Origin of the sequence: Limnohabitans lacus (assembly GCF_030053395.1) — a bacterium.
GTDB lineage: Bacteria > Pseudomonadota > Gammaproteobacteria > Burkholderiales > Burkholderiaceae_C > Limnohabitans_A > Limnohabitans_A lacus.
The window spans coordinates 92,296-147,043 of the sequence record NZ_JASGBH010000002.1 but is presented as its reverse complement, the minus strand read 5'-3'; the positions used below and the strand labels follow the sequence as shown (position 1 = coordinate 147,043).

The 54,748-nt window shown below is 61.8% G+C and carries 54 protein-coding genes and 1 pseudogene (2 of these 55 running past the window's edge); 36 read left to right on the top strand and 19 right to left on the bottom strand.

Annotated features, from left to right (window positions below; translation table 11 throughout):
- Together rimI and QLQ16_RS03250 are read left to right on the top strand one after the other, a co-directional pair.
- Window positions 1-276, top strand: the 3' portion of a protein-coding gene (gene rimI, locus QLQ16_RS03255; protein ID WP_283223252.1) for a ribosomal protein S18-alanine N-acetyltransferase. The gene continues 219 nt to the left of window position 1, outside the view; only the last 276 of its 495 coding nucleotides appear in the window; its start codon lies off the left edge, out of view; it ends in the stop codon at window positions 274-276.
- Window positions 277-289: 13 nt separating this feature from the next.
- Window positions 290-1,132 (top strand): uracil-DNA glycosylase, encoded by an 843-nt coding sequence (locus QLQ16_RS03250; protein ID WP_283223251.1) that lies wholly within the window; start codon window positions 290-292, stop codon window positions 1,130-1,132.
- 6 nt (window positions 1,133-1,138) lie between these two features.
- Here the strand turns inward: QLQ16_RS03250 and QLQ16_RS03245 are convergent, their stop codons facing one another.
- Window positions 1,139-2,020 (bottom strand): DMT family transporter, encoded by an 882-nt coding sequence (locus QLQ16_RS03245; RefSeq protein ID WP_283223250.1) that lies wholly within the window; start codon window positions 2,018-2,020, stop codon window positions 1,139-1,141.
- 36 nt (window positions 2,021-2,056) lie between these two features.
- Between QLQ16_RS03245 and pyrF the strand changes: the two genes are divergently transcribed.
- From pyrF to QLQ16_RS03230, 3 genes are all read left to right on the top strand, one after another.
- Window positions 2,057-2,899 carry an orotidine-5'-phosphate decarboxylase gene (gene pyrF, locus QLQ16_RS03240; RefSeq protein ID WP_283223249.1) on the top strand — a complete coding sequence of 281 codons (843 nt, stop codon included), beginning with the start codon at window positions 2,057-2,059 and terminating at the stop codon, window positions 2,897-2,899.
- Between the two features lie 62 nt (window positions 2,900-2,961).
- Window positions 2,962-3,684, top strand: a complete 723-nt coding sequence (locus QLQ16_RS03235; RefSeq protein WP_283223248.1) for a glutathione S-transferase family protein — start codon at window positions 2,962-2,964, stop codon at window positions 3,682-3,684.
- A complete protein-coding gene (locus QLQ16_RS03230; RefSeq protein ID WP_283223247.1) occupies window positions 3,681-4,301 on the top strand; it encodes a glutathione S-transferase family protein in 621 nt (206 codons plus the stop codon). The genes QLQ16_RS03235 and QLQ16_RS03230 overlap by 4 nt, the downstream gene beginning before the upstream one ends.
- 14 nt (window positions 4,302-4,315) lie before the next feature.
- On the opposite strand, the gene QLQ16_RS03225 is transcribed toward QLQ16_RS03230, so the two are convergent.
- From QLQ16_RS03225 to QLQ16_RS03205, 5 genes are all read right to left on the bottom strand, one after another.
- Window positions 4,316-5,935 carry a long-chain-fatty-acid--CoA ligase gene (locus tag QLQ16_RS03225; protein ID WP_283223246.1) on the bottom strand — a complete coding sequence of 540 codons (1,620 nt, stop codon included), beginning with the start codon at window positions 5,933-5,935 and terminating at the stop codon, window positions 4,316-4,318.
- A 90-nt stretch (window positions 5,936-6,025) separates the two neighbouring features.
- Window positions 6,026-7,606: a GMC family oxidoreductase gene (locus QLQ16_RS03220; protein WP_283223245.1), complete on the bottom strand. Its 1,581-nt coding sequence runs from the start codon at window positions 7,604-7,606 to the stop codon at window positions 6,026-6,028.
- 52 nt (window positions 7,607-7,658) lie between these two features.
- Window positions 7,659-9,239 (bottom strand): hypothetical protein, encoded by a 1,581-nt coding sequence (locus tag QLQ16_RS03215; RefSeq protein WP_283223244.1) that lies wholly within the window; start codon window positions 9,237-9,239, stop codon window positions 7,659-7,661.
- A 39-nt stretch (window positions 9,240-9,278) separates the two neighbouring features.
- Entirely contained in the window at window positions 9,279-9,443 is a 165-nt protein-coding gene (locus QLQ16_RS03210) for a rubredoxin (protein WP_108414488.1), read from the bottom strand.
- A 9-nt stretch (window positions 9,444-9,452) separates the two neighbouring features.
- A complete protein-coding gene (locus tag QLQ16_RS03205; protein WP_283223243.1) occupies window positions 9,453-10,403 on the bottom strand; it encodes a fatty acid desaturase in 951 nt (316 codons plus the stop codon).
- 134 nt (window positions 10,404-10,537) lie between these two features.
- Here QLQ16_RS03205 and QLQ16_RS03200 point away from each other — a divergent pair, with 134 nt between their 5' ends.
- Window positions 10,538-11,515 carry an AraC family transcriptional regulator gene (locus QLQ16_RS03200; protein WP_108414490.1) on the top strand — a complete coding sequence of 326 codons (978 nt, stop codon included), beginning with the start codon at window positions 10,538-10,540 and terminating at the stop codon, window positions 11,513-11,515.
- A gap of 20 nt (window positions 11,516-11,535) precedes the next feature.
- On the opposite strand, the gene QLQ16_RS03195 is transcribed toward QLQ16_RS03200, so the two are convergent.
- Window positions 11,536-12,711 (bottom strand): serine hydrolase domain-containing protein, encoded by a 1,176-nt coding sequence (locus QLQ16_RS03195; RefSeq protein WP_283223242.1) that lies wholly within the window; start codon window positions 12,709-12,711, stop codon window positions 11,536-11,538.
- Window positions 12,712-12,853: 142 nt separating this feature from the next.
- Between QLQ16_RS03195 and QLQ16_RS03190 the strand changes: the two genes are divergently transcribed.
- Both QLQ16_RS03190 and QLQ16_RS03185 read left to right on the top strand, forming a co-directional pair.
- Window positions 12,854-13,213 (top strand): MerR family transcriptional regulator, encoded by a 360-nt coding sequence (locus QLQ16_RS03190; protein WP_283223241.1) that lies wholly within the window; start codon window positions 12,854-12,856, stop codon window positions 13,211-13,213.
- Window positions 13,210-13,620 (top strand): PaaI family thioesterase, encoded by a 411-nt coding sequence (locus tag QLQ16_RS03185; protein WP_283223240.1) that lies wholly within the window; start codon window positions 13,210-13,212, stop codon window positions 13,618-13,620. Before QLQ16_RS03190 ends, QLQ16_RS03185 begins: the two co-directional genes overlap by 4 nt.
- A 22-nt stretch (window positions 13,621-13,642) precedes the next feature.
- Here QLQ16_RS03185 and QLQ16_RS03180 read toward each other — a convergent pair whose 3' ends face one another.
- The 4 genes from QLQ16_RS03180 to uvrA are packed head-to-tail and all read right to left on the bottom strand — an operon-like array spanning window position 13,643 to window position 18,240.
- Window positions 13,643-14,257, bottom strand: coding sequence for a CYTH domain-containing protein (locus QLQ16_RS03180; RefSeq protein WP_283223239.1), 615 nt, complete (start codon window positions 14,255-14,257; stop codon window positions 13,643-13,645).
- Between the two features lie 20 nt (window positions 14,258-14,277).
- Window positions 14,278-14,847, bottom strand: coding sequence for a cytochrome b (locus QLQ16_RS03175; RefSeq protein WP_283223238.1), 570 nt, complete (start codon window positions 14,845-14,847; stop codon window positions 14,278-14,280).
- A gap of 58 nt (window positions 14,848-14,905) precedes the next feature.
- Window positions 14,906-15,298 carry a glutaredoxin family protein gene (locus QLQ16_RS03170; RefSeq protein WP_283223237.1) on the bottom strand — a complete coding sequence of 131 codons (393 nt, stop codon included), beginning with the start codon at window positions 15,296-15,298 and terminating at the stop codon, window positions 14,906-14,908.
- 41 nt (window positions 15,299-15,339) lie between these two features.
- Window positions 15,340-18,240 (bottom strand): excinuclease ABC subunit UvrA, encoded by a 2,901-nt coding sequence (uvrA, locus tag QLQ16_RS03165; RefSeq protein WP_283223236.1) that lies wholly within the window; start codon window positions 18,238-18,240, stop codon window positions 15,340-15,342.
- 174 nt (window positions 18,241-18,414) lie between these two features.
- Between uvrA and QLQ16_RS03160 the strand changes: the two genes are divergently transcribed.
- The 3 genes from QLQ16_RS03160 to QLQ16_RS03150 all read left to right on the top strand — a co-directional run bounded on the left by QLQ16_RS03160 (window position 18,415) and on the right by QLQ16_RS03150 (window position 21,617).
- A complete protein-coding gene (locus tag QLQ16_RS03160) occupies window positions 18,415-19,602 on the top strand; it encodes an MFS transporter (RefSeq protein WP_283223491.1) in 1,188 nt (395 codons plus the stop codon).
- 36 nt (window positions 19,603-19,638) lie between these two features.
- On the top strand, window positions 19,639-20,130 hold the full coding sequence (gene ssb / locus QLQ16_RS03155) for a single-stranded DNA-binding protein (protein ID WP_283223235.1): 492 nt from the start codon (window positions 19,639-19,641) through the stop codon (window positions 20,128-20,130).
- A gap of 155 nt (window positions 20,131-20,285) precedes the next feature.
- Window positions 20,286-21,617 carry a DUF3422 family protein gene (locus QLQ16_RS03150; RefSeq protein ID WP_283223234.1) on the top strand — a complete coding sequence of 444 codons (1,332 nt, stop codon included), beginning with the start codon at window positions 20,286-20,288 and terminating at the stop codon, window positions 21,615-21,617.
- Window positions 21,618-21,620: 3 nt separating this feature from the next.
- Here QLQ16_RS03150 and mnmA read toward each other — a convergent pair whose 3' ends face one another.
- A complete protein-coding gene (gene mnmA, locus QLQ16_RS03145) occupies window positions 21,621-22,754 on the bottom strand; it encodes a tRNA 2-thiouridine(34) synthase MnmA (protein ID WP_283223233.1) in 1,134 nt (377 codons plus the stop codon).
- Between the two features lie 62 nt (window positions 22,755-22,816).
- On the opposite strand from mnmA, the gene QLQ16_RS03140 reads away from it, so the two are divergent.
- Window positions 22,817-23,545, top strand: a complete 729-nt coding sequence (locus QLQ16_RS03140; protein WP_283223232.1) for a transglycosylase SLT domain-containing protein — start codon at window positions 22,817-22,819, stop codon at window positions 23,543-23,545.
- A 35-nt stretch (window positions 23,546-23,580) separates the two neighbouring features.
- Here the strand turns inward: QLQ16_RS03140 and QLQ16_RS03135 are convergent, their stop codons facing one another.
- Complete coding sequence (locus tag QLQ16_RS03135; RefSeq protein ID WP_283223231.1) at window positions 23,581-24,327, bottom strand: sulfite exporter TauE/SafE family protein; 747 nt, start codon at window positions 24,325-24,327, stop codon at window positions 23,581-23,583.
- Window positions 24,324-24,827 (bottom strand): NUDIX hydrolase, encoded by a 504-nt coding sequence (locus QLQ16_RS03130; RefSeq protein WP_283223230.1) that lies wholly within the window; start codon window positions 24,825-24,827, stop codon window positions 24,324-24,326. The genes QLQ16_RS03135 and QLQ16_RS03130 overlap by 4 nt, the downstream gene beginning before the upstream one ends.
- A 187-nt stretch (window positions 24,828-25,014) precedes the next feature.
- Here QLQ16_RS03130 and QLQ16_RS03125 point away from each other — a divergent pair, with 187 nt between their 5' ends.
- From QLQ16_RS03125 to QLQ16_RS03110, 4 genes are all read left to right on the top strand, one after another.
- Entirely contained in the window at window positions 25,015-26,586 is a 1,572-nt protein-coding gene (locus QLQ16_RS03125) for a Re/Si-specific NAD(P)(+) transhydrogenase subunit alpha (protein ID WP_283223229.1), read from the top strand.
- A 17-nt stretch (window positions 26,587-26,603) separates the two neighbouring features.
- Entirely contained in the window at window positions 26,604-28,022 is a 1,419-nt protein-coding gene (gene pntB / locus QLQ16_RS03120; protein ID WP_283223228.1) for a Re/Si-specific NAD(P)(+) transhydrogenase subunit beta, read from the top strand.
- Window positions 28,023-28,185: 163 nt separating this feature from the next.
- Window positions 28,186-29,871 (top strand): long-chain-fatty-acid--CoA ligase, encoded by a 1,686-nt coding sequence (locus QLQ16_RS03115; protein WP_283223490.1) that lies wholly within the window; start codon window positions 28,186-28,188, stop codon window positions 29,869-29,871.
- A 77-nt stretch (window positions 29,872-29,948) separates the two neighbouring features.
- Complete coding sequence (locus QLQ16_RS03110) at window positions 29,949-30,701, top strand: 5'-methylthioadenosine/adenosylhomocysteine nucleosidase (protein WP_283223227.1); 753 nt, start codon at window positions 29,949-29,951, stop codon at window positions 30,699-30,701.
- 152 nt (window positions 30,702-30,853) lie between these two features.
- On the opposite strand, the gene corA is transcribed toward QLQ16_RS03110, so the two are convergent.
- Entirely contained in the window at window positions 30,854-31,840 is a 987-nt protein-coding gene (gene corA, locus QLQ16_RS03105) for a magnesium/cobalt transporter CorA (protein ID WP_283223226.1), read from the bottom strand.
- Window positions 31,841-32,062: 222 nt separating this feature from the next.
- Here corA and QLQ16_RS03100 point away from each other — a divergent pair, with 222 nt between their 5' ends.
- From QLQ16_RS03100 to hprK, 4 genes are all read left to right on the top strand, one after another.
- The gene (locus QLQ16_RS03100; RefSeq protein WP_283223225.1) at window positions 32,063-33,277 is read left to right on the top strand and encodes an MFS transporter; all 1,215 of its coding nucleotides are present in this window, start codon (window positions 32,063-32,065) and stop codon (window positions 33,275-33,277) included.
- Window positions 33,278-33,485: 208 nt separating this feature from the next.
- Window positions 33,486-33,815 carry a ribosome hibernation-promoting factor, HPF/YfiA family gene (hpf, locus tag QLQ16_RS03095; RefSeq protein WP_283223224.1) on the top strand — a complete coding sequence of 110 codons (330 nt, stop codon included), beginning with the start codon at window positions 33,486-33,488 and terminating at the stop codon, window positions 33,813-33,815.
- 151 nt (window positions 33,816-33,966) lie between these two features.
- Window positions 33,967-34,434: a PTS sugar transporter subunit IIA gene (locus QLQ16_RS03090; protein ID WP_283223223.1), complete on the top strand. Its 468-nt coding sequence runs from the start codon at window positions 33,967-33,969 to the stop codon at window positions 34,432-34,434.
- Window positions 34,435-34,459: 25 nt separating this feature from the next.
- Entirely contained in the window at window positions 34,460-35,401 is a 942-nt protein-coding gene (gene hprK, locus QLQ16_RS03085; RefSeq protein WP_283223222.1) for an HPr(Ser) kinase/phosphatase, read from the top strand.
- A 15-nt stretch (window positions 35,402-35,416) separates the two neighbouring features.
- Here the strand turns inward: hprK and fur are convergent, their stop codons facing one another.
- Window positions 35,417-35,845: a ferric iron uptake transcriptional regulator gene (gene fur, locus QLQ16_RS03080; RefSeq protein WP_283223221.1), complete on the bottom strand. Its 429-nt coding sequence runs from the start codon at window positions 35,843-35,845 to the stop codon at window positions 35,417-35,419.
- A gap of 85 nt (window positions 35,846-35,930) precedes the next feature.
- Here fur and QLQ16_RS03075 point away from each other — a divergent pair, with 85 nt between their 5' ends.
- The 10 genes from QLQ16_RS03075 (at window position 35,931) to QLQ16_RS03030 (ending at window position 47,712) form a co-directional block, all read left to right on the top strand.
- A complete protein-coding gene (locus QLQ16_RS03075) occupies window positions 35,931-36,467 on the top strand; it encodes an outer membrane protein assembly factor BamE (RefSeq protein ID WP_283223220.1) in 537 nt (178 codons plus the stop codon).
- Between the two features lie 38 nt (window positions 36,468-36,505).
- Window positions 36,506-37,321 (top strand): 4-hydroxy-tetrahydrodipicolinate reductase, encoded by an 816-nt coding sequence (dapB, locus tag QLQ16_RS03070; protein ID WP_283223219.1) that lies wholly within the window; start codon window positions 36,506-36,508, stop codon window positions 37,319-37,321.
- A 13-nt stretch (window positions 37,322-37,334) separates the two neighbouring features.
- Complete coding sequence (locus QLQ16_RS03065; protein ID WP_283223218.1) at window positions 37,335-37,979, top strand: MotA/TolQ/ExbB proton channel family protein; 645 nt, start codon at window positions 37,335-37,337, stop codon at window positions 37,977-37,979.
- Between the two features lie 3 nt (window positions 37,980-37,982).
- Window positions 37,983-38,411: an ExbD/TolR family protein gene (locus QLQ16_RS03060; protein ID WP_283223217.1), complete on the top strand. Its 429-nt coding sequence runs from the start codon at window positions 37,983-37,985 to the stop codon at window positions 38,409-38,411.
- A 183-nt stretch (window positions 38,412-38,594) separates the two neighbouring features.
- On the top strand, window positions 38,595-41,390 hold the full coding sequence (gene leuS, locus QLQ16_RS03055) for a leucine--tRNA ligase (protein WP_283223216.1): 2,796 nt from the start codon (window positions 38,595-38,597) through the stop codon (window positions 41,388-41,390).
- An 8-nt stretch (window positions 41,391-41,398) separates the two neighbouring features.
- Window positions 41,399-41,944, top strand: a complete 546-nt coding sequence (locus tag QLQ16_RS03050; RefSeq protein ID WP_283223215.1) for an LPS-assembly lipoprotein LptE — start codon at window positions 41,399-41,401, stop codon at window positions 41,942-41,944.
- 6 nt (window positions 41,945-41,950) lie between these two features.
- Entirely contained in the window at window positions 41,951-43,003 is a 1,053-nt protein-coding gene (holA, locus tag QLQ16_RS03045; RefSeq protein ID WP_283223214.1) for a DNA polymerase III subunit delta, read from the top strand.
- A gap of 57 nt (window positions 43,004-43,060) precedes the next feature.
- Complete coding sequence (locus QLQ16_RS03040; RefSeq protein ID WP_283223213.1) at window positions 43,061-44,341, top strand: glutamate-5-semialdehyde dehydrogenase; 1,281 nt, start codon at window positions 43,061-43,063, stop codon at window positions 44,339-44,341.
- A gap of 93 nt (window positions 44,342-44,434) precedes the next feature.
- Window positions 44,435-45,730 (top strand): glutamate--cysteine ligase, encoded by a 1,296-nt coding sequence (gene gshA / locus QLQ16_RS03035; protein ID WP_283223212.1) that lies wholly within the window; start codon window positions 44,435-44,437, stop codon window positions 45,728-45,730.
- A 113-nt stretch (window positions 45,731-45,843) separates the two neighbouring features.
- Window positions 45,844-47,712, top strand: coding sequence for a potassium transporter Kup (locus QLQ16_RS03030; RefSeq protein WP_283223211.1), 1,869 nt, complete (start codon window positions 45,844-45,846; stop codon window positions 47,710-47,712).
- Here QLQ16_RS03030 and asd read toward each other — a convergent pair.
- Window positions 47,709-48,566: an archaetidylserine decarboxylase gene (gene asd, locus QLQ16_RS03025; RefSeq protein WP_283223210.1), complete on the bottom strand. Its 858-nt coding sequence runs from the start codon at window positions 48,564-48,566 to the stop codon at window positions 47,709-47,711. The genes QLQ16_RS03030 and asd overlap by 4 nt on opposite strands.
- Window positions 48,567-48,744: 178 nt before the next feature.
- Here asd and QLQ16_RS03020 point away from each other — a divergent pair, with 178 nt between their 5' ends.
- From QLQ16_RS03020 to QLQ16_RS03000, 5 genes and pseudogenes are all read left to right on the top strand, one after another.
- Window positions 48,745-49,674 (top strand): ATP-binding cassette domain-containing protein, encoded by a 930-nt coding sequence (locus QLQ16_RS03020; protein WP_283223209.1) that lies wholly within the window; start codon window positions 48,745-48,747, stop codon window positions 49,672-49,674.
- Between the two features lie 3 nt (window positions 49,675-49,677).
- Window positions 49,678-50,484, top strand: coding sequence for an ABC transporter permease (locus QLQ16_RS03015; RefSeq protein WP_283223208.1), 807 nt, complete (start codon window positions 49,678-49,680; stop codon window positions 50,482-50,484).
- A gap of 167 nt (window positions 50,485-50,651) precedes the next feature.
- Window positions 50,652-51,515 (top strand): annotated as a pseudogene (locus tag QLQ16_RS03010) (3-hydroxybutyryl-CoA dehydrogenase); the annotation flags it as partial.
- A gap of 53 nt (window positions 51,516-51,568) precedes the next feature.
- Entirely contained in the window at window positions 51,569-51,820 is a 252-nt protein-coding gene (locus tag QLQ16_RS03005; protein WP_283223206.1) for a hypothetical protein, read from the top strand.
- Between the two features lie 36 nt (window positions 51,821-51,856).
- On the top strand, window positions 51,857-52,663 hold the full coding sequence (locus QLQ16_RS03000) for a crotonase/enoyl-CoA hydratase family protein (RefSeq protein ID WP_283223205.1): 807 nt from the start codon (window positions 51,857-51,859) through the stop codon (window positions 52,661-52,663).
- Here the strand turns inward: QLQ16_RS03000 and QLQ16_RS02995 are convergent.
- Entirely contained in the window at window positions 52,657-53,076 is a 420-nt protein-coding gene (locus QLQ16_RS02995) for a potassium channel family protein (RefSeq protein WP_283223204.1), read from the bottom strand. The genes QLQ16_RS03000 and QLQ16_RS02995 overlap by 7 nt on opposite strands.
- Window positions 53,077-53,177: 101 nt before the next feature.
- Between QLQ16_RS02995 and QLQ16_RS02990 the strand changes: the two genes are divergently transcribed.
- Window positions 53,178-54,200, top strand: a complete 1,023-nt coding sequence (locus QLQ16_RS02990; RefSeq protein ID WP_283223203.1) for a serine/threonine protein kinase — start codon at window positions 53,178-53,180, stop codon at window positions 54,198-54,200.
- 88 nt (window positions 54,201-54,288) lie between these two features.
- Here QLQ16_RS02990 and QLQ16_RS02985 read toward each other — a convergent pair whose 3' ends face one another.
- A protein-coding gene (locus QLQ16_RS02985) for a glucokinase (RefSeq protein ID WP_283223202.1) crosses the window boundary here: on the bottom strand, window positions 54,289-54,748 show its 3' end. It continues 527 nt past the right edge of the window; only the last 460 of its 987 coding nucleotides appear in the window; its start codon lies beyond the right edge, outside the window; it ends in the stop codon at window positions 54,289-54,291.

Below are 54,748 nucleotides of genomic sequence, written 5' to 3'. Positions count from 1 at the left end.
GCCATGCACGGCGTGGAAGAAATGCACTTGCTCAACATCACCGTGGCCCCGGTCCGTCAGGGCCAAGGCTGGGCGCACATGATGCTCGATGCCTTGAGCCTGATGTCGCGCCACGTGGGCGCACAAACGCTGTGGCTGGAGGTGCGCCAGAGCAATGCCCGCGCTTTGCAGGTGTACGAGCGTTATGGCTTTGTGCGTGTGGGCCTGCGCAAGGATTACTATCCAGCAGACCGCCAACAGCGTGAACACGCGGTGGTGATGAGTTTGAAGCTGTGAACCGGATTGACTGATGAGCGACCCCACCCGATTTGACCTGGACGACCGCCAACGCGCCATGCTGGCCGAGATGGGCGTGCGCGTGTGGTGGCCATCGTCGCCGGCAGAGCCTGCGGTCGCCCCCGATGCGCCAGCCGCTCAAGCGCCTGTGGCCACTGCTGCGCCAGCCGCTGTGACGCCCGCCGCCCCATCGGTGGCGCAGCCGCCAGCCAGGCCCGCGCCATTGGCGCCGCCGCCTGCCCGTGCCGCCTCACCCGCGCTGGCCGTCAAGCCTTTGGCCGATGGTGTGGACCGCATGGACTGGGCCGCCTTGCAACAAACGGCGGCCGCCTGCGAGGCCTGTGGCCTGTGCGCGCAGCGCAAGAATTCGGTGTTCGGTGTGGGCGATGTGCATGCCGACTGGCTGGTCGTGGGCGAAGCCCCCAGCGAAGAGGACGATCTGGCCGGTGAACCCTTTGCGGGCCAAGCCGGGCAGCTGCTCGACAACATGCTCAAAGCCGTGGGCCTGAGCCGCAAGGCCCAGGGCGAAGGCGGTGTCTACATCGCCAACGTGACCAAGTGCCGCACCCCCGGCACCCAAAACCCCAGCCCCGAGGAGCTGGCCACCTGCGCGCCCTATCTGGTGCGGCAAGTGGCTTTGGTGCAACCCAAGATCATCTTGCTCATGGGCCGCTTTGCGGTGCAGTCGGTGTTGCAAACCACCGAGCCTCTGGGCAAGCTGCGCGGCCAAGTCCACACCCACCAAGGCGTGCCGGTGGTGGTGACCTACCACCCCTCGTATTTGCTGCGCAACCCCGCCGACAAGGCCAAGGCCTGGGCTGATCTGGTGCTGGCGCTCAAGACCGTTCAGTCCTGAGCTTGCTCATTTGGGTTTTTTGGGCCAGAGCACGGCTGCGATCGACACCATCATCAACAGCACAGCCGCCCAGTCCTGCCAGTGCAAGACTTCACCCAGCCACACCGCGCCGGTGAACACCCCCAGCACCGGGATCAGCATCACGCTGAGGGTGGAGGCCACCGGCGGCAAGCTGCGGGCCAGGTAAAACCAAGCCGCTTGCGCAAAGCCGAACACCAGCAATGCATTGAAAGCGATGGCGCCCCAGGTTGCATCTGAAGGCGCATGCCACTGATCGCGCTCCAGAACAAAAGCCAGGGCCGTCATCACCAAGGTGGTCAGGGCCGCCATCCAGAAGGAAATCGTCAAGATGGGTACCGGCATTTGGGTGCGCCGCAGCAGCTGTGTGCCCAGCGCCCAGGTGCTGGCCGCGCCCAAAGCCAGCAACACGCCCACGGGCTTGCCCGTGAGGTTGGAGATTTCGTGCCACAGCAGCAAGACCACCCCCAGCGATGCCGCCGCCACCCCGCCCCAGGCCCGCTGGGCCAGCCGGTCGCCAAACACCAGCGCCCCCAGCAGAGCTGAAAACATGGGCATGGTGTAGCCCAAAATCGCCGCCCGCCCGCTGGACAGCGACTGCACCGCCACGATGATCAGGCCGTGCCAAAAAAACATGTTGAAGGTGGCCAGCGTGAACAACTCGCGCCAATGCTTGCGCTCGATGCGAAACGGCACGCCTTGGGCCAGCAGCACCAAGCCCAAAACGGGCGTGCCCAGCCACATGCAAATGGTGCGAAAGGTCAGCGGCGGAAAGCCCGTCACGCCGATTTTCATGATCGGCCAGTTGATGCCCCAAACAAGGGTGAGCAGAACCAGAACGGTCCATTGACGCGGTGTGAGCTTGTGCATGGCGGTCATCTTAGCTTGCGCCTTTAAAATCAAGCCATGACCTTCCTCGACATGTTGCGCACCGCCGAGCGCCAAAACGGCTCCATGCTTTGTGTGGGCCTGGACCCCGAACCCACCAAGTTCCCTGCGGGCATGAAGGGCGATGCCAACAAGATCTACGACTTTTGCGCCGCCATCGTGGACGCCACGGCCGATCTGGTCAGCAGCTTCAAGCCGCAAATCGCCTACTTCGCTGCCCACCGCGCCGAAGGCCAGCTCGAACGCCTGATGGAGCACATGCGCCGCGTCGCACCCCATGTGCCGATCATTTTGGACGCCAAGCGTGGCGACATCGGTTCGACGGCCGAGCAATACGCCAAAGAAGCCTTCGAGCGCTACGGCGCCGACGCCGTGACCCTCTCGCCCTTCATGGGCTGGGACTCGGTCGCCCCGTACCTGAAGTACGAAGGCAAAGGCGCATTCTTGCTGTGCCGCACCTCCAACCCCGGCGGCGACGATCTGCAAAACCAGCGCCTGGCCTCGGTCGAGGGCCAACCCCGCGTGTACGAACACATCGCCGGTCTGGCCCAAGGCCCCTGGAACCTGAACGGCCAACTGGGCCTGGTGGTGGGTGCCACCTACCCCGCCGAGATCGAACGCGTGCGAGCCATTGCCCCCACCGTGCCCCTGCTGATCCCCGGCGTGGGCGCACAAGGCGGCGACGCCGTGGCCACCGTCAAGGCCGGCTGGCGTGCGAATGCCGACGGCTCCAGCGCGGGCTCGATCATCGTCAACTCATCGCGTGCGGTGCTCTACGCATCGAGTGGTGATGACTTTGCAGCGGCAGCACGCCAAGTGGCCATGCAAACGCGGGACACGCTGGAAGCGGCCAAGGGCTGAGTTGTCCTCGGGTTGTCATCTGCGTGCCAGTGCACGCTGGGCGCGGCTGTTAGCCTCCCCCCATGATCGACCTCTACACCGCCGCCACGCCCAATGGGCACAAAGTCTCCATCGCGCTCGAAGAGTTGGTGCTGCCTTACACGCTCAAGGTGTTGGACCTGTCCAAGGGCGAGCAAAAGCGGCCTGACTTTTTGGCCATCTGCCCCAACGGGCGAATCCCTGCCATCGTGGACCGAGCTGCCGATGACTTTGCGGTGTTCGAGTCGGGCGCTTGCCTGATTTACCTGGCCGAGAAAACCGGCCAGCTCATGCCCACCGACGCCAAGGGCCGCTCGCGTGTGTTGCAGTGGCTGATGTTCCAGATGGGGGGCATCGGGCCCATGATGGGGCAGGCCAATGTGTTCTTCCGTTACTTCCCCGAAAAAATCCAGCCCGCGATCGACCGTTACCAGGGCGAGAGCAAGCGCCTGTTCACCGTGCTCGACAGCCACCTGAAAGACCACGAATACCTGGCGGGCGACTATTCGATTGCCGACATCGCCAATTGGGCCTGGGTGCGCACGCACCGCTGGTCGGGCGTGGAGGTGGATGACCTGCCCCACCTCAAGCGTTGGATGGATGCGATCCGCCAGCGCCCGGCGGTGTTGCGTGGCATCGAAGCGCCACCGTCGCGCATCAACCTCACCAAAGACGGGGATGATGCCGCCAAGAAGTTTTCTGAAGAAGCCCGCAAGATGGTCGAGATGGGCCAAAACCAAAGCGCCCTCAACAAGGACCAACCATGAAGCTCTACACCGCCCACCGCGCCCCCAGCCCCCGTCGGGTGTTGATGTTTCTGGTCGAGAAAAACATCACCGGCATCGAGATGGTCAACATGGACCTGAACGGTGGCGAGCACCGTCAGCCTGAATATTTGGCCAAGAGCCCGCTGGCCAAAGTGCCCGCGCTGGAGCTGGACGATGGCCGCGTGATCACCGAGACGCGGGCGATCTGCACTTTGCTCGAAGGCCGCTACCCCGAGCCCAACCTGATGGGCGTGGACGGCGACGAGCGCGGTTTTATTGAGATGGCCGACCGGCAAGTGGAGCTGTATTTGCTGGGCGGTATTGCCAACGCGATCCGCCACAGCCACCCGGGTTTGGCGGCACTTGAAAAGCCCCAGTTCCCCGAGTTTGGCCGCTCACAAGCCGAGAAGGTGCGCGATGTGGCGCGGGGTTTTGACCAGCGTCTGCAAAGCCAGCCTTGGATCGCGGGCGAGCGCTTCACCATTGCCGACATCACCGCGTTTTGTGCGCTGGAGTTTGCGCGGGGCTTGATGAAGTTCGTGCCCGGCGACGAGGGCATGCATGCCTTGCAGGCGTGGCGCGACCGCATGAACGATCGGCCAAGCGCCAAGGTGTGATGGGCTGAGCTTGATCAGCTGAACACGCCGCCGTAGTCCTTGCGCAGCTCGTTCTTTTGAACTTTGCCGGTGCCGCCCACGGGCAGCGATTCGAGGAAGACCACATCGTCGGGCACCCACCACTTGGCCACCTTGGTGGTGAGGAAGTCGAGGATCTCTTGCTTTTCAAGCGATTGCCCTGGCTTGCGCACGATGAACAGCAGCGGGCGCTCGTCCCACTTGGGGTGCTTCACACCAATCACCGCGGCCATGGCCACGGCGGGGTGGCCCACAGCGGCGTTTTCCAAGTCGATCGAGCTGATCCATTCGCCACCGGTTTTGATCACGTCCTTGGTGCGGTCGCGGATCTGCATGGTGCCGTGCGGGTCGATGGTGGCGATGTCGCCCGTTGGGAACCAGCCGTCCACCAGCGCGGTTTTCTCGGCCTTGAAGTAGCGCTCCACGATCCACTGACCGCGCACCATCAACTCGCCTTGTGAGATGCCGTCGCGTGGCAGCGTGGCGCCGTTTTCATCGACGATCTTGATCTCGATGCCCGAGACGGTCTTGCCTTGCTTGGCCACGATGGCGTGCTGCTCTGCGGCGGGCTTGAGGCGGTCGGCACGGCTCAGGTTGCTCATGGTGGCCACGGCGGTGGTCTCGGTCATGCCCCAGCCGTGGCGCACTTCCACGCCATAGTTGTCCATGAACTTGGCGATCAGCGCCATCGGCATGGCCGAGCCGCCCACGCAGGTGCGCTTCATGCTCGAAAAACGCAGATTGTTTTGCTCGGCGTGCTGGATCAGGCCCATCCAGATGGTGGGCACGCCCGCGCTGATGGTGACCTGCTCGGCCTCCATCAACTCGAACAGGCTGGCGCCGTCGAGCTTGGGGCCGGGGAAAACCAGTTTGGTGCCCGCCACCAGCGCGGCATAAGGGATGCACCAGGCGTTGATGTGGAACATGGGCACCACGGGCAGAACCGTCTCTTGCGTGGAAAAACCCAGCACATCGGGCAGGCAGGCGGTGGTCGCATCCAGCACGATGGCGCGGTGCGTGTACAGCACGCCCTTGGGGTTGCCGGTGGTGCCTGAGGTGTAGCAAAGTGCAGCGCCGGTTTGATCGTCCAATTCGGGCCAGTCGAAGCTGTCGCTGTGGCCGGTGATCAGGTCCTCGTAGTTCATCACGTTCACGCCTTCGATGGTGGGCGTATTGGCCGCATCGGCCAGGCACACCCAGGCGCGCACTTGGGGGCAATGCGCGGCAATGCCTTTGACCAACGGCGCGAAGGTGGCGTCAAACAGCACCACCTCGTCTTCGGCGTGATTGATCACATAGATCAGCTGCTGCGGGTGCAGGCGGGGGTTGCAGGTGTGCATGACCATGCCGCTGCCCGAGACGGCGTAATACGCCTCCAGGTGGCGGTGGTTGTTCCAGGCGATCGAGCCGACCGCGCTGCCCACCTTGAGGCCCATGTGCGCCAGTGCGTTGGCCAGTTGGCGCGCACGCTTGGCTGCATCGGCATAGTTGTAGCGGTGCAGCGGGCCGTGCGTCTCGCGCGAGACGATTTCCTGATCGCCGAACTGCGCAGCGCCGTGTTCAAGGATGCCCGAAATGAGCAGGGGGCGGTTCATCATGAGGCCGGCTTGGGGCATGTTGTCTCTCGTTTTCAAGTGTATTGAATGCATGTGGTGCGCGCTTGCGGCGCCGTGGTGCTTGCCATCATATCGGTCCGCCGTGGCCATTCAGCGGATCAAGTCCACGGCTTTTTCGGCCATCGCGATCACGGTGGCGTTGGTGTTGGCGCCAATCAAGGTGGGCATGACGGAGGCGTCCACCACGCGCAGGCCTTCGAGGCCATGCACTTGCAGGGTGGGGCTGACCACCGCCATGGCGTCGGTGCCCATCTTGCAGGTCCCCACCGGGTGGTACACGGTGTCAGAGCGCTCGCGCAAGAGATGGCGGATCTGATCGTCTGTCTGCACCCCTGCGGTGAACACATCTTGGTGCCGCACGCTGGCCAAGGCGGGGGCGTTCATCAGTTGCTGGGTGAGTTTGTAGCCTTTGAGCAAGGTTTCCAGATCATCGTCGTGCGCCAAAAAGGCCGGGTCGATCAGCGGTGCTTGGCGTGCATCGGCATGGGCCAGCGTGACTTGTCCACGGCTCTTGGGGCGCAACACGCACACATGGCACGAATAGCCGTGCGCCGCATGCAACTTGCGTGCGTGGTCTTCCACCAAGCCCACCACGAAGTGCAGCTGCACATCGGGCGCTGCCAGCGAAGGGTCTGTTTTCAAGAAGCCACCGGCTTCGGCGTAGTTGGTGCCGATGAAGCCTTGCCGCGTGCGGATGTATGTCAAGGTCTCCTTGGCCATGTGTGCTGTACCGCCCAACGAGATGCCCATCAGGTCCAGGCTTTTGGCGGCGTAGCCAAAGATGAAGTCGGGGTGGTCTTGCAGGTTTTGGCCCACGCCGGGCAAGTCGTGCAGCACCTCGATGCCGTGCTGCTGCAAATGCGCACCAGGCCCCACGCCCGAGACCATCAGCAACTGTGGCGACTGGAAAGCGCCTGCGCACAAGATCACTTCGCGGCGCGCCCGGATCACCCGCTTGCTGCCGGACTGGATGCACTCGACACCCACAGCACGGCGGCCTTCAAACAGGATGCGCGTGACCTGAACGCCGGTTTCGACATGCAGGTTCTGGCGCTGTCCCATGTGCGGTTGCAGGTAGCCTCGCGCGGCGCTCCAGCGCTCGCCGTTGCGCTGCGTGACTTGGTAAACCCCTAAGCCTTCTTGCGTGGCCCCGTTGAAGTCGTCGTTGATCGGGAAACCCGCTTCCCGCGCGGCGTTCAGGTAAATCTGCTGAAAGGGGTTCTGGGTCTGCAGGTCAGACACATGCAGAGGACCATCGTTGCCATGAAATCCGTCCTGGATGCGGCCATTGTTTTCGCTGCGCTTGAAGTAGGGCAAGAGCTCGTCGTAAGACCAGCCCGCATTGCCCAGTGCCGCCCAATGGTCGTAATCGCTGCGGTGGCCGCGCGTGTAGACCATGGCGTTGATGGCCGATGAGCCGCCCAGCCCTTTGCCGCGTGGCTGGTAGCCACGGCGGCCGTTCAAGCCGGCTTGCGGCACGGTTTCAAAAGCGTAATTGTTGATGCGGGTCGGCAGCATCGCCACCGCTGCTGCGGGGGTGTTCACCAGCCAGCTGTCGCCTCGGCCGCCAGCTTCCAACAGCATGACTTGCACATCGGCGTTCTCGCTCAGTCGGCCGGCCATCACGCTGCCGCCCGAGCCGCCACCGATCACGATGTAATCCATGTCCATGCTTGTCTCCATTTGTTTGGGCCATGCTACAAGGCGGCATGGCCATTTCTTGTCACTTGGGCAGCATGGCCCAGAGTTTGGTTTTGTCGACAGGACAGCCCAGCGCTTCAAAGCGGTCTTTGGCCTTGAGGTTGAGCACATAGGGCAGGTACTCGCCCATGGCTTGTTTTTCGGTGCCCGGTTGGGTCACGGCAAACCAGCTGTGCTTGAAGTCCGCATGCACCTGGGTGTGGCGGTTGATGAGCGATGCGAATTGCGGCGAGCCACCGACCATGCCGTCGCCATTGCCCATGTCGATCCAGGCCACACCGCATTGGGCATTGGCGTTGCTGGGGCGGTCTTCCTGGCGCGAAATCACCAAGGCATAGCGCCCCGTGTCGTCAGCGCTGGCGGCCAGTTGCTCGTCATAGATGCAGTCGGGCGTGCTGGCAGCCGTCAAGGAACCACCGGTGCAGACCGAGGCATAACGCATGTCGTAATCAGATGGGTTGTCCTTTTCGCCATGCCAATTTTTGGGGGTACGCGGCATCTTGGCCGTCATCACATAGACCTGACCGTAATTGCGGCTGAGGTAGGTGTAGCCATAACGCGTGACCTTGTTGCTCCACCAGCCGCCGATTTGTTCCGGTTGCTTGGCCGTGAGCAGGGGGAAGAACAAATCGCTCACCACCTGCTTGCGGTTGAAAAAGGCTTGCAGGGGACGGGCCTCGACGTCTTTCGCGCCCACGTTGGCCGTGTCCACCCAAGGCAGGTGGGTCAGTAAGACCCAGGCGCGGCCATCGACCGAGCTGGGCAATTGCTTGCCACGCATCGGCGTGTTGCTGGCTTCGCAAGCGGCATCGCCTTCCAGTCGTTGGCCGTCGGCTGTGACCATGGACACGCTGGGCAGCGCCACACTGCCCAGGTAGTCGCTGCTGTGGTCGGGCACATAGTTGCGCATCCACAAGAAGACTTCTTTGCCTGCATCGGCAAAGGTGTAGAGCGTGTTGGCCGGACGCGGTGTGGCAGGCTTGCCGTTCACAATGGTGAAGGTGTAGCGGCGGTTTTTGGCGTCGCGGGGAACACCAGGCAAGAAGGGGTTGACTGAGCCAGCATCGGGCACGATCTCTACATCGTTGAGAGCGTCTTGTGGCTCGCCACGCGGGTTGTATGTGTTGAAGTTCCAGTGACGCATGTGCGGAAAATCACCTTGCACCACGAGCTTGGCGCCTTCAGGCAGCTTCAAAGCTGTGGGGATGTAGGTGGTGCCCGTATCGGGGAATTGGTTTTCCAACGAGAAGGAGTTGGCGTCGTTGGTGAAGACACCGTTGCGTGCGCGAGGACCCGGCCAAAAGCACGAGCGCAGGCTCAGGTTGTGTTTCTGGTTGGCCGCGGTGTGGATGTCCATGGGCTTTTCGGGTGGCATGGGCGGCACGATCCGGCCACGGCCCGCGCTGTCAACCACAAAGCCCACATCGCTGGGCTTGGGTGTGCGGTCTGCTGCGCCTTGGCCCATTTCATACTGCTTGTAACTGGGACGGGGGATGTTGGGGTCGTCTTTGGCCAAACGCGAAGTGGCCCACAGCAACGCCGCAGCCACCAAGGCGATCAGTGCAAACAGCAGGATGCCCGTGATTTTCAGAAATTTTTTCATGAACTTGTCTCCTTTTTTTTCTGGGTCATCAGACTTGTATCAGTCTTCGATCAGGTGGTAGTCCGATTTCATGGCACCGCACTCCAGGCAGCACCAGTCTTCGGGCAAGTCTTCAAACGGGGTGCCAGGCGGGACGCCCGTGTCTGGGTCACCCACGGCTTCGTCGTACACATGGGCGCAATACGCGCAGCGGTATTTCTTCATTGCGGCCTTTCAGTGTGATCCGATGACGGTGGTGCCACCGGGGTGGAAGGTGGGGATGAGTGCAAAGCCATGCTGAATGCGCAAATCGCGGGCACGCAACTCGGTTTCCATCAACTGCCAGACTTTGCGGTGGTTATAGGAGGGTGTGGTCGGCCACAAATGGTGGATCAGGTGGTAGTTGTGCCATTGCATCAGCGTGTCCATCAAGGGCTCATGGCCCATGCGCACGGTGGTGCCGGCGGTCAGGTTGTTCTGGGTGGATTCGGCGGTGGTGATGTGCTGCAGTTGCCCGTGTTCGTCGCCGTCCAGATGCGGCAGCCACAAGAACACAAAACCGATCAGTGCCGTGGTGATGCGCGCTGGAATCAACCAGAGCATCACCACCTCCCAGCCGTAGCCGAAATAGACCAAGGCTGCCACCCCCGCGACGGTCATGGCAGCCAGCGGCAGTGTGTCTTTGAGGGTCTTCACGCCCCGTGGGTCGCCAGAGCGCCAGTTGTAGACCGCGTACGACAGGTCAAAGGTCATCCATCGGAAAACAATGTTCCACCAAGGGCCGTGCGCGTAATGGTCGGGGTCTTTGGCTTCATTGGTGAAGCGGTGGTGGATCATGTGCGAATAGCGGAAGGTGCTGAGAGACACCTGCGGCGCGATCATCAGCAAGGCGATGCGGCCCATCCAGTCGTTGATCTGCACATTCGATGACGCACTGCGGTGCGTGGCGTCATGGGCCACGTGAAAGATGGGGTACATGAACAGCACATTGAACATGGCTGCTGCCCAAAGGGGCACATGCCCCTGCAGCGCCAAGGTGTCGGTGCCCACAATGCCCACCACGATGAACACCAAAATGGCCAAAGTGGGCCAGGCAATCACGGGTGGGTTCGTTAGCCGATACAGCTCGGTTTTTTTCTCTGCCGAGACCGAGATCGGATTTTTCGAAGAAGCATTCGATGACATGGCGTTGTCTCTCTGGTTGGCTTAGCGGTGCATGCCACCAAGCGTTTGTGTGTTCTTGCCATTGTCTGGAGCGGTCACTTTTCGGACAGCTCAGCAAGTGACAATATTTCTTCATTAAGTGACAATCTCTGCGCATGAATGAACCCACCCTCCCTGCGGCTTGGCGCGAAGGCGTCATCCACCCGGCCTATGTGCGCATCGCCATCGCACTGGCCGAACGCATGGGCCTGGCGGTGGACCTGCGTTTGCCCGAAGGGGGGCGCATGGTGTCTGTTCTGGACGTGTCGCCCTTGCTGGCGCAATTGGGCGTGGCCCAGCAGCCCTATTTGGGCATCGACTTGGGCAGCCTGATTCCGGCATCGGCCCACGGGGCCATGGGCTATGCGGTGGTGTCCAGTCCCACCGTGGGCGATGCCATGCACACCCTGGCGCGGTATGCGTCGATGCGCAACCGTTTTTTCCATTACCGCTGTCAAGACGACGATTCAGAAGTTCGTTTGGTGCTGGAGCCGCGCATGCCGCTGGGGCCCCTGCGCACCTTTTGCGAAATCGGTACTGCGGTCTCGGTGTTCAAGATGATCCAGGGCGTGGCGGGCGACGAGGCTGCCGCGCACATGCACTTTGACGCGCATTGGAACGGCGAAGTGCCTTTGCATGTGCCCATGCAAATGCACTATGCCCAAGCGCAAACCGCTTTGCGCGTACCGCAAGCCATTGCTCGCAAAGCCACGCCGACGGCCGATGCCAAGCTTTATGCCAGCGCCTGCCGCAGCTGTGAAGAAGAGCTGGCCGAAATTGACGGCAGCTTGGTCTCGCGCTTGCACACCATGATGCCGGGCGAGCGGCAAGACTGGCCCAGCCTCAAGGCGGCGGCTGAGCGCTTGGCCATGTCACCGCGTACCTTGATCCGTCGACTGGTCGCCGAGGGGGTGACTTACCAGTCTGTGCTCGACGAGGCCAAAAGCGAGATGGCCTGCTGGTTATTGAAAAACACCAAGCTGCCCATGAGCGCGATCGCAGAGCGCTTGGGCTTTGTCGACGACACCAACTTCAGCCGCAGCTTCAGGCGCTGGCGCGGCTGCACACCGCTGGAATACCGCAAAAGTTTTTGACCGGCCTGAGGCGCATGGCTTCAGAGCAAGGCGGCGTAGACCAGGTCGCGAAACAGCGGCCTGTAATAGTCCCGCTGGTTGGGCGCCTGGATCATCAGCATTGCGTACATGTCCAGAGCCGGGTCCACAAAGAAGGTGGTGCCCGCGATGCCGCCCCAGTAATACAGGCCTACCGAGCCGGGCACAGGCGACAAGCCCAGCTGGGTGCGCACGGCAAAGCCCAGACCAAAGCCGTGGCCGGGCGGCAGCAAGGTGCCATCGGACGGCATGCCGCCCAGGTGGTCGGCGGTCATGTAGTCCACCGTGTGGGGGCCGAGCAGGCGCACGCCATCGAGCTCACCCCGGTTGCGCAGGCACTGCAAAAAGCGGCTGTAGTCCATGGCGGTGGACATCAGGCCGCCGCCACCGCCTTCCATGGCGGGCACTTGGCGGGGTTCGAGCACCTTCATCGGCACGCCGCCGTCGGGGTCGTGTGCAAAGGGCTCGGCAATGCGGTGCTGCTGCTCGGGCGGCACGGCAAAGCCGGTGTCCACCATGCCCAGCGGGCCAAAGATTTCGGCTTGCAAGAAGGCGCCTAAGCTTTGGCCGCTCACCACCTCCACCAAGCGCCCCAGCACATCGGTGGCGCGGCTGTAGGCCCACACCGTGCCGGGCTGGAACTGCAAGGGCATCGCCGCCAGCGTTTGTGAAAACTCGGCATTGGTGCGCTCGCGCGAGGCGATCTTGACTTGGCCGTATTGCTGCTGAACGGGCGAGGTGCCTAAAAATTCATAGGTCAGGCCCGCTGTGTGGCGCAGCAGGTCTTGCACCGTGGCCTCTTGGCGGGTCGGCTCCAGCCCTTGGGCGGTGGCCACCTGCTGGTTTTTGTATTCAGGCAGCCAGCGGCTGACCGGGTCGCTCAAGAGCAACTGCCCACGCTCGACCAGCATCATCACCGCCACCGATACGACCGGCTTGGTCATCGAATAGATGCGGAAGATGCTGTCGGTCTTCATGGGTGTGCCCGCAGCGGGGTCTTGCTGGCCGATGGCCTCGAACAAGGCAATCTGCCCACGCCTGGCGACCATGGCCACAGCGCCGGGCAGCCGGCCGCTGGCCACTTCGCGTTGCAGCACGTCCATCAGGCGTTGGGTGCGCTCTGGGCACAGGCCCACATCGTCAGGTCGGGCGTGGGGCAAAGCGGTGTGTGTGGTCATGGGCGGCTCCAAGGGTAGAGCGTTTTGTACACCAGCCCGTCGCTGCGAGGTATCACCTGCGGGGCACATGCCGCCTGGCCTTGTCGCTCAGGCGTCAAAGACCGCAACCCTCGCACTGTGCGAGCCTTGCTAGACTGAATTCATGCGCATTTCTGAACTTTCTGCCAAGACCCAGGTGTCGGTGCACCGCTTGCGGCGCTACGAGGCCGACGGCCTCATTCAAAGTCAGCGATTGCCCAATGGCTACCGTGTGTACGACGACAAAACCGTCAAGCATGTGGTCTTCATCGCCATGTCCCGAGAGATGGGTTTTTCGTTGCCCTTCATCGCCGAGTATTTGCCGCGCTTCAAAACGGGCCAGTTGTCGGCGCAAGACATGATCGACGCGATCTTGGTGCGTGTGGCCGAGATTGACCAGCTCATGAGCGAGCAAAAAGCATTGCGCCAAAAACTGATGGACCACATCGGGTGGTTCAAAACCCAAGCCAGGAGAAAACCATGAGCCCACTGGACATGCTTAAAAAAATCAATGCGATGGCCGAGTTCAACCGCTGGTGCGGCATCGAAGTCACCGTGGCCGAACCCGGCTTTGTGGAAATCCAGATGCCCTGGCGGCCAGAGGTCGGACAGTATTCGGGCTTCTTGCACGCGGGCTTGATCGGCACACTCATCGACACCGCGTGCGGCTTCGCCGCTGGCACCGTGGCGGGCCCCAATCTGCTGGCCGCCAACTTTTCGGTCAACTGCTTGCGCCCTGCGGTGGGTCAAAAGTTCATTGCCCGCGCACGCGTGGTCAAGCCCGGCAAGGCGCAGGTCTTCACCAGCTGCGATTTGTTCGCGGTGGATGCCGACGGCGAAAAACTGGTGGCCAATGGCCAGACTTTGCTCACGGTGGTGCAAGCCGGCTGAGCTTGGCCAGCGAGTGGACGGGTCAGTGTGACCGGCTCCAAAGCGCCTGCCCGCGCTGCGCTTTGCTCGCATCGCAAGGCGTGAGGGTGATGGGGCCTTGCGGTGTTTGGCGCAGCTGATCGGCCAGCGCCATCAAGGCCTCTTCTGGGCCACTGATCAGTTCAAGTTCCAGCTCCAGCAGCGGCTCCGTCAAATCGGTGCCGGGTACGTGGATGCGGCCTTGGTCCAGTGCCACTTCGATCCGTGCGCCTGCATGGTCGATCAGCCAGCGCTGGCGTTCAAAGTCGGTGCAAAACATGGCCTGCAACTGCGGGCGCAGGGCCATCAGTGTTTGGCTGAGCGCTGCGTCATCCACCAAGGTATCGAACTGCAGGGCGCCAGGCGTGGTGGGGCCTTCCCATTCTTGGCGGCGAGACAGGCCTTGGCTGCTTTGGCCGGCGGTCTTGACGGTCAGCAGCCACTGCTCGCCCGCCAGGCGCTCGCGCACCGCCACGCGGGCTTGTTGCAGGGTCAGAGCGGGGGTGTCGAAATAGGTGTTGAGCAGGCGGCGCTTTTCGCTGGCAGCGGCCAGCAAGGGGTGGGTCAGCAGGCGCGGCAGGTCTTGCGCACCCAGGGTCAGCTTGAGTTCGGTTTCCATGGGGTGTGTTTGTCGGTGTTTCAGCGGCGTGGGCGCAGCATGGACAGCAGCACCCCATCTTTGAGCAGCACATGGTGGAAGATGGCCGCCACGGCATGCAAGCCCGCCAGCCAAAGAACCATGTCGCCCAGCACGCCATGCACATCGCCCCAGTCGGCCAGATGGGCCAGATGGGCCAGTGAAGATTGCGCGATGAGGGGCATCTCGTTGACGCGAACACCGCCCAGCAAGGTCAAGGGATGGCCTGCGCTGGCCAGGGCCAAGAAGGCGCTGAATGGCACCGCCAAGAGCAGCAACCACAGCAAGCCATGCGTGGCTTGGGCCGTGATGTGCATCCAACGGGTCATCTCAAATTGTGGTTTGGCGGGGCGCACCGCCACCCACAGCAGGCGCAGCAAAGTCAGCGCCATCACCAGCACGCCCAGCGATTCGTGCGCCACGATGTCCAGGCGGGTGGCGGGGTCCAAACCTTGGCGCATTTCGCGGCCAAAGTGCTCAGGCCCGAGGATGAAGGCGATCAGCACGGCGATGGCCGTGAGCCAGTGGAGCGCTCGGCTGAGGGCGTCGTAATGGGTGCGGATGGTTTTCATGTGGTTTCCCCTGAAAACCCAATTGTGCGGACCCAGCATCCAAGCAATATGACTTGGGTCAAGCCATCTTGAAACGCTCGCGCAAATAAGCCACGATCGCCCCCGATTCCTGCAGCCATTGGGTTTGGCCGTTGGCGTCGGTGATTTGGAGGCATGGGACTTTGGTGGCCCCAGTGCCTTGCAGCAGCTGTTCACGGTGGGCCGCATTGTGTTGGGCGTCGCGCTTTTCAATCGGCAGTGACAGGCGGCGCATTTCCTGGCGCACCTTGATGCAAAACGGGCAGGTGCTGAACTGGTACAGCGCCAAGCTTTGGCACTGCAAGTCAACGCTGGCTTGTGCCTCGGGCGTGCGCTGAACGCCGCGGGGTTGGGTCAGGCGCTCTTTGAGCAGCATGAAGGGGCCGAGCACAAGGCGCAGGGTTCTGAAAAATGCACGGACAAGGGTTTTCATGAGGATCCAAACTTTCAAAGTAGCGAGAAGAGGGGGCGGTGTCAGAGCAGTCGTGCCAGGTATTTGCCGGTGAAGCTGGCCTTGTTTTTGGCCAGTTGCTCGGGTGTGCCTTCGCCGACCACGGTGCCGCCGCCCGCGCCCCCTTCGGGGCCCATGTCGATCAGCCAGTCGGCGGTTTTGATCACGTCCAGGTTGTGTTCGATGACCACGATGGTGTTGCCCGCATCGCGCAGCTGGTGCAAGACTTTGAGCAACAAATCGATGTCGGCAAAGTGCAGGCCGGTGGTGGGTTCGTCCAAGATGTAGAGCGTGCGGCCGGTGTCGCGCTTGGACAGCTCCAGCGCCAGCTTGACGCGCTGCGCCTCGCCGCCCGACAAAGTGGTGGCGCTTTGGCCCAGCCGGATGTAGGTCAGGCCCACATCCAGCAGGGTTTGCAGTTTGCGCGCGATGTTGGGCACAGCGCTGAAGAACTGGTGCGCGGCTTCCACCGTCATGTTGAGGATCTGCGCGATGTTCTGGCCCTTGTATTGCACCTCGAGCGTTTCGCGGTTGTAGCGCATGCCGTGGCACACGTCGCAAGGCACGTACACATCGGGCAAGAAGTGCATCTCCACTTTCACAACACCGTCGCCCTGACAGGCTTCGCAGCGGCCCCCGGCCACGTTGAAACTGAAGCGCCCAGGCCCGTAGCCCCGCTCGCGTGCGGCAGGCACCTCGGCCATCAGCTCGCGGATGTGGGTGAACAGGCCCGTGTAAGTGGCGGGGTTGCTGCGTGGGGTGCGGCCAATGGGCGACTGGTCGACGTTGATGACCTTGTCGAAATGCGCCAGGCCCAAGATGGCTTCGTGCGCGGCGGCTTCATCGTGCGCACGGTGGATTTGATGCGCCGCTGCGGCATACAGCGTGTCGTTGACCAGCGTGGACTTGCCTGAACCGGAAACACCCGTGACGCAGGTGAGCAGCCCGACGGGGAATTTCACGTTCACGTTTTGCAGGTTGTTGCCCGCTGCACCGACGATCTCGATGAAGTCTTTGCCCGCCTTGTGGCGCTTGGGGATCTCGATTTTTTTGCGGCCGGACATGTACTGGCCTGTGACCGAATCGGGTGCGGCCAAGATGTCGGCGCAGGTGCCTTGCGCCATCACGCGCCCACCGTGCACGCCCGCGCCCGGCCCCATGTCGATGACGTGGTCGGCCACGCGGATCATGTCTTCGTCGTGCTCGACCACCAGCACGCTGTTGCCAATGTCGCGCAGGTGTTGCAGCGTGCCGATCAGCCGGTCGTTGTCGCGCTGGTGCAGGCCGATGCTGGGCTCGTCGAGCACGTACATCACACCCGTCAGGCCCGAGCCGATCTGACTGGCCAAGCGGATGCGTTGCGCCTCGCCGCCGGACAAGGTGTCTGCGCTGCGGTCCAGGCTCAAATAATTGAGGCCCACATCGTTGAGAAACTTCAGACGCGAAGCGATCTCGCGCACGACCTTGTCGGCGATCTCGGCCTTGGCGCCATGCAGTTGCAAGCCTTGAAAGTACTGCTGCGATTCGCCCAAGGTGATGTGGCTGATTTCGTAAATGGCGCGGGCTTGCGTGCCCTCGCCAATGCGCACATGGCGGGCTTCGCGCTTGAGGCGTGTGCCGTGGCAGCTGGTGCAAGGCTGGGTGCTGCGGTAACGGGCCAGGTCTTCGCGCACCACCGACGAATCGGTCTCGCGGTAGCGCCGCGTCATGTTGGGGATGATCCCTTCAAAGGGGTGCTTCTTGCTGACCTTTTTGCCTTGGGAAGCCCCTGACTCCATGACATAGCTGAACTTGATCTCTTCTTCGCCCGAGCCATGCAGCAGCACCTGTCGGTGCGCCGCGGAGAGTTTTTCAAACGGCGCTTCGATGTCGAACTGGTAATGTTTCGCCAGGCTCTCGAGCATGCTGAAGTAAAAGCCGTTGCGCCGGTCCCAGCCTTTGATGGCGCCGCTGGCCAAACTCAGCGATGGGAAAGCGACCACACGCTCGGGGTCAAAGGATTCCATGGTGCCGATGCCGTCGCAGGTGGGGCAAGCGCCCATGGGCGAGTTGAAGGAGAACAGCCTCGGCTCCAGCTCGCTGATGGAATAAGTGCACACCGGGCAGGAGAACTTGGCGTTGAACAGGTGTTCTTGACCGGTGTCCATCTCCAGCGCCACAGCGCGGTGTTCGGCCAGGTGCAGCGCCGCTTCAAAGCTTTCGGCCAGGCGCTGGCGCAGGGCGTCGCGCGCCTTCGCATCTTCTTCGGCGCGGACTTTGATGCGGTCCACCACCACGTCGATGTTGTGCTTTTCGGTTTTCTTGAGCGTGGGCAGGTCTTCGACTTCGAAGGTCTGGCCATTGATGCGAAAGCGCACATAGCCCAAGGCCTGCATCTGTTCGAAGACTTTTTCAAACTCGCCTTTTTTCTCGCGTGCAATCGGCGCGAGGATCATCAGCTTGGTGTCTTCGGCCAGGGCCAGCACGGCGTCCACCATTTGGCTCACGGTCTGCGCCTGCAGGGGCAGGTTGTGGTCGGGGCAATAAGGCGTTCCGGCGCGGGCATACAGCAGGCGCAGGTAGTCGTGGATCTCGGTCACGGTGCCCACGGTGGAGCGCGGGTTGTGGCTGGTGGCCTTTTGCTCGATGGAAATGGCGGGCGACAGGCCCTCGATCAGGTCCACATCGGGCTTGTCCATCAGCTGCAAAAACTGCCGCGCATAGGCCGACAGGCTTTCCACATAACGGCGCTGGCCTTCGGCATACAGCGTGTCAAAGGCCAGGCTCGACTTGCCCGAGCCCGACAGCCCCGTGATCACCACCAGCTGGTTGCGCGGGATGTCCAGGTCGATGTTTTTGAGGTTGTGCGTGCGCGCACCCCGCACGCTGATGTGCGTCTGCCGCAAGGCCGCAGCCAGGTAAGTATCTTGGCGATCAGAGTTCACAGGGGAGCCACAAAAACAAAACCCACCATTATCAAGGATGGTGGGTTGGCGGGACGCGCCACAGGCAAAGATGGCCCTGTAATCAGGGACAATGGCATTTTTCGTTCCGTCTGGCTTGTTCGCGTGACCCTTTCCCCTTCAGCTTCTGATGCAGCCCCTGTGGCCGCCACGTCCATGACGCCCCTGGAGCGTCGTGCCAGCGCATCGTTGGCTTCGATCTTTGCTTTGCGCATGCTGGGTTTGTTTTTGGTGCTGCCGGTGTTTGCCCTCGAAGCCCGCAAGTACCCCGGTGGCGAGGACCCGGCCCTGCTTGGGCTGGCCATGGGCATTTATGGCCTGACGCAGGGCCTGTTGCAGCTGCCTTTTGGCATGGCTTCGGACCGCTTTGGTCGCAAGCGCGTGATCGTGCTCGGTTTGCTGATCTTTGCCGTGGGCAGCTTTTGGGCGGCAGCGGCCACCGATTTGACGGGCTTGTTGATCGGTCGCAGTGTGCAGGGCGCAGGCGCTGTGTCGGCCGCCGTGACGGCCTTGCTGGCCGATTTGACCCGTGATGAAGTGCGCACCAAGGCCATGGCGCTGGTCGGCGCCAGCATTGGCCTCATGTTTGCCCTGTCCCTGGTGTTGGCTCCGCTCATGGCCGCGGCCATGGGCTTGTCGGGCTTGTTTGTGTTGACGGGTGCGCTGGCTTTGCTGGGCGTGACGGTGGTGGTTTGGGGGGCTCCCCCTGCCCCGCCCTTGGTGGCGGGGCCGGCCCGTGGCCGCTTGAAAGATGTGCTCAGCCATGCCGGATTGCTGCGCCTGAACTTGGGTGTCTTCATGCTGCATGCGGTGCAATTGGCCATGTGGGTGGCCGTGCCAGGCTTGCTGGTGCAAGCGGGCCTGGGCAAAGACCACCATTGGCAGGTGTACCTGCCGGCCGTGCTGGGCTCCTTTGTTCTGATGGGGGGTACTTTCGCCATGGAGCGGCGCGGTCACCTCAAGAAAGTCTTTTTGGTGGCCATCGCCCTGATCACGGTGGTGCAGTTGGGCTTTTTGCTGCAGGCTTCGGGCACCCCTCGGTTGGGGGTGTTGGCGGGCCTGTTGTTCGTGTTTTTTTGTGGCTTCAACGTCTTGGAAGCCACCCAGCCCAGCTTGGCCTCACGTTTGGCCCCGAGCGCAGTGCGGGGCACCGCCATGGGCGTTTACAACACCTTGCAGTCGCTGGGTTTTTTTGTGGGTGGCTGGCTGGGCGGCTATCTGGTCAAGACCTGGGGCAGCCAGGCGCTGTTCCTCAGCTGCGCGGGCGCCATGCTGGTGTGGCTTTTGGTGGCCTTGCCCATGCAGGCACCCTCGCGATCGGCCCCTGTTCGCCAGACGGCCTAATGGCCGCATAATTCAAGCTTATTCGAGGAGTTTTTCATGGCATCCGTCAACAAAGTCATCATCGTCGGCAATTTGGGCCGCGACCCCGAAACCCGCTATCTGCCTTCTGGCGACGCTGTGAGCAACATCAACGTGGCCACCACCGACCGCTACAAGGACAAAGCGACCGGTGAAATGAAGGAAGCCACCGAGTGGCACCGCATCAGCTTTTTCGGCAAATTGGCGGAAATCGCTGGTCAGTACCTCAAAAAAGGTTCGCAGGTCTATGTCGAAGGCAGCCTGCGCACCCGCAAGTACACCGACAAAGACGGCATCGAGAAATTTGCCACCGAAATCCGTGGTGAAACCATGCAGATGCTCGGCAGCCGTCAAGGCATGGGTGGCCCATCGGACGATGGTGGTGGCTACGCACCGCGCCAAGCCCCAGCCGCTCGCCCAGCCGCTGCGCCCGCAGCAGCCCGTCCAGCGCCAGCGGCCAAGGCAGCGCCGAGCAGCTTCGACGACATGGACGACGATATCCCGTTCTGATCTGAATCATCTGCCCCTCATAAAAACCCGTGGCTTGCCCCACGGGTTTTTTTATGTCCGGCTCTTTGTGGGGGCGCAATGGGTGGCCATAAGTTGAAACTGTTTCGTTCCGCATGCGTTGACCACCTTGGCGTGCATCGGTCCAGAATGGGGCCATGAACGAAATCACTTCGCGCCATTTGCCATTGGACGATGCGCAACGCAGACAGCTGCACAACGAAGTCCATGCCCGCCCCTCGGCCCGTGTGCGCTTGCCGGCCTTGATTGTTTATGTGGCGGTGCTCAATGCGGGCATCTCCCGCGAGCAAGAGTGGGCCCACTTGCGCAGCTTGCCGGGGCACGCCGATTTGCAGCCGGAGCAGTTGAGCGGCAATTTTTTGCGTCTGCGCTGTGACGGCTTCACCGTCAAATGGGAACGGCACACCGAGTTCACCCGTTACTCGATCGTGCAGGCATTGCCCGCGCATGCGGCTTGGGGCCATGCCATGCCTGAGCTGGCATCACAGGCGGTGGTGGGCAGCGACTGGTTGCGGGCCATCCCCGGTCAGACCGTGGCAGCGATCCATTTGGGCATGATGGCAGGCGACATCGCCGCGCCCGACATCGTGGCGCAAGCGCAAGCCTGGTTGGGCGAAGGCTCCGTGGTGGGCTCGCGCATGGGCCGCACCAGCGAGGGTTTGTCGCATTCGTGTGTGCTGACGCACTTCCGCTTGGGCGCAGACGGGTTTGAACGCATGCTGGTGGTCGCCCCTGAGGGCACGCCCGACACCCGCGCAGGTCGCATCTCGCAACGCCTTTTGGAGCTGGAGACTTACCGCTTGATGGCCTTGCGCGGCTTGCCCGTGGCCAAGGCCTTGGCGCCGGTCTTGGCCGAGGCTGAAGCGCAGCTGGCCGACATCACCGCCCGGCTGGAGCACAAGGGCGACAGTGACCAGGCGCTGCTCGATGTGCTGGTGTCACTGGCTGCGCGAGTGGAGCGCGCCACGGCCGAGCACGGGTACCGGTTTTCGGCCACGCGGGCTTATGACACCTTGGTGGGCCAACGCATTGCCGAGCTGCGTGAGCGGCCTGTGGCGGGCATTCAGACGGTGGGCGAGTTCATGCAGCGCCGCTTGTCCCCGGCCATGGCCACGGTGGCGGCCACGGCGCAGCGCTTGGCGTCCTTGTCTGAACGCGTCTCGCGCACCAGTGCGTTGTTGCGCACCCGGGTGGATATCGCCACTGAATCGCAAAACCAAGTCTTGCTGGAAAAGCTCACCAAAGGCCAGGCCTTGCAGCTGCGCTTGCAAAGCACCGTCGAGGGCTTGTCGATTGCGGCCATCAGCTATTACGTGGTGAGCTTGGTGCTGTACGGCGCTAAAGCCCTGAACAAGCTGGGCCTGCCCCTGAACCCTGAGATGACGGCCGGCCTGTCGATCCCGCTGGTGCTGTGGGGCGTTTGGCGCTTGACGCGGCGCATCCACGCCAAGCTGCACCAGGGCGACTGAGCTTCAGGGCAGCGCAGAGGCGGCATGGATCACGCCGCCGCCCAGGCACACATCGCCGTCGTACAGCACCGCGCTTTGGCCGGGCGTGACCGCCCATTGCGCTTGCGCAAAGTGCATCTCGAATTCAGGTGCGCTCAGGCCATTCGCACCCGGGCGCAAATCGCAGGGTGCATCGGCTTGGCGGTAGCGGGTCTTGGCAGCGTATAAGCCCGGTGCGGGGGGCTGGTCTGCGCACCAGCTGGCGTCGTTGGCTTGCAGGCTTTCGGACAGCAGCCAAGGGTGGTCATGCCCTTGCACCACCCAGAGGGTGTTTTTTTCGATGTCTTTGCGGGCCACAAACCAAGGCGTGTGCTCGCCACCGCCGCGCTGCGCACCCTTGGCCTTGATGCCGCCGATCCCCAAGCCTTGGCGCTGACCGAGGGTGTAAAAACTCAGGCCCACGTGTTGGCCAATGGTGCGGCCGCTCGGGTCTTTGATGGGGCCAGGCTCTTTGCTGATGTAGCGGTTGAGGAACTCTCTGAAAGGCCGCTCACCGATGAAGCAGATGCCGGTGGAGTCTTTTTTCTTGGCGTTGGGCAGACCGATCTCTTGCGCAATGCGGCGCACCTCGGTTTTGTGCAGCTCGCCCACTGGGAACAAGGTTTTGGACAGTTGCGCCTGGTTCAGTCGGTGCAAAAAGTAACTTTGGTCCTTGGACGGGTCCAGGCCTTTGAGCAATTCATGGCGGCCAGTCTGTTCATTCAAGCGCACGCGGCAGTAGTGGCCGGTGGCGATCTTCTCGGCGCCCAGGCGCATGGCGTGGTCGAGGAAGGACTTGAACTTGATCTCGGCGTTGCACAGGATGTCGGGGTTGGGGGTGCGCCCGGCTTGGTACTCGCGCAAAAACTCGGAAAATACGCGGTCTTTGTAGTCGGCTGCAAAATTAACGTGCTCGATCTCGATGCCCAGCACATCGGCCACGGCTGCGGCATCCACAAAGTCGATGTTGGATGAACAGTATTCGCTGTCATCATCGTCTTCCCAGTTTTTCATGAAGATACCGACGACGTCATAGCCTTGCTGCTTGAGCAAGTAGGCGCTGACGGCTGAATCGACGCCGCCGGACAAACCGACGACCACGCGGGGAAGTTGTGACATGCTCGGATTATCCCGCGACACTCAGGCTAAATCTGCACATCCCTTTGACTTACATTTAAACCATGTCCAAACCCTGCACTTGGTGCAACACCCTTCGAACCGTTCTGAGCGACACCGCGCAAGGACTGTTCCTTGTCACCCACAGTGGTTTGGCCATGGTGGGCTTGGGCGTGGCGGCGTTTGTGTTGGCGCTGTGGGTCAAGCCCGACTGGCTGCATGCTTCGGAAGAAAGACTGTTTGATTGGCTGCGTGAGCGGCAGGTGCTGGTGTCCTGGCTTCCTGAAAATGCGGCTGAACGGGCCACCGCCCTGAATGTTCAAGACTTGCCCCCACGGCAGGCTGCCGTCGCCACATGGTTGGCCCGCAAATACAGGGTCGCTCCAGAGCCTGTGGCTGCATTGGTGGCTGAGGCCTATGTTTTGGCCAAAAAGTACAAGCTCGAGCCTCATTTGATTTTGGGCGTGATGGCCATCGAGTCGAATTTCCACCCCTACATCCAAAGTCAGGCCGGTGCGCAAGGTTTGATGCAAGTGATGACGGGGATACATGCCAAGCGCTACGAGGCCTACGGCGGTAACTTGACGGCGTTTGACCCCATCACCAACATGCGGGTGGGGGTCGCCGTCTTGTGGGATGCGATCAAGCTCAAGGGGGGCTCGGTCGATGACGGCTTGAAGTTTTACCTGGGGGGGGATGCCGTGTTTGAAGACGGGGGCTATGTGGCCAAAGTTCGTGCCGAGCAAGCCAGGCTAGACCAGGTGGCTGCAGGTGTGAATGTGCCACTTCAGTGAGGGACTGACCCCCGGAGTTTTGCGGGTTTCGCTGCTCAGGCCGTTCGGCTGAAAAACACCGCGCTCATGAGGAAGCCGGTGCCGATCACCAACCAGCGCACCCAGCGCGAGGGCAGGCGTTTGGCCAGCCGTGCACCGGCCCAGCCCCCGCAGGTGGCCAGCATCATCATCCACAGGGCCTGGTCCCAAACAATGGCGCCGGCCCAAGCAAATGCGGCCACCGACAGCCAAGACAGCACAAACGAGTTGAGGTTCTTCAAGCCGTTCACCGTGTTCAGGCGCGTTTCGCCCGTCAAGGTGTACAGCGCCATGAGCAAGATGCCCAGCCCCCCGTTGAAGTAACCGCCATAAACGGCCACGGCCAGCAAGCCGGGCAAGCGCCATGCCGGCTGACCTCGGCCAGCGCTGCGGGCAGCGATGACCGGACCCAAGGCAAACAGGCCCGTGGCCAGCAACAACAACCAAGGCACCAGACCCGAGAACAATTGGGCCGGTGTCACCAGCAGCAAGCCTGCGCCCATGAGACCGCCCAACGCCGCCACGATGACTTCGCGTTGCAAGGTGGCGCCGGGAATGGCTTTGAGCTCGTCTTTGAAGCCCAGTGTGCTGCCCAGGTAGCCGGGGCTGACCGCCGCGGCGCTGGTGGCATTGGCCGCCAGCGGGGGCACGCCGGCAAACACCAGGGCCGGAAAGGTCAGAAAACTGCCGCCGCCAGCGATGGCGTTGAGCACGCCTGCGCCAAATGCGGCCGCGCCCGTGATCAGCCAAACGCTGTCCATCATGCGGAAGCAGCCGTCAAAGGCGGCAAAGAGGCCACGGCCGCGTCGGTGTAAATCATTTCCAGCGGAAAGCGTTGTCCGGCCTGGTGGTCCTCGATGCAGCGCAAAACCAGCGGACTGCGGTGGCGGTCAGCACTGGCACGCACCTCGTCCAGCGTCATCCAGACGGTGCGCACGATGCCTTCGTCCAAAGACAGGCCGGGCTGTTGTTCGCCGATCTCGCCGCAAAAAGCCATGCGCAAATAGGTGATGTCTTCTTGCGTCGCGGGCCTTTGGAAACGCGACAAATACACGCCCACCAGCGCGGTGGGCTTGAAGGGGTGGGCGGTTTCCTCCAGGGCTTCGCGGGCGCAGCCTTCGGCCGGGGACTCGAAGGGATCCAGGTGTCCGGCCGGGTTGTTCAGCCGCAAACCCTCGCGTGTCAGTTCCTCCACCAAGAGGTATCGGCCATCTTTTTCGATGATGGCGGCAACGGTGACATTGGGTTTCCAGCGTGTATCCATGCAGGAATTATCACCAAATGGCCAAGGTGGCATGTCAATTGCGTGTCCACTGGGTTGGCATGGGCCTTTGTTGCACATCGGAACAGCGATGGGGCGGCTTACTTCATAATGAGTAGAAGCCAGATGTCGTGAATGCCCGCTCATTTGCATCGAACATCGTTGAATTTCAAACTACTGGAGACAAACCATGCGCATAGGCGTGCCACGAGAAATATTCACGGGTGAAAAACGGGTGGCCACCGTCCCCGATGTGGTGACCAAACTGGTCAAACTCGGTTTTGAGGTGGTGGTCGAGCAAGGTGCGGGCGAGTTGGCCGACCTGTCCGATGCCGCTTACACCGAAGCGGGCGCCACCATCGCGCCCAACGCTGCGGCCCTGTGGAGCGGCAGCGACATCGTCTTCAAAGTGCGTGCCCCCACGCCCGACGAAGTCGCGCTGATGCACGAAGGCCAGACTTTGATTGGCTTTTTGTGGCCCGCCCAAAACCCCGAATTGATGCAGCAGTTGGCGGCCAAAAAGGTCACCGCGCTGTCGATTGACGCTTTGCCCCGCACATTGAGCCGCGCCCAGAAGATGGACGCGCTGACCTCGATGGCGGGTGTCAGTGGTTACCGTGCTGTGGTCGAGTCGGCCAACGCCTTTGGCCGTTTCTTCAACGGCCAGATCACGGCTGCGGGCAAAGTGCCCCCCGCCAAAGTGTTCATTGCTGGCGCCGGTGTGGCCGGTTTGGCCGCCATTGGCGCAGCCGCCAGCTTGGGTGCCATCGTGCGTGCCAACGACACCCGCGCCGAAGTGGCCGACCAGGTCGTGTCGCTCGGCGGTGAGTTCGTCAAGGTCGACTATGAAGAAGAGGGCTCCGGCGGCGGCGGTTACGCCAAGGTCATGAGCGAAGGCTTCCAAGCCGCGCAGCGCGAGATGTACGCCAAACAAGCCAAAGAGTGCGACATCATCATCACCACCGCGCTCATTCCTGGCAAACCTGCGCCCAAGCTGATCACCGCCGAGATGGTGCAAAGCATGAAGCCCGGCAGCGTGATCGTGGACATGGCAGCCGAGCAAGGCGGCAACTGCGAGTTGACCGAACCCGGCAAGGCCGTGGTCAAGCACGGCGTGACCATCGTGGGTTACACCGACCTGGCTTCGCGCATGGCGCGTCAGTCGTCCACGTTGTACGGCACCAACTTGTTCCGCTTGACCGAAGAGCTGTGCAAGACCAAAGACGGCGTGATCAACGTCAACATGGAAGACGACGCCATTCGGGGCCTGACGGTCATCAAGAACGGTGAAATCACCTGGCCCGCCCCGCCTTTGGTGGTGGCTCCTAAGCCAGCTCCTAAACCAGCCGCAGCGCCTGCCGCCAAAAAAGGACATGGCCACGGCGAGCCCTCTGGCCCCATGCCGGTGGGCCAGTTGCTCATCGTGTCGGCGGTCGCCGCCGTGCTGCTGGTGCTGGTCGGTGCCTATGCGCCAGCCGCTTTCCTGTCGCACTTCACGGTGTTTGTGTTGGCCTGTTTTGTGGGCTACATGGTGGTCTGGAACGTCAAGCCCGCGCTGCACACCCCGCTCATGAGCGTGACCAACGCCATCAGCTCGATCATCGCCATTGGTGCGCTGGTGCAGATTTCGCCTTTGGCTGCGGCTGGGCGCCCCAACACGCTGATCGCCATCTTGGCCGCTTTGGCGCTGGTGCTGACGGCCATCAACATGTTTGGCGGCTTTGCCGTCACCCAGCGCATGCTGGCGATGTTCCGCAAATAAGAACAAGGAGACCCTGAATGTCCGCAAGCTTAGCCACGGTCGCCTACATCGGCGCGACCATTCTCTTCATCCTCAGCCTGGGCGGTTTGTCCAACCAGGAAACCGCACGGCGCGGCAACCTCTACGGCATGATCGGCATGAGCCTGGCCGTGCTGGCCACCATCTTTGGCCCGCAAGTCACGGCCGAAGGCATTCCCATGATCGTGGGCTCGGTGCTGGTGGGTGCGCTCATTGGTTTGTACGCTGCACGCAAAGTGCAGATGACACAAATGCCCGAACTCGTGGCGCTGATGCACAGCATGGTCGGCATGGCCGCAGCGCTGGTGGGTTACGCCACCTATGTGGACCCCGAAGCTTCCAAGAATTTGGACAGCGCAGCGCACGCCATCCACGCCGGTGAAATCTACATCGGCATCTTCATCGGTGCGGTGACCTTCTCGGGTTCGGTGGCGGCGTTTGGCAAGTTGTCCGGCCGCATCGGCGGCAGCCCCTTGCTCTTACCCGCTCGCCACTGGCTCAACCTGGTGGGTTTGATCGCAGTCGTTTATTTCGGCCGTGAATTCATGAACGCCCACACGGTGCAAGACGGCATGGTGCCCCTGATCATCATGACCGCCATCGCTTTGCTGTTCGGCATCCACATGGTCATGGCCATCGGTGGTGCCGACATGCCGGTGGTCGTGTCCATGCTCAACAGCTATTCCGGCTGGGCCGCAGCAGCCACCGGCTTCATGCTCTCCAACGACTTGTTGATCGTGATCGGCGCTTTGGTGGGCTCCAGCGGCGCGATTTTGTCCTACATCATGTGCAACGCCATGAACCGCAGCTTCATCAGCGTGATCGCCGGGGGCTTTGGCACCACAGCCGCCGCACCCAAGCCCACGGGTGAAGCGGCCGAGCCGCAAGGTGAAGTCAGCCCCATCTTGGCGGCCGAAACCGCCGAGTTGCTGCGCGACGCGAAAAACGTGATCGTGGTGCCCGGCTACGGCATGGCCGTGGCCCAAGCCCAGCACACGGTGTTTGAAATCACCAAAACACTGCGCGACAAAGGTGTGAACGTGCGCTTTGGCATCCACCCGGTGGCGGGGCGCATGCCTGGCCACATGAACGTGTTGCTGGCCGAGGCCAAAGTGCCTTACGACATCGTGTTCGAGATGGACGAGCTCAACGACGACTTCCCCGAGACCGATGTGGCCATCGTGATCGGCGCCAACGACATCGTGAACCCTGCTGCACAGGACGACCCGACCAGCCCGATCGCCGGCATGCCTGTGCTGGAGGTCTGGAAGGCCCGCACCAGCATCGTGATGAAGCGCTCCATGGCCAGCGGCTATGCGGGTGTGGACAACCCTTTGTTTTACAAAGAGAACAACCGCATGTTGTTTGGCGATGCCAAGAAGATGCTCGACGAAGTCCTGCTGGCTTTGAAGGCTTGAAATGGCCAGAGCGCGCCCAGGCCATGCAGGGTGGCCTGGGCGCGAATCGATGGCCTTGCGTTAACACGGCCCAAACGCCGTGAAACCTCGGGAAACCCTGCATTTTTGAGCGTCAGTTTTCAGTCAGTTATGCGCTAGACTGAACCGCATGGAAACACATGCAATGACCCCCGACCGCGTTTGGCTCAGCGCCTATCCCGAGGGTGTTCCCTCCGACATCGATTTCACCCAATACAGCTCCCTCGTGGGCTTGATGGAGGAAAGTTTTGCCCGCTATGCCGACCGCACGGCTTACAGCTTCATGGGCAAAAACGTCAGTTATGCCCAGACCGATTCGCAAAGCCAGGCCTTAGCGGCTTACTTGCAATCGCTGGGCTTGGCCAAGGGCGACCGCGTCGCCATCATGATGCCCAATGTGCCGCAATACCCCGTGGCCGTGGCGGCCATCTTGCGTGCGGGTTTTGTGGTGGTCAACGTCAACCCGCTGTACACCGCACGCGAGCTGGAACATCAGCTCAAGGATTCCGGTGCTCGTGCCATTGTGATCATCGAAAACTTTGCCAGCACGCTGGAAAAGTGCATGGCCCAAACGCCTGTGCAGCATGTGGTGCTGGCCTCGATGGGGGACCGTCTGGGCCTGATCAAGGGGGCCATCGTCAACCACGTGGTGCGCAAGGTCAAAAAGCTGGTGCCCGAATTTGCTCTGCCGCAGGCGGTCAGTTTCAACCAAGCGCTTTCGCAAGGCAGCAAGCTGCCTTGGCGCAAACCCGACATCGGGCCCGACGACATTGCCGTGTTGCAGTACACCGGTGGTACCACGGGCGTGTCAAAGGGCGCGGTGCTTTTGCACCGCAATGTGATCGCCAATGTGTTGCAGTCCGAGGCCTGGAACGAGCCCGTCATGAAGCGCGTGCCCGCCAACGAGCAACCCACCTCGGTGTGTGCTTTGCCGCTGTACCACATCTTCGCCTTCACAGTGAACATGATGCTGGGCATGCGCACGGGCGGCAAAACCATCCTGATCCCCAATCCGCGCGATCTGCCGGCGGTGCTCAAGGAGCTGTCCAAGCACACCTTCCACAGTTTTCCGGCGGTCAACACCTTGTTCAACGGCTTGGCCAACCACCCAGACTTCCACAAGGTCAACTGGTCCAGCCTCAAGGTCTCGGTGGGTGGCGGCATGGCCGTCACGCCCAGCGTGGCCAAACTGTGGCTGGAGAAAACCGGCTGCCCGATTTGCGAAGGCTATGGCCTGTCCGAAACCAGCCCCTCGGCCAGTTGCAACCCGACCACCAGCCCCGAATTCACCGGCACCATCGGTGTGCCGATCCCGGGCACCTGGATGAAGCTGCTCGATGACGAAGGCCAAGACGTGACCGAGCCGGGCAAGACGGGTGAGATCGCGATCAAAGGCCCACAGGTCATGGCCGGCTACTGGCAGCGCCCAGACGAAACCGCCAAGGTCATGACGACCGATGGCTACTTCAAGTCGGGCGATGTGGGCATTGTGGACGCACGGGGTTACTTCAAGATCGTGGACCGGAAGAAGGACATGATCCTGGTCAGCGGTTTCAACGTGTACCCCAACGAGGTGGAAGAAGTGGCCTCGGCCTGCCCAGGGGTCATGGAGTGCGCAGCCATTGGTGTGCCCGACGAAAAAACCGGCGAAGCCGTCAAGCTGGTGGTGGTGCGCAAAGACCCGCAGCTGACCGAGGCGCAGATCTTGGCTTATTGCCGCGCGAACATGACCGCTTACAAGCAGCCCCGGGTCATCGAGTTCCGCGATGAGCTGCCCAAAACCCCGGTGGGCAAGATCTTGCGGCGTGAGCTGCGCAGCCCGTCCAGCTGAGGGCGCGGTGCGCCAGCACCGGTACACTGGAAAGCGGCTCACAGGGGCCGCTTTTTCATTGGAACAAAGGACAAGCCATGGCCGTGATCGGCATCATGAGTGCGATGCACGAGGAGTTGGCCGCCGTTTTGGCCGCCATGCCCGACAAGCACCTCGTGCGTGTGGCCGGCCGTGACTTTGGGCTGGGGCACTGGCATGGCCACGAGGTGGTGGTGGTGCTTTCGCGCATTGGCAAGGTGGCCGCGGCCACCACGGCCACTGCATTGATCGAGCGATTCAAAGTCGATGCCTTGGTGTTCACCGGCGCAGCGGGTGGCTTGGCTGCCGACGCCCAAGTGGGGGATGTGGTGGTGGCCAGCGCTTTGGTGCAGCACGACATGGACGCTTCGCCCTTGTTCCCGAAACACGAAGTGCCTTTGTACGGCCGATCGCGCTTTGACACCGATGCCGCCTTGAGCAAAGCCCTGGCGGCCGCTGCTTCGCAGGTGCTGTCTGACCCTGCCCAGCATCTGGGCGCACAAGCCATTGCTGACTTTCATTTGCTGTCGCCGCGCGTGCACCAAGGCTTGATCGCCAGCGGAGACCGTTTTGTCTCGACCACCGCCGAAAGCCAGGCCTTGCAACTCAGCCTGCCCGAGGCCTTGGCGGTGGAGATGGAAGGCGCCGCGGTGGCGCAAGTGTGTCTGGACTATGGCGTGCCGTTTGCGGCGGTGCGCACCATTTCAGACCGTGCAGACGACGAGGCACACTCCGACTTCGGCCGCTTCATCCGCGACGTGGCCAGCCGCTACAGCCTGGCCATCTTGTCGCAGTGGTTGATGCAGCGGTAATGCCGTCAAGCATTGCATTGGGGTGCTTGTTGACAACAACAAGATGGGCCCAAAGTTTGTTGCGGTGGGCTGGGGCAGGGCGACGAGGTTGAGCCAGCGCTTGAGGAGTCCGGCACAGACCAGCTGCAAACAACGTTCCCAGCGAAGGCGGTTTACTTCAACCAGCCCCGGCGACGGAAGTACCACATGGGCACCACGGCGCTGGCACCCATCAGCACGATGGCCATGGGGTAGCCCCAGGTTTGGTTGAGTTCGGGCATGTACTGGAAGTTCATGCCGTAAATGCTGGCGATCAAGGTTGGTGGCAGCAAGGCCACGCTGGCCACAGAGAAGATCTTGATGATCTTGTTCTGGTTGATGTTGATGAAACCGACGGTGGCGTCCATCAAGAAGTTGATCTTGTCGAACAAGAAGGCTGTGTGCGAGTCCAGCGAGTCGATGTCGCGCAGAATCTGGCGCGCCTCTTCAAATTGCTCGGCATTGAGCATCTTCGAGCGCATCATGAAACTCACCGCACGGCGCGTGTCCATCACGTTGCGGCGGATGCGGCCGTTCAAATCTTCTTGGCGGGCAATCGCCCCCAGCACTTCGCCGGCCATCGCGTCGGTCACATCGCCCGACAAGACCTGTTTGCCGGCTTTTTCGAGTTGGTCGTAAATTCCCTCGAGCGTGTCGGCCGAGTACTCGGCATCGGCATCAAAGAGTTTGAGTAAGACTTCCTTGGCGTCTTCCAGCAGGCCGGGCGCACGCCGGGCGCGCAGGCGCAGCAGGCGGAACACCGGCACGTCTTCGTCATGGATCGAAAACAGCACGCCACGGCTTTTGAGATCGGCGTTGTGCTGGTTCAAGATGAAAGCGCAACGCACTGTGCGCGGTTCGTCCTCGTCGGCGATCAAAAAGTCGGATCGGATGTGCAATTCGCCGTTGTCTTCTTCGTAGAAGCGGGCGGATTCCTCGATGTCCTCGTCCATCGCGTCTTCCGGGATGGACAGGCCGTAATACTGTTTGATCCAGCGCTTTTCGTCGACCGTGGGCGATTCCAGGTCGACCCAGATGGGCTGAAAGCGAGAGAGTTCTTCCAGGGACTCGATCTCTTCCTGGAAGAGACGGCCGTTGGCAAGTGTGAAGATGTTGAGCATGGCGAATCCAAAAAAAGGCCAGTTGCCAAAAGTTCAAAGGGGCGGCGAAGGGGGAATGCAGCTTTCGAACGATGGGCGCAATGCTCAAGGCGTCCGAAAGCTACCGACTCGGGGTAGCGTCCACGACAGGGTCTCCATGAAAAAGAATGGGCGGATTATCGCACCGGACTTGGTGCTTGTGGTGCGGGTGTTAGATTCGATGGATTGAAAAAAAGTCCCTGCATGACCACCCATTTGACCCCTCGACGCGAACGTTGGCTCCTGCTGACGCTTGCCGGCATCCAGTTCACCCACATTCTGGACTTCATGATCATGATGCCGCTGGGGCCACAGTTCACCCGCCTGTTTGACATCAGCAATGCAGAATTTGGCGTGCTGGTCTCGGCCTACACCTTGTCGGCCGGGGCCTCGGGCCTGTTGGCGGCCACCTATGTGGACCGCTTCAGCCGCAAGCGCTTGCTGCTGACCATGTACACCTTGTTCGGTTTGGCCACCTTGGCCTGCGGCTTGGCCCCCAGTTATGGCTGGCTGATGGGGGCCCGTGTGGCAGCGGGTGTGTTTGGCGGGGTCTTGTCGGCTTTGTCGCAAACCATCGTGGCCGATGTGGTCCCGTTTGAGCGGCGCGGCCGGGCCATGAGCGTGGTCATGACCTCGTTTTCCGTGTCCACCGTGGCCGGTGTGCCCTTGGGGCTGTTTTTGGCCGCACACCTGAGTTGGCATGCACCTTTCATGGCCATCGCCGCCATGGTGGGTGTGCTGGTGATCGGCGCCTGGCAAACCTTGCCGCAGCTGGACGCCCATTTGCACCACCCTGAACGCGCCAGCGTCTGGCGCAGCATCGCTCAGGTGCTGGTCGATGCCAACCACTTGCAGGCTTTTGCCTTGTCTGCCGCCATGATGTTCGCCGGGTTCACGGTCATTCCGTACATCACCATATACCTGCAAGCGAACGCGGGCATGCTCCCTGAGCAAGTGCCTTGGGTGTATTTGCTGGGCGGCATGGCCACCTTGGTCACCGCGCGGATTTTTGGTCGCCTGACCGATCGGGTGGGCAAGGTCAAGATGTTCCGTCGTCTGGCCTTGGCGGTCAGCATTCCCCTAATGGCCACCACCTTGTCGGAGGGCTTGCCTTTGGCGGCACTGCTGTTGATTTCGACGGCCTTCTTCACCATGATGAGTGGCCGCATGATCCCGGGCATGGCTTTGATTTCTTCGGCGGTGGAGCCCCGCTTGCGCGGCACCTTCATGACCCTCAACTCGGCTGTGCAATCGGCCGCCATGGGCATGGCGGCCATGGTGGGCGGCGCGATCATTGGGCGCGATGCCCAAGGGCATCTGACGCATTACTGGGTGGCGGGGGTGATTGGGGTGGTGGCCAGCTTGGTGTCGGTCTGGCTGGCGGGGCGGGTGCATTTGCATGGTGCCCCCGAGGCATGAGCACAGAACGGCCCTGCGACATTCAGCACGATAACACCGAAATGACCAGAACCAGGGAATTTCCCAGTGTTCTAGGTGCATTCCACAAAGGACATTGCTTTTCCTCAAACCGGCGCGCATAGTGGAGACGAACCTCCTGCCCAAAGGGGGGTTGTGACCCCCACTTCGGAGGGGGTTTTTCCAGTCAGAATCTATGGAGGCCAAGCTTATGAATTTGACAATCAGCGGACACCATCTGGAAGTGACGCCCGCCTTGCGAGAGTATGTGACGGGCAAACTCGACCGCATCACCCGACATTTCGATCAGGTGGTCGACGTGAAAGTGCTGCTGACCGTGGAAAAGCAGAAGGAAAAGGAAAAACGCCAACGTGCCGAGTGCAACATCCATGTCAAAGGCAATGACATGTTTGCCGAAAGCGCCCACGAGGATTTGTACGCCGCGGTGGACGACCTGGTGGACAAACTGGACCGCCAGGTGGTCAAGCACAAGGACCGCATCACCCACCATCACCACAGCGCCCCCAAGCGCATGATGTGATCACCGAAACAACCGAAAACCAGGGCCGCAGAAAGCGGCCCTTTTTCATGCTGGGCCCTGTGTGCTGGCTGGCCAAGACGGGTGACAGTGCTGGCTGTGACAGCCCGCTTGACCCAGCGGGGCGGCGACGGGTGCATAATCCGCCTCGAACATGAACCGTCTCTCATCCATATTGCCTGTTGCCCAAGTTCTTGTGGGGGTGGAAGCCACCAGCAAGAAGCGCGCGTTCGAAGAAGCCGGCCTTCTCTTTGAGAACCTGCATGGTTTGTCGCGTGCCCTGGTCACCGACAGCCTGTTTGCCCGCGAACGTTTGGGCTCCACGGGCTTGGGCCATGGCGTGGCCATCCCGCATGGCCGCATCAAAGGCCTGAAAGCCCCGATGGCCGCCGTCTTCCAGTTGGCGCAGCCCATTGGCTTTGACGCGCCAGATGAGCAGCCGGTCAATTTGTTGATTTTCTTGCTGGTGCCCGAAGCGGCCACTCAAAAGCACTTGGAAATCCTGTCGGAGATCGCCGAATTGCTCAGCGACAGCCAATTGCGCGAAAACATCAAGAACAGCGCCACCCAGGACAGCCTGCACCAACTTATTGCCCAATGGCAGTCCGCGCAAACGGTCTGAAGACCTGCGCCTTGAAGCTCTTGCCATGAAGCCTTCCGTCATCAGTGCCGACGTCCTCTTTGAGGACCACCGTGGCAAGCTCAAATGGCAGTGGGTGGCCGGTTTGGGGGCTTCGGAGCGCCGCTTTGACGAAGTCGCTGTGCGCGAAGCCCGTTCTGGCGCCGACCTGGTCGGTTACCTCAACTACATCCACCCTTACCGCGTTCAGATTCTGGGCCCGCGTGAAGTCGCTTACCTGACCAATTCCACGCCGGAAGACTGCGCCCGTCGCATTGCCCGCATCGTGACGCTGGAGCCGCCGGTGCTGGTGCTGGCCGACGGTCAGGTCGCACCAGACGCTCTGCTGTCCATGTGCGAGCGGGCGCAAATCCCGATGTTCTCCACCGAGCAATCGTCGGCGTTTGTGATCGACGTGCTGCGGGCTTATTTGTCCAAGCACTTTGCCGACCGCACCACCATGCACGGCGTGTTCATGGACATTTTGGGCATGGGCGTGCTCATCACTGGTGAGTCGGGTTTGGGTAAGAGCGAGTTGGGGCTGGAGCTGATCTCCCGCGGCAACGGCTTGGTGGCCGACGACGCGGTGGACCTGTACCGCATCAACCAAACCACCATTGAGGGCCGCTGCCCTGATTTGCTGCAAAACCTGCTGGAAGTGCGTGGCATTGGTCTGCTGGACATCCGTGCCATCTTTGGCGAGACGGCGGTGCGCCGCAAAATGCGCCTGAAGCTGATCGTGCACCTGGTGCGCCGCGAAACCTTTGACCGCGATTACGAGCGGATGCCTTCGGAGCCGCTGACCCAAGACGTGCTGGGCATCCCGGTGCGCAAGGTGGTGATTCAGGTGGTGGCCGGTCGCAACATCTCGGTCTTGGTCGAAGCGGCGGTGCGCAACACCATCTTGCAGATGCGCGGCATCGATACCTACCAAGATTTCATCGAGCGCCAGCGCCGCGCCATGGAATAAGCGCTGCTGCGCTCTTCAGCGCTGACGGTGCGGGCAGGGGTTTTGCGTGCAGTGCGCGTACAAGCTCAAAGCATGGTCGGCGATCACAAAACCCTTTGCCTGCGCCACCGCTTGTTGGCGTGACTCGATTTCCGGGTCGTAGAACTCTTCCACCCGACCGCAATCGAGACACACCACATGGTCATGGTGCTGGCCTTCGTTGAGTTCGTAAACCGCTTTGCCACTTTCGAAATGGTTGCGGCTCAAAATGCCGGCTTGTTCGAACTGCGTCAGCACCCGGTACACCGTGGCCAGTCCGATGTCGGTGTGCTCCATCAGCAGGTGACGGAACACATCTTCGGCCGTCATGTGCCGCTGCACACCGCTTTGGAAAACCTCCAAGATTTTCAGGCGGGGCAAGGTGGCTTTGAGGCCGTTGCTTTTCAGTTCGTCGATTTGGCTCATGGGCTTGGGTAAGGGGGTGAAACAGCCTGACCGAATCGGGTGGCTGCCGCTACAATGCCTCGATCATATCGGCCCCACTTCAACCATGACAGCTTTCCTGAATTTTCGCTTTCCGCGCGTTTGGCTCGCTGGGCTCTTTTTGAGCGTGGGCCTGGGTGGCTGCGGCAGTGTCCATCAGGACACCTTCAAGCCGTATGTGCCCGAAGTGGTGCAGGGCAACTTTGTTTCTAAAGAACAGCGCCAGGCCCTGCGACCTGGCATGGTGCGTGCCCAGGTGCGTGACATTTTGGGCACACCGCTGGTCGCCAGCCTGTTCCATGCCGACCGTTGGGACTACGTCTTCAGCATCCAGCGCCAAGGCGTGCCTGCCCAGAACTTTCGCCTCACGGTGGTGTTCAAGGGCGATGTGCTCGACCAGATCGAAAGCGATGTGCTGCCCAGCGAATCCGAGTTCGCCGGTCGCCTGGTGCGTCCGCGCACCACGGGGGCCATGCCCAAGCTGGAAGCGACCGAGGACGACCTCAAACGCTTTCCCTCCAGCAAGCCTGATGCGCAAGCCTCTCGCCCGGCTCCAACGCCTTTGCCCAGCAGCTACCCGCCCCTGGAGCCTGCAGCCCGTTAAACCGGAGGGCCAGCCTCTCCAACCGTTTTGAACAAGCCATGACCACACTGAACACTTTGCCCATCGCCGTGGCCGGCGCCACCGGCCGCATGGGAAACATGCTGATCGAAGCCATTTTGGCGACCGATGACTGCCGCCTGTCCGGCGCTTTGGACATCGCCGCCAGTCCCGCTCTGGGACAAGATGCCTCGGCCTTTTTGGGCAAGGCCAGCGGTGTGTCGGTGGTATCCGACCTGAAAGCCGGTTTGAAGGACGCGGGCTTTTTGATCGACTTCACCCGCCCTGAGGGCACTTTGGCGCACCTGAAGGTTTGCCGCGAGCTGGGCATCAAAGCGGTGATCGGCACGACGGGCTTTAGCGAAGCGCAAAAGGCCGAGATCGCCGAGATCGCCCAAGACATCGCCATTGTCATGGCCCCCAACATGAGTGTGGGCGTGAACGTGACCTTGAAGCTGCTGCAAATGGCGGCCCAAGCCTTGTCCACCGGCTACGACATCGAAATCATCGAAGCCCACCACCGCCACAAGGTGGATGCGCCTTCGGGCACGGCCCTCAAGATGGGCGAAGTGATTGCCGAAGCCATTGGCCGTGACCTGAAAGAGTGCGCCGTGTACGAGCGTTATGGTCACACGGGCGAGCGCGACCCGTCCACGATCGGTTTTTCGACCATCCGTGGCGGCGACATTGTGGGCGACCACACCGTGCTGTTTGCCGGCATCGGTGAGCGCATCGAAGTGACCCACAAATCGTCCAGCCGTGCCACCTACGCCCAAGGCAGCTTGCGTGCCGTGCGCTTCTTGGCCGGTCAGCAGCGCGGCTTGTTCGACATGTTCGACGTGTTGAACCTGCGCTGAGACCCCATTCGCCATGAGCCTGAGCGACTTCCTGCTCCACAGCGATGCGGTCAGCCGTTTGCTGGCGCTGGTGTTGCTGGCGCTGTCGGTCGGCAGTTGGGTCGTGATCACTTGGAAGTGGCGTTTGCTCGCCCGTGTGGGGCTGGATGTGCGCCGCAGTGTGGCGGCGTTTTGGCAGTCGCCCGGCTTTGACGAGGCCCGTCAACGCGTGGCCCAGTTTGACCGCGATGCTTGCTTGACCCCCTTGATCGACGCCACCTTGCTGCCCGTGGGCGGCACTTTGGCTTCGGCCGGAGACCGCCAAAACCAGCTCACCCGTGTGCTGCGCGATGCCTTGCAGTCGGTGGTCCGCCGTTTGCAATGGGGGCAATTGATGTTGGCCACGGCCGGTTCGATTTCGCCATTTGTGGGTTTGCTGGGCACCGTGTGGGGCATCTTCAACGCCCTGACCGGCATGGCCGAAGCGGGGCAATTGACGATCGACAAGGTGGCCGGCCCTGTCGGCGAGGCCCTGATCATGACGGCCGCTGGTCTGGCGGTGGCCATCCCAGCCGTGCTGGCCTACAACCTGCTGGGCCGCCGTGTGGCCTTGATCGAAGCCGAACTCGAAGGCTTTGCCCATGACCTGCGCGGCCTGCTGACCGGCGCGCAAGACTGAGCCATGGCCTTCGGCCGCCTGTCCTCTTCTAAAGCCGATGCGCCCATGAGCGACATCAACGTCACGCCCATGGTGGACGTGATGCTGGTTTTGCTGGTGATCTTCATCCTGACGGCCCCCCTGATGACCAGCGCCATCCGCCTGGATCTGCCCCAAGCCGAAGGCGGCGAGGCGGGCGCTTCGCCCCAGGCCCTGTCGCTGGTGGTGGACGCCCAAGGCACGGTCTATATGGCCGACAAGCCCATCACCCCCGATGCCCTGCGCCAGCGCTTGGCCGAGGCCGCCAAACGCAACCCCAACACCGAGCTGGAGCTGCGTGCCGACGCGTCCGTACCCTACGGCCGCGTCGTCGAAACCATGGGCTTGGCCCAAAAAGCGGGGCTGACCCGCATCGGCTTCGTCGCCCATACCCCATCCAGCCCCAAGCGCTGAGCCATCACCTACCCGGGTGCAAAGCTGGGGGGTGAACACCTTTGGCGCATGTGCCCGCAGGGAGGCAGGCCCGGGCAACGATGTTGAGCCTGCGTCTGAGGCGCTCGGGTCTGCCTTCCTGCGGGTCCCAACACACCTCCAACAAGCGAGCCCCAGACCCAGCGCCCTCTACAATCGACCCCTATGCAAGACAAGTACAACCACCTCGAAGTCGAACCCGCAGCACAGGCCCGCTGGACGGCCCGCGATGCCTACCGCGTCACCGAAGACGCCAGCAAAAAGAAGTTCTACGCCTGCTCCATGCTGCCCTACCCCAGCGGCAAGCTGCACATGGGCCACGTGCGCAACTACACCATCAACGACATGCTCACGCGCAGCCTGCGCATGAAGGGCTACAACGTCTTGATGCCCATGGGCTGGGATGCGTTTGGTTTGCCTGCTGAAAACGCCGCGCTCAAAAACGGCGTGCCCCCGGCCAAGTGGACCTACGAAAACATCGCGTACATGAAAAAGCAGATGCAGGCCATGGGCCTGGCAATCGACTGGTCGCGCGAAGTGGCCACCTGCGACCCGACGTATTACAAGTGGAACCAGTGGCTGTTCCTCAAGATGCTGGAAAAAGGCATCGCCTACCGCAAGACCCAAGTCGTCAACTGGGACCCGGTGGACCAGACCGTGCTGGCCAACGAGCAGGTGATCGACGGCCGCGGCTGGCGCACGGGCGCTCCGGTTGAAAAACGTGAGATCCCCGGTTACTACTTGAACATCACCGCTTACGCCCAAGAACTGCTGGACCATGTGCAGATCGGCAACGAGAAGGCCACGCTGAACGGCTGGCCTGACAAAGTGCGCCTGATGCAGGAAAACTGGATCGGCAAGAGCGAAGGCGTGCGCTTCGCCTTCACACACACCATCGCTGGCGCTGACGGCGCTTTGATCGGCGACGGCAAGATGTACGTCTTCACCACCCGCGCCGACACCATCATGGGCGTGACCTTTTGTGCGGTGGCGGCTGAGCACCCGCTGGCGCTGCATGCGGCCGCCAGCAACCCCGCTTTGGCGGCGTTCCTGGAGGAATGCAAATCCGGCGGCACGACCGAAGCCGAGTTGGCCACCCAAGAGAAAAAGGGCATGGCCACCGGCCTGTTCGTCACGCACCCCCTGACCGGCGCACAAGTCGAAGTCTGGGTTGGCAATTACGTGCTGATGAGCTACGGCGATGGCGCCGTGATGGGCGTGCCTGCGCACGACGAGCGTGACTTTGCGTTTGCTTTGAAATACGCGCTGCCGATCAAGCAGGTTGTCGCTGCACGAGCTCCGGCCTTGTCGTCGCCTGCGTCGGGCGCCTCAGACGCAAGCTCAACATCGTTGCCCAACGCAGGCAACGCCAAGGCCTCTGTGGTCTTCGATGCAACCGCATGGTCCGAGTGGTACGCCACCAAAGATGGCGTGTGTGTCAACTCCGGCGAACTCGATGGCCTGAACCAGAAAGCCGCCGTGACCAAAGTGGCCGAGCTGTTGGCCGCAAAAGGCTTGGGCGAGAAGAAGACCACTTGGCGTTTGCGCGACTGGGGCGTGAGCCGCCAGCGTTACTGGGGCACACCGATCCCGATCATCCATTGCGACGAACACGGCGCGGTGCCCGTGCCCGAAAAAGACCTGCCCGTGGTGCTGCCGCAAGACTGCATCCCGGACGGCTCGGGCAACCCGCTGCACAAGCACGAAGGCTTCCACGCGGGTGTGACTTGCCCCGTGTGTGGCAAGCCCGCCCGCCGCGAGACCGACACCATGGACACCTTTGTGGATTCGTCCTGGTACTTCATGCGCTACTGCGATCCGACCAACTCGGACAAGATGGTGGCCGATGGCGCCGATTATTGGATGCGGGACCAGAACAATGCCACTGGCGGAAGCGGCATGGACCAATACATCGGCGGCATCGAACACGCCATCCTGCACCTGCTGTACGCCCGCTTCTGGACCAAGGTCATGCGCGATCTGGGCTTGGTCAAGGTCGACGAGCCCTTCAGCAAGCTGCTCACGCAGGGCATGGTGCTCAACCACATCTATTCGCGCCGCACCGCCAAGGGTGGCAAGGACTATTTCTGGCCGCACGACGTCGAGCATGTGTTGGACGAGACCGGCAAAGTCATCGGCGCCAAGCTCAAGAACGAAGCCGACAGTGGCGACGGCCGTTTGCCCGTGGGCACGCCAATAGACTACGAAGGCGTGGGCACCATGTCCAAGTCCAAGAACAACGGTGTGGATCCGCAGGACCTGATCGAGCGCTACGGCGCCGACACCGCCCGCCTGTACACCATGTTCACCGCGCCGCCCGAGGTGACGCTGGAGTGGAACGACGCCGCCGTGGAAGGCAGCTACCGCTTCTTGCGCCGGGTGTGGAACTTCGCGTTCAAGCACCACGAACTGCTGCGCTCAGCCACAGGCCAAGACCTGAGCCAAGCCGCCTTGGGCGATGCGGCCAAGGCTTTGCGCCGCGAGATGCACCTGGTGCTCAAGCAAGTGGGCTACGACTACGAGCGCATGCAGTACAACACCGTGGTGTCCGGTTGCATGAAGCTGCTCAACGCGCTGGAAGACTTCAAGCCCGATGGCAGCGCAGGTGACACCGCCGCCCTGTGCGAAGGCGTGTCGCTCTTGATGCGCATGCTTTACCCCGCTTGCCCGCACATCGCAGACGCCGTCTGGCAAGAGCTGGGCTACGCCAAAGCTGTCGGCGAATTGCTGGATGCGCCGTGGCCAGCGGTTGACGAGTCGGCCTTGCAACGCGACCAGATCGAGCTGATGCTGCAGATCAACGGCAAGCTGCGTGGCGCCATCTTGGTGCCCGCGACGGCCGACAAAGCGCAGATCGAAGCGGCCGCCTTGGCCAGCGAAGCTTTCATCAAGCAAGCCGATGGCGCCGCCCCCAAGAAGGTCATCGTGGTGCCTGGCCGTTTGGTCAACATCGTCGTCTGAAAGCCCGCATGAACGCCTCGCGCCGCCGACTGTTGTCTGCTCTGGGTTTTGCCCCGGCGCTGGGCCTTGTGGGCTGCGGCTTTGCGCTGCGGCAGACGCAAAACTTCCCGTTCAAGACGCTGTACGGCAATTTCTCCGAAAACTCGCCCTTGGGCGTGGAGTTGCGGCGCAACCTTTTGGGTTCGGGCCAGATTGACTTGGTCACCGACCCCAAGAAGATGCCCGACGTCGATGCCATCCTCGACATCTTGAGCGAAGTCCGTCAGCAGGTGGCCGTGGGCATGAACGCATCCGGCCAGGTGCGGGAGATGCAGCTGCGCTTGCGTGTGAGTTTCCGTTTGCGCACACCACAAGGCGAGGAGTGGATCGAACCGGTGGAGCTGTACCAGCAACGCGATTTGAGCTTCACTGAAACGGCCGCGCTGTCCAAAGAAATCGAGATGAACATGATGTACCGCGACATGCAAACGGACATCGTGCAGCAAATCATGCGCCGCTTGTCGATCGTCAAGCCGCGCAAAGCCGCGCCGGCACCTGCACCAGTCAAACCCTGACAAGCGATGCAACTGGCCCTTCCCCAGCTGAGCGCTCACCTGCAAAAAGGGCTGCGCAGCCTCTACACCTTGCATGGCGATGAAGCCTTGCTCATGCAAGAGGCGGCCGATGCCATCCGCGCTGCCGCCCGTGCACAGGGCTACACCGAGCGCACGGTGCACACCGTGGCGGGTGCCCATTTCGACTGGAGTGAAGTGCTGGCCGCAGGCGGCTCCATGAGCCTGTTTGCCGACAAGCAAATCGTGGAAGTGCGCATCCCGTCGGGCAAACCCGGCAAAGAAGGCAGCCCGGCCATCCAGCAATTGGCCGAGTCGGCCCAGGGCAACGACAGCACGCTGACCTTGTTCTTGTTGCCCCGACTGGATGCGGCCACCCGCAAAGGCGCTTGGTTTGGTGCTCTGGAGGGCTCTGGCGTCACCATTCAGATCGATCCGGTGGACCGCAGCGCCTTGCCCCAATGGATCGCTCAGCGCCTGCAGCGCCAAGGCCAGAGCGTGGCTGCGGGCGAAGAAGGCCAGCGCACCCTGCAGTTTTTTGCGGACCGCGTGGAAGGCAATCTGCTGGCGGCGCACCAGGAAATTCAAAAACTCGGTTTGCTGTACCCGGCCGGTGAGCTGAGCCAGGACCAGGTCGAAGCGGCGGTGCTCAACGTGGCCCGCTACGACGTGTTCAAGCTGTCCGAATCGGTCTTGTCCGGTCAGGTCTCGCGTGTGCAGCGCATGCTCGACGGCTTGCAGGCCGAAGGCGAAGCCGCCGTGCTGGTGCACTACACCTTGGCCGAAGACATCCGCGCCTTGAAGCGCGTGAAAGACGCCATGGCCGCAGGCAAGCCCTTGCCCATGGCCCTGCGCGAGCAGCGCGTGTGGGGTCCGCGTGAGCGCTTGTTCGAGCGCGTGCTGCCCAGGTTGTCTGAAGCGCGCCTGAACGGCCTGCTGCAATCGGCCCACCAGGTGGACGGCATCGTCAAAGGCCTCAAAGTGCCCGATTGGCCGACCGATCCATGGCAGGCCCTGGGCCGTTTGGCCATGCGCTTTTCGCGCATGTGCCTGGTCCGTTGATTTCGGCCGAACGCGTACGGCACCCCAAGGGACTCTGGCATCTGCGAAAATGCCAGCATGACCGAACTGAACACCGCTGAACACGTGCAGGCTTTGGGCCAGCAGGCCAAAAAAGCCTCAGCCTTGATGGCCAAGGCCTCAGCTGCCGTCAAAAACCAGGCCTTGCGCCGACTGGCGGCCTTGCTGCGCGACAACACCGAAGCCTTGCAGCAGGACAACGCCCAAGATTTGACCCGGGCCCAGGCCAATGGCCTGTCCGAGCCCATGGTCGATCGCCTCAAGCTCACGCCCAAAGTGTTGGAAACCTGCGCGCAAGGTTGCGAGCAACTGGCGGCCATGCCCGATGTGATCGGCGAAATTTTGGGAATGAAGCAAATGCCCAGCGGCATCCGTGTGGGACAAATGCGCGTGCCGATCGGCGTGTTCGGCATGATTTTCGAGAGCCGTCCCAACGTGACCATCGAGGCGGCCAGCCTGTCGATCAAGAGCGGCAATGCCTGCATCTTGCGCGGTGGCTCCGAAGCCATCGACTCCAACAAGGCCTTGGCCAAGCTGGTGCAACAAGCCCTGGTCGAAAGTGGCTTGCCTGTGGATGCGGTGCAATTGGTGCAAACCACCGACCGCGCAGCCGTGGGCCAGCTGATCACCATGCCCCAGTTTGTGGACGTGATCATCCCGCGCGGCGGCAAGGGCCTGATCGAGCGCATCAGCGCCGAGGCCAAGGTGCCCGTGATCAAACACCTGGACGGGAATTGCCACACCTATGTGGACGATCCTTGCGACATCGCCATGGCCGTCAAAGTGGCCGACAACGCCAAAACCCAGAAGTACAGCCCCTGCAACGCCAGCGAGAGTTTGCTGGTGGCCAAAGGCGTGGCGGCGGAGTTCTTGCCCAAGATCGGCACCATTTATGCCGCCAAAGGCGTCGAGATGCGCTGCTGCCCCAAGTCCAAGGCCATCCTGAGCCAGGTCAGCGGCGCGCAGCTGCAAGACGCGAGCGAGCAGGACTGGTTCGAGGAGTACCTCGCGCCCATCATCAGCATCAAGGTGGTCGAAGGCCTGGACGAAGCGATCGCTCACATCAACCATTACAGCAGCCACCACACCGAAGCCATCTTGACGCGTGACCACATGCATGCTCAGCGCTTTTTGCGCGAGGTGGACTCGTCCAGCGTCATGGTCAACGCCAGCACCCGCTTTGCGGACGGCTTTGAATATGGTTTGGGGGCCGAAATCGGCATTTCGACCGACAAGTTCCATGCCCGTGGCCCGGTGGGCATCGAAGGCCTGACCTCGCTCAAGTACGTGGTGCTGGGCGAAGGCGAAATCCGTCGCTGAACGCACGCAGACATTGCGGCCTTGTCCGGTAGGTGCTTGTATTGGCGCCGACCGGCCCCATATCATTTCACTGTTTTCATTTGAAGGTCGCCCATGGTTCCCCATCTTGTCACCGCCCTGAGTGGCCCCATCAACGAGCTCGAGCAGCGCATCCTCGACTCGATGCCGGCCATTGAGCGCTGGTTCCGTCTGGAGTGGATGGAGCACACGCCGCCGTTTTACACCTCGGTGGACATCCGCAATGCTGGCTTCAAGCTCGCGCCGGTGGACACCAACCTGTACCCCGGCGGCTGGAACAACCTGACGCCCGAGATGCTGCCTTTGGCTGTGCAGGCGGCTCAGGCGGCCATCGAGAAGATCTGCCCCGAGGCCAAAAACCTGCTGATCATTCCCGAAAACCACACCCGCAACACCTTCTATTTGACGAACGTGTTGCAGTTGCAGCGCATCTTCCACATGGCGGGGCTGAACGTGCGCATCGGCTCGATCAACCCCGAGATCAAGGAAGCCACCACCATCGAGTTGCCCAACGGCGAGAGCGTGACCCTCGAGCCGGTGGTGCGCAGCAAGCACCGACTGGGCCTCAAAGACTTTGACCCCTGCACCATCTTGCTCAACAACGACCTGTCGGCCGGTGCGCCAGGCATTTTGGAAGAGTTGCACGAGCAGTTCTTGCTGCCGCCCCTGCACGCGGGCTGGAGCGTGCGCCGCAAGACCAAGCACTTCCAGAGTTACGAAGAAGTGGCCAAGCGTTTTGGCAAATTGCTGGGCATCGACCCCTGGCTCATCAACCCGATGTTCAGCCAGTGCGGCGACGTGAACTTCGCTGAAGGCACGGGCATGGAGTGCCTGCGCAGCAATGTGGACGCGCTGCTGACCAAAATCAAGCGCAAGTACAAGGAATACGGCATCAACGAAAAGCCCTTTGTGGTGGTCAAAGCCGACAACGGCACTTATGGCATGGGCATCATGACCGTGCGCGATGTGTCTGACCTGGACCAACTCAACCGCAAGACCCGCAACAAGATGAACGTCATCAAGGACGGCCAAACCGTCAATGACGTGATCATTCAGGAAGGCGTTTTGACCCACGAACTCATCAACGATGCCGTGGCCGAACCCGTGGTCTACATGATGGACCGCTATGTGGTGGGTGGTTTTTACCGCGTGCACGCCGATCGCGGCATCGACGAGAACCTGAATGCCCCCGGTGCCAGCTTTGTGCCCTTGGCTTTTGCCGAGAGCCCACACCTGCCCCAGCCGGGCGTCAAACCCGGCGCCAGCGTGCCCAACCGCTTTTACATGTACGGCGTGATTGGCCGATTGGCCATGTTGGCAGCCAGTTACGAGCTGGAAGCGACCGATCCCGAGGCCGAGGTCTACGACTGAAGTTGCTGCACCGCAACAAATTGTCGCCAAAAACGGTGACATGCCCGCTTGATCGGGCGCAAAATAGCGCTCTTCAAGTCATCCCAGCCTGACCCTGTGTCAGGCCGTTTTTTGTGTCTTCTACAAAATCCTCACTCGCCGCCCTGACTTTGGGCGCCATTGGCGTGGTTTACGGCGACATCGGCACCAGCGTGCTGTATGCCATGAAGGAGGTCTTTGGCTCAGGCCATGTGCCTTTCACACCCGAGAACGTTTACGGCATCCTCTCGATCTTTTTCTGGACTTTGACCACCATCGTGTCGGTCAAGTATGTGGTTTTGGTGCTGCGTGCGGACAACCACGGCGAGGGCGGCCTGGTGGCCATGCTGGCCCTGGCTTCGCAATCGGTCAAAGACAAGCCTCAACTGCGCAAAGTCTTGCTGATGGTGGGCATCTTTGGCACCTGCCTGTTCTATGGTGATGGCGTCATCACCCCGGCGATTTCGGTGTTGTCGGCGGTCGAGGGTCTGGAGATCATCTCCCCCACCTTCAAGAAATCGGTGATCCCGCTGACCTTGGTGATTTTGTTTGTGCTGTTTTGGGTGCAAAAACGTGGCACGGCGGGCATCGGCAAGTTCTTTGGCCCGATCACCTTGGTCTGGTTTGGCGCGATTGCGGTGCTGGGTGTCTCGCACATCGTTCAGCGCCCTGAGATCTTGTTCGCGATCAGTCCGCACTATGCGCTGATGTTCATGTGGAACGAGCCAGGCACCACCTTCATCATTTTGGGGGCGGTCGTCTTGTGCGTGACCGGTGGTGAAGCGCTGTATGCCGACATGGGCCACTTTGGCAAAAAGCCGATTCGCCTGGCCTGGTTCAGTGTGGTCATGCCTTGTTTGGTGCTGAACTATTTTGGCCAAGGCGCATTGCTGCTGGCCGAGCCCGAGGCCGTCAAAAACCCGTTTTACATGATGGCCCCCGACTGGGCCTTGCTGCCCTTGGTGGGGCTGGCCACCATGGCCACGGTGATCGCTTCGCAGGCCCTGATCTCGGGCGCCTTCAGCGTGACCAAGCAGGTCATCCAGCTGGGTTATCTGCCGCGCTTGCAGGTGCTGCACACCAGCGAGACCGACACCGGCCAGATCTACATGCCTTTTGTGAACTGGGGCTTGTTTGTGGCCATCGTCATGGCCGTGGTCATGTTCAAGTCGTCCAGCAATTTGGCAGCGGCCTATGGCATTGCGGTGTGTACCGACATGCTGATCACCACCGTGCTCACCTTCTTTGTGATCCGCTACGCGTGGAAGCTGCCCCTGGTGCTGTGCATTGGAGCCACGGGATTTTTCTTTCTCGTGGATCTGGCGTTCTGGGCCTCCAACCTGCTCAAACTCTTTGACGGTGGCTGGTTCCCGCTCCTGATTGGCGCTGCGGTGTTCACCCTGATGCTGACCTGGAACGATGGCAGACGCTTGCTCAATGAATCGCTGCGCTCCGATGCGCTGCGCTTGACGGACTTTTTGGAAGCGGTCTTCATCGCGCCGCCGACCCGCGTGGAAGGCACGGCCGTGTTTTTGACGGCCGAGACAGGCGCCGTGCCCAATGCCCTGCTGCACAACCTCAAGCACAACAAAATCTTGCACCAGCGCAACCTGTTTGTCACCGTGCGAAGCCATGAAGTGCCGCGCCTGGACGCCGACCAGCGCCTGGAGGTGACACCGCTGGGCAATGACTGCTGGCAAGTCATCGTCAACTACGGCTTCAAGGACAACCCCGATTTGCCATCCGCTTTGGCCACCATTGAAGGCGAGGGCTACAAACTCGATCCGATGATGACCAGCTACTTCCTGTCGCGCGACATCGTGATCCCCACGATTGGCGGCGGCATGGCCACCTGGCGCGAAAAACTCTTTGCCCAGATGCACCACAACGCCAGCGCGGCGGCCGAGTTCTTGAACCTGCCGACCAACGCGGTGGTCGAGTTGGGCTCGAAGATTGAAATTTAAAGCCGCTGCCCCATCGCTTCACCCATCACGATGGGGCGGGTGGGTGTCCAGTCGGTGTTGAACTGCATCACCCCTTTGGGGAACAGCATCACCACCGTGGAGCCGAGCAAGAAGCGGCCCATCTCTTCGCCTTGGGCCAGGTCAATGTTGCCCATCTCGTAGGTCCACTCGCGCACGGTGCCTGGGCGTGGCGGGTTGACCACGCCATGCCACACGGTGGCCATGCTGCCCACGATGGTGGCGCCCACCAGCACCATCACAAAGGGGCCGTGCTCGCCTTCGAACACACACACCACGCGTTCGTTGCGGGCAAACAGGCCCGGCACGCCACGGGCCGTGGTGGGGTTGACCGAGAACAGATCACCGGGCACATAAATCATGCGGCTCAAGCGGCCCGCACAAGGCATGTGGATGCGGTGGTAGTCGCGGGGGCTGAGGTACAAGGTGGCAAATTCACCGTCTTGAAACTGCGCAGCCAGCGCCGCATCGCCGCCCACCAAAGCGCGTGTGCTGTAGCTGTGGCCCTTGGCCTGAAACACCTGATCGCCTGAAATCGCCCCGCATTGGCTGATGGCCCCGTCCACCGGGCTGACAAAGGGAGCTGCGGCCAATGGGCGAGCGCTCGCCTTCAGTGGGCGCGTGAAAAACGCGTTGAAGCTCTTGTAGCTGGCCGTGTCCGGGTTGGCCGCTTCGCTCATGTTCACGTTGTATCGGCGCACAAAGCGGTCGATGATGCCGGTGGTCACGCCGCCCCACTGGCTGCCCGCCACCCAGCCCGCAAAAGCGGTCAGGGCTTGTTTGGGGATCAGGTACTGCGGCAAGACCGCCAGGCGGTCAGAAAAGGAAGAAGACATGAGGGGGCCGCCAAGGGCGGATCAAGACAATGCCTCGATTTTATCGGCCCGCCCGATGGGCTCTGGCGCAGGCGCCCTGTCGGGGCAGAAGCCGCCGACCTACCGCAGGCTGCAACGGTGCTGTCCCGTAGGTCGGCAGCTTCAGCGCCGACCTTGCCTGCACAGGCACAATGGCAGCATGAACTCCCCTTTGCTTTCGGTCGATCACCTGGTCAAGCGCTACGGCGATGCCACGGTGGTCAATGACCTGTCTTTCCACATCGAGCCGGGCGAATGCCTGGGCGTGATTGGCCCCAACGGTGCGGGCAAAACCACCACCTTGCGCATGTGCCTGGGCCTGTCGGTGCCCGACGCTGGCGACATCCGCTATTTCGACCACCTGCAAATGCCTGGTGATGCCTTGGCCATCAAAGGCCAGCTGGGCGTGGTCGCGCAGTTGGACACGCTGGACCCCGACTTCACGGCGGAAGAAAACCTGATGGTGTTTGGGCGTTACTTTGGCCTGCCCACCGCCACCATCCGCGAGCGCATCCCCAAACTGCTGGAGTTTGCGGCGCTGAGCCACAAAGGCAAAGCCAAACCCGGCGAGCTGTCGGGTGGCATGAAGCGCCGCTTGAGCCTGGCCCGCGCCCTGATCAACGAGCCGCGCCTCTTGATGCTGGACGAGCCCACCACCGGCCTGGACCCGCAAGCGCGCCACCTGATGTGGGAGCGCCTGCAAGTGCTGCTGCAAGAAGGCAAATCCATCTTGCTGACCACCCACTTCATGGACGAGGCCGAGCGCTTGTGCTCGCGCCTTTTGGTGTTGGACCAAGGCCGCAAGATCGCCGAAGGCAAACCCCGCGATTTGATCGCCGAGCACCTGGAGCCCGAGGTGGTCGAGGTGTTTGGTCATGGGGCCGTGGCGCTGGCGCAAGAAGCCAGCTTGAAAGCCCTGGCCGGTCGGGTCGAGGTCAGCGGCGAAACCGTGTTCTTTTATACCCATGACAGCCGCGCACTGATGCACGCGCTGGAGTCTTGGCCCAACTTGCGCACGCTGCACCGCCCTTCCAACTTGGAAGACCTGTTCCTGAAATTGACCGGACGCCAGATTCGGGAAGAGGGTTAAGCCATGAGTCAAATCCAAAACAACATCTGGGCCGCGCCCCGCTTGTCCATGCGCTGGTGGCCGGTGTTCTTGCGCAACTGGCTGGTCTGGAAAAAACTGGCCATCCCCAGCCTGGTGGGCAACATCGCCGAGCCGCTGATGTGGTTGGTGGCTTTTGGCTACGGCTTGGGTTCGCTGGTCGGCCAAATCGAGCTGGGCGGCGAGAAAGTGCCCTACATCCTGTTCTTGGCCAGCGGCAGCATTTGCATGAGCGCCATGAACGCGGCCACCTTTGAGGCGCTGTACTCGGCTTTCTCGCGCATGCATGTGCAAAAAACCTGGGACGGCATCATGAACGCCCCGGTGCGCCTGGACGATGTGGTGCTGGCCGAAATGCTCTGGGCCGCGTTCAAATCGCTGTTCACCGTCACGGCCATTTTGGGCGTGATGCTGGCCCTGGGCATCAGCCACAGCTGGAAGCTGCTGGTGGCCTGGCCCGTGCTGCTGGGCGTGGGCATCACCTTCAGCTGCATGGCGCTGATCTTCAATGCGCTGGCCAAAGGCTACGACTTCTTCACCTACTACTTCACGCTGTTCCTCACGCCCATGATGTTCCTCTCGGGCATCTTCTTTCCGCGTGAGCAGCTGCCACCCATCGTCCGCGCCATCGCCGAATGGCTGCCGCTGTCGGTGGCTGTGGACTTGGTGCGCCCGCTGTTTTTGGACCGCTGGCCAGACCAAGCCCTGCGCCATGTGCTGGTGTTGGCGGTGTTCGCCGTGGTGGCGTTCTGGATTGCGCTAGCGTTGACCCGCAAGCGGTTCAGGAGTTGAAGTCGCAAAAATGCAGGAACAGGTGGGTGGCTTCACCTCGTCAGGTTTGAAAGCAGGTTGACGCTCAAGCGCCAACCTGCGTCAAAACTGACCGTCAGCACAGCAAAGGTGTCAGCAATCCGCCCCCATCCACCCGCTAAGATCGTCCCTTTGTTTCCCATACACACTTTCAAGGATTGAGCATGAGCATCCAGACCGTAGGCATCATTGGCGCAGGCACCATGGGCAATGGCATTGCACAGGCGTGCGCTGTTTCGGGCATCCAAGTGGTGATGGTCGACATTTCGGATGCGGCCGTGGCCAAAGGCGTGGCCAACGTGTCCAATAGCCTAGACCGTCTGGTCAAGAAAGAAAAAATCAGCGAAGCCGACAAGGCCGCTGCGCTGGGCCGCATCAAAGGCAGCTCAAGCTACGACGACCTCAAGGGTGCTCAGCTGGTCATCGAAGCCGCCACCGAAAACCACGAACTCAAGGTCAAGATCTTGAAGCAGCTCGATGGCATGCTGGCCCCCCACGTGATCATCGCGTCGAACACCTCGTCGATCTCGATCACACAACTGGCCGCCGCCACGCAACGTGCGGACCGCTTCATCGGCATGCACTTTTTCAACCCCGTGCCTATGATGGCGCTGGTGGAAATCATCCGTGGCCTGCAAACCAGCGACGCCACCCATGACGCGGTGCACGACATGGCGCTGGCGCTGGGCAAGACGCCCATCACCGTCAAGAACGCCCCCGGCTTTGTGGTCAACCGCATCTTGGTCCCCATGATCAACGAAGCCTTTTTCGTGCTGGGCGAAGGCTTGGCCGAAGCCGAAGCCATTGACGCGGGCATGAAGCTCGGCTGCAACCAGCCCATTGGCCCGCTGGCGCTGGCCGACATGATCGGTCTGGACGTGTGCTTGGCCGTGATGGAGGTTTACCTCAAGGAGTTTGGCGACAGCAAATACCGCCCCAGCCCCTTGCTCAAAGAAATGGTGGCGGCGGGTCGCTTGGGTCGCAAGACCGGGCAGGGTGTTTACAAGTACTGAAGTGCTTGTTGCAAGATCGTTGGATGGCCGTCCATCGATCTTGTGCGCCATTCATGATCAAGCCGGGTCTCGCCCCGGCGGGCGACTTACTTTCTCTTGCTTCGCCAAGAGAAAGTAAGCAAAGAGAAGGCGAGCCGGATTCGCCGTCCCTCCGCTGGCGCTCCGGGCACGCTGCGTTGCTCGGTCTGAACGGGGTGAGCCGCAAACTCGCTTCGCTCAAGCACGCGTCGCCCCTGATCCGTTCAACCCTGCGCTACTCGCCGACTCATAACGGCAAGGAATTCGGCGCGTTGTCACTTTCGTGAACGAAACATCGTCATGCTGGCCTCTACCATGGCGCCATGAACACCACGCCCCACCCCGAAGGCCAGATCGATTGCACCGTGCATGGTGCGGTCCTTCAGATTGCCATCAACCGCCCCGCCAAGCGCAACGGCTTCACGCCCAAGATGTTCCGCGAGTTGGGCGAGGCCTACACCCGGCTCGACGACGAGCCCGCTCTGCGCGTGGGCGTGTTGTGTGCGGCGGGGGACCATTTCACCGCCGGGCTGGATTTGCCCACCATTGCGCCGCTGATGAAGCGCGGCGAAAAGTCGGTGCCGCTGGGTCTGGTGGACCCGCTCAACTTGGGCATGGAAGGGTATCGTCGCCGCGTCAAACCCATTGTGGCGGCGGTGCAGGGCATCACCTACACGTTGGGCATTGAGCTGATGCTGGCCGCCGACATTGTGGTCGCGGCCGATGACTGCCGGTTTTCGCAGCTGGAGGTGCAGCGCGGCATCATGGCCACGGGCGGCGCCACGCTGCGCATGGCCGAGCGGGCGGGCATGGGCAATGCGCTCTTGCACTTGCTCACGGCCGATGTGTTTGACAGCGCCGAAGCTCTGCGCCTGAACTTTGTGCAAAAGGTGGTGCCCGCCGCTGGCTTGCTGGCCGAGGCCATGCGCATTGCCGAGCAAATTGCCGCGCAAGCGCCGCTGGCCGTGGTGGCCACGCGGCAAAACGTGCTCAAGGGTGTCGAGCACGGTCCGCTGGTGGCCATGCATGACTTCATCAGCGTGCAGCAGCGTTTGTCGCGTTCGGACGATGCGGCCGAAGGTGTGCGCTCGTTTGTGGAAAAACGCGCGGCTCGCTTCACAGGTCAGTGAGGCGTTTGGCTGTCTCGCGCTTTGATCTCTTGGCGCAGATCGGCCACTTCGCGGCGCAACTGGCGGATCTCGTGCATCAGGTCTTTCTCAATCTGACGGTCTTCGGCTTCGACTTCTTTTTCGACAAAAATCGCCGACAGCGAGGCTGTGACCAGCGACAGCACAGCCAAGCCCAAAAGCACCACCACCACCGAGAAAGCCCGCGATGCGTGGGTGGATGGCACCAAGTCGCCAAAGCCCACGGTGGCCGCCGTGGTGAAGGCCAGCCACAAACCATCTGACAGGGTCTGGATTTGCGGGTCGATCACCCAAAAGCCGACGCCACCCAAACCCAAAATGGTCATGGCCAAAAGCAATGAGTAAATCAGGCCTTGCTGGATGATCCGGCTGAACCGGCGAGGGTGTTTGCGCATCAAAGGATTTTCGCCCATTTGAAACCGAGGGGGCCTGTTGTCGCGCCGTGTTTTGTGCGGTGACGCTCTGGAAGGCGCAGCCACTGCGCCACAATCGACGCATGCGCGAAACACCGACCGTTGAACACCCTTATGCCGAACTCACCCCCGACCGGGTGATGGACGCCTTGTCCGAGCTGGGGATGTGGCCCGATGGCCGTTTGCTGGCGCTGAGCTCTTACGAAAACCGCGTCTACCGCGTACACCTGGACGAGCCCGAGCAGGGGCATCAGGCGGTGGTGCTCAAGTTCTACCGCCCGGGCCGCTGGAGCCGTGCGCAGATTCAGGAAGAACACGACTTAGCCGCCCAATTGGTGGCGGGCGAGGTGCCGGTGGTCGCGCCCTTGGTCATCGGTGGCCAGACCCTGCACCACAGCGCGGGTTTTGATTTTTCGGTCAGCCCCTTGCGCGGCGGGCGCACGCCCGAGCTGGACGACTTTGAAGTGCTGGAGTGGATCGGCCGTTTTCTGGCACGCATCCACACCGTGGGTGCGGCGCAGCCATTTGCGCACCGCCCCACGCTGGACGTGCAGACCTTTGCACGGGAGCCCGCCGAGTGGCTGCAAACCCATCAGATGATCCCGCTTGAAGTTGAGCGCGAATGGCAGACCACGTTGGCACAGGCCGTGACGCTGATTCAGGACAAGATGGCGCAGGGCGCAACAGACCGTCAACTGCTGCGCCTGCACGGCGACTGCCACCCCGGCAACATCTTGTGGACCCCCACCGACTTGCCCGGCGGTGGCCCGCATTTTGTGGATTTGGACGATGCCCGAATGGGTCCGGCGGTGCAGGACTTGTGGATGCTCTTGTCGGGTGATCGCCGCCAGCGCACGGCGCAGTTGTCGGCTTTGGTGGATGGCTACGAACAGGTGCGCGACTTTGAGCGCTCAGAGTTGCACCTGATCGAGCCGCTGCGCACCTTGCGCTTGATCCACTACAGCGCTTGGCTGGCGCGTCGCTGGGAAGACCCGATTTTCCCGGTCAACTTCCCGTGGTTCGGAACGCCAGATTATTGGCGTGGGCAGGTGCAAATGCTGCAAGAGCAGATCGAGCAAATGCAGGAAGAGCCGTTGTTCGTTTGAGGTGCTGTGAGGGTGAGATGTCGGGGCTGAAGCCGCCGACCTACGGGGGGAGTTGTAGGTCGGTACCTTCAGGTCCGACGTGTCGACCTCAGCTGCGGCCCGGGTGGATGCCCAGGCCCATGGCGCAGCCGATCAGCGCCGGTTGCTCGGCGCGGATCACATACGTCGGGATGCGCTTCATGTAATTTTCAAAGCGGCCTTTGGCTTCAAACGCGGCGCGAAAACCCGATTGTGCAAAGTAGTCGCCCAAGCGGCCAATCACGCCGCCGCCGATGTAGATGCCGCCGCGTGCGCCCAGCGTCACGGCCAGGTTGGCGGCGGCATTGCCCAGCAGGCGGCACATGCGTTCCAGGGCTTCTTCGCAGGCCACATCGCTGGCCGCCAAGCCGCGCTCGGACACTTGCGCGGCCGTCAGCGGTTCGGCGGCGGTGCCATTGAGTTCGCAGATGGCGCGGTACAAGTTTTCGAGGCCCATGCCCGAGACAGCGCGCTCGGCCGACACGTGGGCAAAGCTGCGCCACAAAATGCGCAAGATGTCCGCTTCGCGC

Excerpts from the sequence above, each read along its gene's own strand:
- QLQ16_RS03225 (WP_283223246.1), bottom strand. The coding sequence starts at position 5,935 with ATGCCCCAAGCCGGCCTCATGATGAACCGCCCCCTGCTCATTTCGGGC.
- hpf (WP_283223224.1), top strand. The coding sequence starts at position 33,486 with ATGAATTTGACAATCAGCGGACACCATCTGGAAGTGACGCCCGCCTTG.
- QLQ16_RS03150 (WP_283223234.1), top strand. The coding sequence starts at position 20,286 with ATGAACGAAATCACTTCGCGCCATTTGCCATTGGACGATGCGCAACGC.
- QLQ16_RS03100 (WP_283223225.1), top strand. The coding sequence starts at position 32,063 with ATGACCACCCATTTGACCCCTCGACGCGAACGTTGGCTCCTGCTGACG.
- QLQ16_RS03160 (WP_283223491.1), top strand. The coding sequence starts at position 18,415 with ATGACGCCCCTGGAGCGTCGTGCCAGCGCATCGTTGGCTTCGATCTTT.
- leuS (WP_283223216.1), top strand. The coding sequence starts at position 38,595 with ATGCAAGACAAGTACAACCACCTCGAAGTCGAACCCGCAGCACAGGCC.
- QLQ16_RS03065 (WP_283223218.1), top strand. The coding sequence starts at position 37,335 with ATGAGCCTGAGCGACTTCCTGCTCCACAGCGATGCGGTCAGCCGTTTG.
- ssb (WP_283223235.1), top strand. The coding sequence starts at position 19,639 with ATGGCATCCGTCAACAAAGTCATCATCGTCGGCAATTTGGGCCGCGAC.
- QLQ16_RS03200 (WP_108414490.1), top strand. The coding sequence starts at position 10,538 with ATGAATGAACCCACCCTCCCTGCGGCTTGGCGCGAAGGCGTCATCCAC.
- QLQ16_RS02990 (WP_283223203.1), top strand. The coding sequence starts at position 53,178 with ATGCGCGAAACACCGACCGTTGAACACCCTTATGCCGAACTCACCCCC.
- QLQ16_RS02995 (WP_283223204.1), bottom strand. The coding sequence starts at position 53,076 with ATGCGCAAACACCCTCGCCGGTTCAGCCGGATCATCCAGCAAGGCCTG.
- QLQ16_RS03190 (WP_283223241.1), top strand. The coding sequence starts at position 12,854 with ATGCGCATTTCTGAACTTTCTGCCAAGACCCAGGTGTCGGTGCACCGC.
- QLQ16_RS03235 (WP_283223248.1), top strand. The coding sequence starts at position 2,962 with ATGATCGACCTCTACACCGCCGCCACGCCCAATGGGCACAAAGTCTCC.
- asd (WP_283223210.1), bottom strand. The coding sequence starts at position 48,566 with ATGTCTTCTTCCTTTTCTGACCGCCTGGCGGTCTTGCCGCAGTACCTG.
- QLQ16_RS03215 (WP_283223244.1), bottom strand. The coding sequence starts at position 9,239 with ATGAAAAAATTTCTGAAAATCACGGGCATCCTGCTGTTTGCACTGATC.
- QLQ16_RS03020 (WP_283223209.1), top strand. The coding sequence starts at position 48,745 with ATGAACTCCCCTTTGCTTTCGGTCGATCACCTGGTCAAGCGCTACGGC.
- QLQ16_RS03135 (WP_283223231.1), bottom strand. The coding sequence starts at position 24,327 with ATGATGGACAGCGTTTGGCTGATCACGGGCGCGGCCGCATTTGGCGCA.
- QLQ16_RS03015 (WP_283223208.1), top strand. The coding sequence starts at position 49,678 with ATGAGTCAAATCCAAAACAACATCTGGGCCGCGCCCCGCTTGTCCATG.
- QLQ16_RS03180 (WP_283223239.1), bottom strand. The coding sequence starts at position 14,257 with ATGGAAACCGAACTCAAGCTGACCCTGGGTGCGCAAGACCTGCCGCGC.
- QLQ16_RS03195 (WP_283223242.1), bottom strand. The coding sequence starts at position 12,711 with ATGACCACACACACCGCTTTGCCCCACGCCCGACCTGACGATGTGGGC.
- QLQ16_RS03040 (WP_283223213.1), top strand. The coding sequence starts at position 43,061 with ATGACCGAACTGAACACCGCTGAACACGTGCAGGCTTTGGGCCAGCAG.
- fur (WP_283223221.1), bottom strand. The coding sequence starts at position 35,845 with ATGAGCCAAATCGACGAACTGAAAAGCAACGGCCTCAAAGCCACCTTG.
- pntB (WP_283223228.1), top strand. The coding sequence starts at position 26,604 with ATGTCCGCAAGCTTAGCCACGGTCGCCTACATCGGCGCGACCATTCTC.
- pyrF (WP_283223249.1), top strand. The coding sequence starts at position 2,057 with ATGACCTTCCTCGACATGTTGCGCACCGCCGAGCGCCAAAACGGCTCC.
- QLQ16_RS03125 (WP_283223229.1), top strand. The coding sequence starts at position 25,015 with ATGCGCATAGGCGTGCCACGAGAAATATTCACGGGTGAAAAACGGGTG.
- QLQ16_RS03140 (WP_283223232.1), top strand. The coding sequence starts at position 22,817 with ATGTCCAAACCCTGCACTTGGTGCAACACCCTTCGAACCGTTCTGAGC.
- QLQ16_RS03170 (WP_283223237.1), bottom strand. The coding sequence starts at position 15,298 with ATGAAAACCCTTGTCCGTGCATTTTTCAGAACCCTGCGCCTTGTGCTC.
- hprK (WP_283223222.1), top strand. The coding sequence starts at position 34,460 with ATGAAGCCTTCCGTCATCAGTGCCGACGTCCTCTTTGAGGACCACCGT.
- QLQ16_RS03175 (WP_283223238.1), bottom strand. The coding sequence starts at position 14,847 with ATGAAAACCATCCGCACCCATTACGACGCCCTCAGCCGAGCGCTCCAC.
- QLQ16_RS03050 (WP_283223215.1), top strand. The coding sequence starts at position 41,399 with ATGAACGCCTCGCGCCGCCGACTGTTGTCTGCTCTGGGTTTTGCCCCG.
- QLQ16_RS03205 (WP_283223243.1), bottom strand. The coding sequence starts at position 10,403 with ATGTCATCGAATGCTTCTTCGAAAAATCCGATCTCGGTCTCGGCAGAG.
- dapB (WP_283223219.1), top strand. The coding sequence starts at position 36,506 with ATGACCACACTGAACACTTTGCCCATCGCCGTGGCCGGCGCCACCGGC.
- QLQ16_RS03110 (WP_283223227.1), top strand. The coding sequence starts at position 29,949 with ATGGCCGTGATCGGCATCATGAGTGCGATGCACGAGGAGTTGGCCGCC.
- QLQ16_RS03210 (WP_108414488.1), bottom strand. The coding sequence starts at position 9,443 with ATGAAGAAATACCGCTGCGCGTATTGCGCCCATGTGTACGACGAAGCC.
- QLQ16_RS03185 (WP_283223240.1), top strand. The coding sequence starts at position 13,210 with ATGAGCCCACTGGACATGCTTAAAAAAATCAATGCGATGGCCGAGTTC.
- QLQ16_RS03075 (WP_283223220.1), top strand. The coding sequence starts at position 35,931 with ATGACAGCTTTCCTGAATTTTCGCTTTCCGCGCGTTTGGCTCGCTGGG.
- QLQ16_RS03230 (WP_283223247.1), top strand. The coding sequence starts at position 3,681 with ATGAAGCTCTACACCGCCCACCGCGCCCCCAGCCCCCGTCGGGTGTTG.
- QLQ16_RS03060 (WP_283223217.1), top strand. The coding sequence starts at position 37,983 with ATGGCCTTCGGCCGCCTGTCCTCTTCTAAAGCCGATGCGCCCATGAGC.
- gshA (WP_283223212.1), top strand. The coding sequence starts at position 44,435 with ATGGTTCCCCATCTTGTCACCGCCCTGAGTGGCCCCATCAACGAGCTC.
- holA (WP_283223214.1), top strand. The coding sequence starts at position 41,951 with ATGCAACTGGCCCTTCCCCAGCTGAGCGCTCACCTGCAAAAAGGGCTG.
- QLQ16_RS03245 (WP_283223250.1), bottom strand. The coding sequence starts at position 2,020 with ATGCACAAGCTCACACCGCGTCAATGGACCGTTCTGGTTCTGCTCACC.
- mnmA (WP_283223233.1), bottom strand. The coding sequence starts at position 22,754 with ATGTCACAACTTCCCCGCGTGGTCGTCGGTTTGTCCGGCGGCGTCGAT.
- QLQ16_RS03000 (WP_283223205.1), top strand. The coding sequence starts at position 51,857 with ATGAACACCACGCCCCACCCCGAAGGCCAGATCGATTGCACCGTGCAT.
- QLQ16_RS03115 (WP_283223490.1), top strand. The coding sequence starts at position 28,186 with ATGACCCCCGACCGCGTTTGGCTCAGCGCCTATCCCGAGGGTGTTCCC.
- QLQ16_RS03250 (WP_283223251.1), top strand. The coding sequence starts at position 290 with ATGAGCGACCCCACCCGATTTGACCTGGACGACCGCCAACGCGCCATG.
- QLQ16_RS03130 (WP_283223230.1), bottom strand. The coding sequence starts at position 24,827 with ATGGATACACGCTGGAAACCCAATGTCACCGTTGCCGCCATCATCGAA.
- corA (WP_283223226.1), bottom strand. The coding sequence starts at position 31,840 with ATGCTCAACATCTTCACACTTGCCAACGGCCGTCTCTTCCAGGAAGAG.
- QLQ16_RS03005 (WP_283223206.1), top strand. The coding sequence starts at position 51,569 with ATGATCAAGCCGGGTCTCGCCCCGGCGGGCGACTTACTTTCTCTTGCT.
- QLQ16_RS03090 (WP_283223223.1), top strand. The coding sequence starts at position 33,967 with ATGAACCGTCTCTCATCCATATTGCCTGTTGCCCAAGTTCTTGTGGGG.
- QLQ16_RS03220 (WP_283223245.1), bottom strand. The coding sequence starts at position 7,606 with ATGGACATGGATTACATCGTGATCGGTGGCGGCTCGGGCGGCAGCGTG.